This is a genomic window from Polynucleobacter sp. JS-Fieb-80-E5, from assembly GCF_018882015.1.
GTDB lineage: Bacteria > Pseudomonadota > Gammaproteobacteria > Burkholderiales > Burkholderiaceae > Polynucleobacter.
The window spans coordinates 1-56,329 of record NZ_JACVPH010000007.1 but is presented as its reverse complement, the minus strand read 5'-3'; the positions used below and the strand labels follow the sequence as shown (position 1 = coordinate 56,329).

At 45.0% G+C, this 56,329-nt stretch carries 64 protein-coding genes (1 of these 64 cut by a window edge); 21 read left to right on the top strand and 43 right to left on the bottom strand.

Annotated features, from left to right (window positions below; genetic code table 11):
• Positions 1-670 carry the 5' portion of a transglycosylase SLT domain-containing protein gene (locus tag ICN44_RS10730; protein WP_216263949.1) on the bottom strand. Its footprint begins 323 nt before the window's first position, so the window shows 670 of its 993 coding nt (coding positions 1-670); its start codon is at positions 668-670; the stop codon falls past the left edge of the window.
• Between the two features lie 507 nt (positions 671-1,177).
• Between ICN44_RS10730 and ICN44_RS10725 the strand changes: the two genes are divergently transcribed.
• Positions 1,178-2,200, top strand: coding sequence for a DNA/RNA non-specific endonuclease (locus ICN44_RS10725; RefSeq protein WP_216263948.1), 1,023 nt, complete (start codon positions 1,178-1,180; stop codon positions 2,198-2,200).
• Here the strand turns inward: ICN44_RS10725 and ICN44_RS10720 are convergent.
• On the bottom strand, positions 2,192-2,434 hold the full coding sequence (locus ICN44_RS10720; protein ID WP_215359302.1) for a DUF3820 family protein: 243 nt from the start codon (positions 2,432-2,434) through the stop codon (positions 2,192-2,194). The two genes, ICN44_RS10725 and ICN44_RS10720, sit on opposite strands and share 9 nt — an antisense overlap.
• A gap of 152 nt (positions 2,435-2,586) precedes the next feature.
• Between ICN44_RS10720 and ICN44_RS10715 the strand changes: the two genes are divergently transcribed.
• The 5 genes from ICN44_RS10715 (at position 2,587) to ICN44_RS10695 (ending at position 5,515) form a co-directional block, all read left to right on the top strand.
• Positions 2,587-3,501: a DUF6662 family protein gene (locus ICN44_RS10715; RefSeq protein ID WP_216190900.1), complete on the top strand. Its 915-nt coding sequence runs from the start codon at positions 2,587-2,589 to the stop codon at positions 3,499-3,501.
• Positions 3,502-3,513: 12 nt separating this feature from the next.
• On the top strand, positions 3,514-3,693 hold the full coding sequence (locus ICN44_RS10710; RefSeq protein WP_215321555.1) for a hypothetical protein: 180 nt from the start codon (positions 3,514-3,516) through the stop codon (positions 3,691-3,693).
• Between the two features lie 78 nt (positions 3,694-3,771).
• The gene (locus ICN44_RS10705; RefSeq protein ID WP_255537601.1) at positions 3,772-4,269 is read left to right on the top strand and encodes an FMN-binding protein; all 498 of its coding nucleotides are present in this window, start codon (positions 3,772-3,774) and stop codon (positions 4,267-4,269) included.
• Between the two features lie 2 nt (positions 4,270-4,271).
• Positions 4,272-5,093: an FAD:protein FMN transferase gene (locus ICN44_RS10700; protein ID WP_216263946.1), complete on the top strand. Its 822-nt coding sequence runs from the start codon at positions 4,272-4,274 to the stop codon at positions 5,091-5,093.
• A complete protein-coding gene (locus ICN44_RS10695; protein WP_216263945.1) occupies positions 5,090-5,515 on the top strand; it encodes a hypothetical protein in 426 nt (141 codons plus the stop codon). The genes ICN44_RS10700 and ICN44_RS10695 overlap by 4 nt, the downstream gene beginning before the upstream one ends.
• Before the next feature lie 24 nt (positions 5,516-5,539).
• Here ICN44_RS10695 and ICN44_RS10690 read toward each other — a convergent pair whose 3' ends face one another.
• A complete protein-coding gene (locus ICN44_RS10690) occupies positions 5,540-5,821 on the bottom strand; it encodes a metalloregulator ArsR/SmtB family transcription factor (RefSeq protein ID WP_370624901.1) in 282 nt (93 codons plus the stop codon).
• Between the two features lie 44 nt (positions 5,822-5,865).
• Entirely contained in the window at positions 5,866-6,726 is an 861-nt protein-coding gene (locus tag ICN44_RS10685; RefSeq protein WP_216263943.1) for an MBL fold metallo-hydrolase, read from the bottom strand.
• Positions 6,727-6,872: 146 nt separating this feature from the next.
• On the opposite strand from ICN44_RS10685, the gene ICN44_RS10680 reads away from it, so the two are divergent.
• From ICN44_RS10680 to ICN44_RS10670, 3 genes are all read left to right on the top strand, one after another.
• Positions 6,873-8,117, top strand: coding sequence for an FAD/NAD(P)-binding oxidoreductase (locus tag ICN44_RS10680; RefSeq protein WP_216263942.1), 1,245 nt, complete (start codon positions 6,873-6,875; stop codon positions 8,115-8,117).
• 3 nt (positions 8,118-8,120) lie between these two features.
• Entirely contained in the window at positions 8,121-8,936 is an 816-nt protein-coding gene (locus ICN44_RS10675) for a sulfite exporter TauE/SafE family protein (protein WP_216263941.1), read from the top strand.
• Positions 8,937-9,017: 81 nt separating this feature from the next.
• The gene (locus ICN44_RS10670; protein WP_216263940.1) at positions 9,018-9,518 is read left to right on the top strand and encodes a hypothetical protein; all 501 of its coding nucleotides are present in this window, start codon (positions 9,018-9,020) and stop codon (positions 9,516-9,518) included.
• A gap of 55 nt (positions 9,519-9,573) precedes the next feature.
• Here ICN44_RS10670 and ICN44_RS10665 read toward each other — a convergent pair whose 3' ends face one another.
• The 6 genes from ICN44_RS10665 to ICN44_RS10640 all read right to left on the bottom strand — a co-directional run bounded on the left by ICN44_RS10665 (position 9,574) and on the right by ICN44_RS10640 (position 17,148).
• Positions 9,574-10,302: an ABC transporter ATP-binding protein gene (locus ICN44_RS10665; protein WP_216263939.1), complete on the bottom strand. Its 729-nt coding sequence runs from the start codon at positions 10,300-10,302 to the stop codon at positions 9,574-9,576.
• A 30-nt stretch (positions 10,303-10,332) separates the two neighbouring features.
• The gene (locus ICN44_RS10660) at positions 10,333-12,261 is read right to left on the bottom strand and encodes an ATP-binding cassette domain-containing protein (protein WP_216264007.1); all 1,929 of its coding nucleotides are present in this window, start codon (positions 12,259-12,261) and stop codon (positions 10,333-10,335) included.
• A 2-nt stretch (positions 12,262-12,263) separates the two neighbouring features.
• Positions 12,264-13,142, bottom strand: coding sequence for a branched-chain amino acid ABC transporter permease (locus ICN44_RS10655; protein ID WP_072583996.1), 879 nt, complete (start codon positions 13,140-13,142; stop codon positions 12,264-12,266).
• A gap of 141 nt (positions 13,143-13,283) precedes the next feature.
• Positions 13,284-14,468 (bottom strand): ABC transporter substrate-binding protein, encoded by a 1,185-nt coding sequence (locus ICN44_RS10650; protein ID WP_216263938.1) that lies wholly within the window; start codon positions 14,466-14,468, stop codon positions 13,284-13,286.
• Positions 14,469-14,603: 135 nt separating this feature from the next.
• Positions 14,604-15,521 carry an EamA family transporter gene (locus tag ICN44_RS10645; RefSeq protein WP_216263937.1) on the bottom strand — a complete coding sequence of 306 codons (918 nt, stop codon included), beginning with the start codon at positions 15,519-15,521 and terminating at the stop codon, positions 14,604-14,606.
• The gene (locus ICN44_RS10640) at positions 15,514-17,148 is read right to left on the bottom strand and encodes a GMC family oxidoreductase (protein ID WP_216263936.1); all 1,635 of its coding nucleotides are present in this window, start codon (positions 17,146-17,148) and stop codon (positions 15,514-15,516) included. The genes ICN44_RS10645 and ICN44_RS10640 overlap by 8 nt, the downstream gene beginning before the upstream one ends.
• 180 nt (positions 17,149-17,328) lie before the next feature.
• Here ICN44_RS10640 and ICN44_RS10635 point away from each other — a divergent pair, with 180 nt between their 5' ends.
• A complete protein-coding gene (locus ICN44_RS10635) occupies positions 17,329-18,222 on the top strand; it encodes a hypothetical protein (protein ID WP_216263935.1) in 894 nt (297 codons plus the stop codon).
• 59 nt (positions 18,223-18,281) lie between these two features.
• A complete protein-coding gene (gene yjgA, locus ICN44_RS10630; protein ID WP_216263934.1) occupies positions 18,282-18,809 on the top strand; it encodes a ribosome biogenesis factor YjgA in 528 nt (175 codons plus the stop codon).
• On the opposite strand, the gene ICN44_RS10625 is transcribed toward yjgA, so the two are convergent.
• From ICN44_RS10625 to pcaD, 7 genes are all read right to left on the bottom strand, one after another.
• Positions 18,806-19,894 carry an acyltransferase gene (locus ICN44_RS10625; RefSeq protein WP_216263933.1) on the bottom strand — a complete coding sequence of 363 codons (1,089 nt, stop codon included), beginning with the start codon at positions 19,892-19,894 and terminating at the stop codon, positions 18,806-18,808. The genes yjgA and ICN44_RS10625 overlap by 4 nt on opposite strands.
• A 49-nt stretch (positions 19,895-19,943) precedes the next feature.
• Positions 19,944-20,543, bottom strand: a complete 600-nt coding sequence (locus ICN44_RS10620) for a cytochrome c (protein WP_216263932.1) — start codon at positions 20,541-20,543, stop codon at positions 19,944-19,946.
• On the bottom strand, positions 20,540-21,778 hold the full coding sequence (locus ICN44_RS10615; protein WP_255537600.1) for a sorbosone dehydrogenase family protein: 1,239 nt from the start codon (positions 21,776-21,778) through the stop codon (positions 20,540-20,542). Before ICN44_RS10615 ends, ICN44_RS10620 begins: the two co-directional genes overlap by 4 nt.
• 109 nt (positions 21,779-21,887) lie before the next feature.
• Complete coding sequence (locus ICN44_RS10610) at positions 21,888-24,050, bottom strand: TonB-dependent receptor (protein ID WP_216263931.1); 2,163 nt, start codon at positions 24,048-24,050, stop codon at positions 21,888-21,890.
• A gap of 31 nt (positions 24,051-24,081) precedes the next feature.
• Positions 24,082-24,258 (bottom strand): hypothetical protein, encoded by a 177-nt coding sequence (locus tag ICN44_RS10605; protein ID WP_158009036.1) that lies wholly within the window; start codon positions 24,256-24,258, stop codon positions 24,082-24,084.
• A 34-nt stretch (positions 24,259-24,292) separates the two neighbouring features.
• Positions 24,293-24,871, bottom strand: a complete 579-nt coding sequence (locus tag ICN44_RS10600) for an HdeD family acid-resistance protein (protein WP_216263930.1) — start codon at positions 24,869-24,871, stop codon at positions 24,293-24,295.
• 54 nt (positions 24,872-24,925) lie between these two features.
• The gene (gene pcaD, locus ICN44_RS10595) at positions 24,926-25,741 is read right to left on the bottom strand and encodes a 3-oxoadipate enol-lactonase (protein WP_216263929.1); all 816 of its coding nucleotides are present in this window, start codon (positions 25,739-25,741) and stop codon (positions 24,926-24,928) included.
• 90 nt (positions 25,742-25,831) lie between these two features.
• Here pcaD and ICN44_RS10590 point away from each other — a divergent pair, with 90 nt between their 5' ends.
• From ICN44_RS10590 to ICN44_RS10575, 4 genes are read left to right on the top strand one after another with little or no spacing between them, the layout of a single operon-like run.
• Positions 25,832-26,827, top strand: coding sequence for a tripartite tricarboxylate transporter substrate binding protein (locus tag ICN44_RS10590; protein ID WP_216263928.1), 996 nt, complete (start codon positions 25,832-25,834; stop codon positions 26,825-26,827).
• Complete coding sequence (locus ICN44_RS10585; protein ID WP_216263927.1) at positions 26,814-27,743, top strand: amidohydrolase; 930 nt, start codon at positions 26,814-26,816, stop codon at positions 27,741-27,743. Before ICN44_RS10590 ends, ICN44_RS10585 begins: the two co-directional genes overlap by 14 nt.
• A 49-nt stretch (positions 27,744-27,792) precedes the next feature.
• On the top strand, positions 27,793-28,017 hold the full coding sequence (locus tag ICN44_RS10580) for a hypothetical protein (RefSeq protein ID WP_216263926.1): 225 nt from the start codon (positions 27,793-27,795) through the stop codon (positions 28,015-28,017).
• Positions 28,018-28,031: 14 nt separating this feature from the next.
• Positions 28,032-28,391, top strand: a complete 360-nt coding sequence (locus tag ICN44_RS10575) for a hypothetical protein (protein ID WP_255537599.1) — start codon at positions 28,032-28,034, stop codon at positions 28,389-28,391.
• 27 nt (positions 28,392-28,418) lie between these two features.
• Here the strand turns inward: ICN44_RS10575 and ICN44_RS10570 are convergent, their stop codons facing one another.
• The 4 genes from ICN44_RS10570 to ICN44_RS10555 all read right to left on the bottom strand — a co-directional run bounded on the left by ICN44_RS10570 (position 28,419) and on the right by ICN44_RS10555 (position 30,921).
• On the bottom strand, positions 28,419-28,799 hold the full coding sequence (locus ICN44_RS10570; protein ID WP_216263924.1) for a type II toxin-antitoxin system death-on-curing family toxin: 381 nt from the start codon (positions 28,797-28,799) through the stop codon (positions 28,419-28,421).
• A gap of 3 nt (positions 28,800-28,802) precedes the next feature.
• Positions 28,803-29,051, bottom strand: coding sequence for a hypothetical protein (locus tag ICN44_RS10565; RefSeq protein WP_216263923.1), 249 nt, complete (start codon positions 29,049-29,051; stop codon positions 28,803-28,805).
• 130 nt (positions 29,052-29,181) lie between these two features.
• Positions 29,182-29,496: a hypothetical protein gene (locus ICN44_RS10560; protein WP_216263922.1), complete on the bottom strand. Its 315-nt coding sequence runs from the start codon at positions 29,494-29,496 to the stop codon at positions 29,182-29,184.
• Positions 29,497-29,643: 147 nt separating this feature from the next.
• A complete protein-coding gene (locus tag ICN44_RS10555) occupies positions 29,644-30,921 on the bottom strand; it encodes a serine hydrolase (RefSeq protein WP_216263921.1) in 1,278 nt (425 codons plus the stop codon).
• Positions 30,922-31,100: 179 nt separating this feature from the next.
• Between ICN44_RS10555 and ICN44_RS10550 the strand changes: the two genes are divergently transcribed.
• Genes ICN44_RS10550 through cobA form a run of 3 tightly spaced genes read left to right on the top strand, consistent with a single transcriptional unit; the run spans position 31,101 to position 34,228 of the window.
• Positions 31,101-32,816 (top strand): nitrite/sulfite reductase, encoded by a 1,716-nt coding sequence (locus tag ICN44_RS10550; RefSeq protein WP_216263920.1) that lies wholly within the window; start codon positions 31,101-31,103, stop codon positions 32,814-32,816.
• Entirely contained in the window at positions 32,813-33,391 is a 579-nt protein-coding gene (locus ICN44_RS10545; protein WP_216263919.1) for a DUF934 domain-containing protein, read from the top strand. The genes ICN44_RS10550 and ICN44_RS10545 overlap by 4 nt, the downstream gene beginning before the upstream one ends.
• 18 nt (positions 33,392-33,409) lie before the next feature.
• Entirely contained in the window at positions 33,410-34,228 is an 819-nt protein-coding gene (gene cobA / locus ICN44_RS10540) for a uroporphyrinogen-III C-methyltransferase (RefSeq protein ID WP_216263918.1), read from the top strand.
• A 21-nt stretch (positions 34,229-34,249) separates the two neighbouring features.
• Here cobA and ICN44_RS10535 read toward each other — a convergent pair whose 3' ends face one another.
• Entirely contained in the window at positions 34,250-34,444 is a 195-nt protein-coding gene (locus ICN44_RS10535; protein ID WP_216263917.1) for a hypothetical protein, read from the bottom strand.
• Positions 34,445-34,453: 9 nt separating this feature from the next.
• Entirely contained in the window at positions 34,454-34,816 is a 363-nt protein-coding gene (locus tag ICN44_RS10530; RefSeq protein WP_216263916.1) for a sirohydrochlorin chelatase, read from the bottom strand.
• A 70-nt stretch (positions 34,817-34,886) separates the two neighbouring features.
• Here ICN44_RS10530 and ICN44_RS10525 point away from each other — a divergent pair, with 70 nt between their 5' ends.
• The gene (locus ICN44_RS10525; protein WP_216263915.1) at positions 34,887-35,906 is read left to right on the top strand and encodes a calcium:proton antiporter; all 1,020 of its coding nucleotides are present in this window, start codon (positions 34,887-34,889) and stop codon (positions 35,904-35,906) included.
• Positions 35,907-35,937: 31 nt separating this feature from the next.
• Here ICN44_RS10525 and ICN44_RS10520 read toward each other — a convergent pair whose 3' ends face one another.
• Complete coding sequence (locus ICN44_RS10520) at positions 35,938-36,753, bottom strand: hypothetical protein (RefSeq protein WP_216263914.1); 816 nt, start codon at positions 36,751-36,753, stop codon at positions 35,938-35,940.
• Positions 36,754-36,856: 103 nt separating this feature from the next.
• Between ICN44_RS10520 and ICN44_RS10515 the strand changes: the two genes are divergently transcribed.
• Positions 36,857-37,501, top strand: a complete 645-nt coding sequence (locus ICN44_RS10515) for a hypothetical protein (protein WP_216263913.1) — start codon at positions 36,857-36,859, stop codon at positions 37,499-37,501.
• Between the two features lie 3 nt (positions 37,502-37,504).
• On the opposite strand, the gene ICN44_RS10510 is transcribed toward ICN44_RS10515, so the two are convergent.
• From ICN44_RS10510 to gspG, 18 genes are all read right to left on the bottom strand, one after another.
• Positions 37,505-39,871, bottom strand: a complete 2,367-nt coding sequence (locus tag ICN44_RS10510) for a hypothetical protein (RefSeq protein ID WP_216263912.1) — start codon at positions 39,869-39,871, stop codon at positions 37,505-37,507.
• Between the two features lie 53 nt (positions 39,872-39,924).
• Complete coding sequence (locus ICN44_RS10505; RefSeq protein WP_216263911.1) at positions 39,925-40,107, bottom strand: hypothetical protein; 183 nt, start codon at positions 40,105-40,107, stop codon at positions 39,925-39,927.
• 188 nt (positions 40,108-40,295) lie between these two features.
• Entirely contained in the window at positions 40,296-41,375 is a 1,080-nt protein-coding gene (locus ICN44_RS10500) for a hypothetical protein (RefSeq protein WP_216263910.1), read from the bottom strand.
• A gap of 9 nt (positions 41,376-41,384) precedes the next feature.
• Positions 41,385-41,600 (bottom strand): hypothetical protein, encoded by a 216-nt coding sequence (locus ICN44_RS10495; protein ID WP_216263909.1) that lies wholly within the window; start codon positions 41,598-41,600, stop codon positions 41,385-41,387.
• A 96-nt stretch (positions 41,601-41,696) separates the two neighbouring features.
• Complete coding sequence (locus ICN44_RS10490) at positions 41,697-42,626, bottom strand: M23 family metallopeptidase (RefSeq protein ID WP_216263908.1); 930 nt, start codon at positions 42,624-42,626, stop codon at positions 41,697-41,699.
• Between the two features lie 5 nt (positions 42,627-42,631).
• Positions 42,632-43,852: a type II secretion system inner membrane protein GspF gene (gspF, locus tag ICN44_RS10485; RefSeq protein WP_216263907.1), complete on the bottom strand. Its 1,221-nt coding sequence runs from the start codon at positions 43,850-43,852 to the stop codon at positions 42,632-42,634.
• 33 nt (positions 43,853-43,885) lie between these two features.
• Positions 43,886-45,313 carry a GspE/PulE family protein gene (locus ICN44_RS10480; protein WP_216263906.1) on the bottom strand — a complete coding sequence of 476 codons (1,428 nt, stop codon included), beginning with the start codon at positions 45,311-45,313 and terminating at the stop codon, positions 43,886-43,888.
• 45 nt (positions 45,314-45,358) lie between these two features.
• Positions 45,359-47,647, bottom strand: a complete 2,289-nt coding sequence (gspD, locus tag ICN44_RS10475) for a type II secretion system secretin GspD (RefSeq protein ID WP_216263905.1) — start codon at positions 47,645-47,647, stop codon at positions 45,359-45,361.
• Between the two features lie 50 nt (positions 47,648-47,697).
• Positions 47,698-48,528 carry a type II secretion system protein N gene (gene gspN, locus ICN44_RS10470; RefSeq protein WP_216263904.1) on the bottom strand — a complete coding sequence of 277 codons (831 nt, stop codon included), beginning with the start codon at positions 48,526-48,528 and terminating at the stop codon, positions 47,698-47,700.
• Entirely contained in the window at positions 48,529-49,275 is a 747-nt protein-coding gene (locus ICN44_RS10465) for a type II secretion system protein M (RefSeq protein WP_216263903.1), read from the bottom strand.
• Complete coding sequence (locus ICN44_RS10460) at positions 49,272-50,651, bottom strand: type II secretion system protein GspL (RefSeq protein WP_216263902.1); 1,380 nt, start codon at positions 50,649-50,651, stop codon at positions 49,272-49,274. The genes ICN44_RS10465 and ICN44_RS10460 overlap by 4 nt, the downstream gene beginning before the upstream one ends.
• A 50-nt stretch (positions 50,652-50,701) precedes the next feature.
• The gene (gspK, locus tag ICN44_RS10455) at positions 50,702-51,655 is read right to left on the bottom strand and encodes a type II secretion system minor pseudopilin GspK (protein WP_216263901.1); all 954 of its coding nucleotides are present in this window, start codon (positions 51,653-51,655) and stop codon (positions 50,702-50,704) included.
• Between the two features lie 20 nt (positions 51,656-51,675).
• A complete protein-coding gene (locus ICN44_RS10450; RefSeq protein WP_216263900.1) occupies positions 51,676-52,446 on the bottom strand; it encodes a type II secretion system protein J in 771 nt (256 codons plus the stop codon).
• Between the two features lie 57 nt (positions 52,447-52,503).
• A complete protein-coding gene (locus ICN44_RS10445) occupies positions 52,504-52,896 on the bottom strand; it encodes a type II toxin-antitoxin system VapC family toxin (protein WP_255537595.1) in 393 nt (130 codons plus the stop codon).
• Positions 52,893-53,126 carry an antitoxin gene (locus tag ICN44_RS10440; protein WP_255537594.1) on the bottom strand — a complete coding sequence of 78 codons (234 nt, stop codon included), beginning with the start codon at positions 53,124-53,126 and terminating at the stop codon, positions 52,893-52,895. Before ICN44_RS10440 ends, ICN44_RS10445 begins: the two co-directional genes overlap by 4 nt.
• An 89-nt stretch (positions 53,127-53,215) precedes the next feature.
• Positions 53,216-53,647 carry a type II secretion system minor pseudopilin GspI gene (gene gspI / locus ICN44_RS10435; RefSeq protein WP_216263898.1) on the bottom strand — a complete coding sequence of 144 codons (432 nt, stop codon included), beginning with the start codon at positions 53,645-53,647 and terminating at the stop codon, positions 53,216-53,218.
• Positions 53,647-54,360 carry a Tfp pilus assembly protein FimT/FimU gene (locus ICN44_RS10430; protein WP_216263897.1) on the bottom strand — a complete coding sequence of 238 codons (714 nt, stop codon included), beginning with the start codon at positions 54,358-54,360 and terminating at the stop codon, positions 53,647-53,649. Before ICN44_RS10430 ends, gspI begins: the two co-directional genes overlap by 1 nt.
• The gene (gspG, locus tag ICN44_RS10425) at positions 54,287-54,751 is read right to left on the bottom strand and encodes a type II secretion system major pseudopilin GspG (protein ID WP_216264005.1); all 465 of its coding nucleotides are present in this window, start codon (positions 54,749-54,751) and stop codon (positions 54,287-54,289) included. Before gspG ends, ICN44_RS10430 begins: the two co-directional genes overlap by 74 nt.
• A 293-nt stretch (positions 54,752-55,044) precedes the next feature.
• On the opposite strand from gspG, the gene ICN44_RS10420 reads away from it, so the two are divergent.
• The gene (locus tag ICN44_RS10420) at positions 55,045-55,446 is read left to right on the top strand and encodes a hypothetical protein (RefSeq protein WP_216263896.1); all 402 of its coding nucleotides are present in this window, start codon (positions 55,045-55,047) and stop codon (positions 55,444-55,446) included.
• A gap of 174 nt (positions 55,447-55,620) precedes the next feature.
• Here the strand turns inward: ICN44_RS10420 and ICN44_RS10415 are convergent, their stop codons facing one another.
• Positions 55,621-56,094 carry a hypothetical protein gene (locus tag ICN44_RS10415; protein WP_216263895.1) on the bottom strand — a complete coding sequence of 158 codons (474 nt, stop codon included), beginning with the start codon at positions 56,092-56,094 and terminating at the stop codon, positions 55,621-55,623.
• Between the last annotated feature and the right edge of the window lie 235 nt (positions 56,095-56,329).

Sequence of the window (56,329 nt, the reverse complement as noted above, 5' to 3'; positions counted from 1 at the left end):
TTGGGTTGAAATTAGATTCCACCGAGATTACTGCCAACAAAAGCACTGGGTCGATGTTGACCTCTTTTGCAATCAAAATCGTGTTTGAAACATACTCTTCAATCTTCGAACGATCAAGACTGTATTTCTTCTCAAAGAAGTCAGCTACGGCACGTTGATTCTGAATCGAACCCATTAAGTTGCTATCTAAAGCCTGGGGGTCCATCTTGGATGTGGGGATGCGGTCAGACAGATGAGAAATGGATTTCACCTGCATTTGCGCTACAGAGGGCATTAACAAAGCCACGGTCTGCTGCTTGGCACTAGTCAAACCAATTGAAGCAGGAATCTTAGACTTGCCATAGATCACAGCGGCGATCTCAGTATCGGCAGCCTGGGTGGCTGATACTTCATTGGACTCTTTATATTGATTGAGCATGCCAAAGCCGTTGCTCCAAACCATGTGACGCGCTTCATCAGGAATAAGGATGCGAGCAAGGTCAAAAGCGCCGGCATTAGTGCCGTTGCCTGAAAGCCAAAACCCAACCACCATGAACACAGTTAAAACGAGTAGGCCATTGATGACCCGATAGACCGGAGCCATGGCGTGCGCTAGCAGCTCTTTAGCAGTCAAAGTGCTTGACTGTGCATTCTGCATATCACTCAAATTGTTAGCTAAACATTTACTCATTCATTGTTTGCAAGACCTCAAAAAACTAGACTAACGTTTTATGCTGCATTGCAATATCTAAAAAACATGGGTCATCCTAAGAAGTTTCTTATATCAAGTCAAGAATAAAGAAGTGGAAATCAATAACTTATTGATCTAGGAATCCGGGAGATCCCGTATACAGATCGCTAGAGACATATATAAGTCAATAAAATCAATAGCTTATATAAGTTAGGGGGCACTAATTTCACTCTATAAAAAATTGGCTTAAATGGGACTTTTTTGTGTTTTTGGCCAAAAATTTAACCCAAAAAATCATACATCTAGTGCTTTCATACCTGTAATTTTCTAGGGGTAGTAGCAAGGCAGCGTTATTGCAAAGCAGTATTTACAAGGCCGTCTTCAAGAAAATATGCACTTTGAATATATAAAAAATGATCAAAAGAGTTCTGATTCTTATTGGCTGTGGAGCTAGCCCAAGATAAAAATATAGGTTCATGGGAGGTGGAGGTCATACACTAAGAGCCCATGAAATTCATCCGTAACCTTCTTGCCCTTGTAGCAGTTTCAGCCTCATTAAATGCACTGGCGGCTTTTGAAGACTGCAGGGATCTATTTCCAGCTCAGCAAATACCGACGAGTCCGCAGGTGGGGCGCGACCTTTGCTTTGATAGCTTTGCCATCTACTACTCTCCTCAGGATAAAAAGCCAATCTATACCATTGAGAAGCTTAATCGGGAGCAGCTTTCCGCCCCGCACCCGCGCAGAAGTAACCAGTTTTACGAAGAAGCCAGACTTCCCTTCTCCGAACGGGCACTACTCTCAGATTACCGTGGAAGCGGCTTTGATAGGGGTCATAACGCCCCAGCAGGCGACATGAGTAACGAACGCTCAATGGCTCAATCTTTCTCATTGGCCAATATGATGCCGCAGGCAAGGCAAAACAATCAGGGAATCTGGGCCAAAAATGTAGAGGAGCCAACGAGGGCTTATGTCAAAAGAGCTGCTAGCGACATTTACGTATTCACGGGTTCGATTGGAAACCGCGGCAGTATTGGTAGAAGTCATGTAACGATTCCCAGCCACTTATATAAGTTGGTATACGACTCCAATAAAAATACTGCTTGGGGATATTGGATTGAAAACACCGATGAAGCAACTATGACTCCGCCAATCTCCTATCAAGAGTTGGTACAAAAGACGGGGATTGACTTTCACTTACCCGTAGATGAAGGCAGCAATACAAACAATACATCGGCGCAGACCCATGACATCAAGGGGCAAAAGACTCTCGTTGGCGGATGGTATCCCATATTTTTTGACGATTACTCCCCAAGCAAGCTCAATGATGTCATTAACAATATCAAGTCGGGCAATATAGCTAGTATTCAGATTCAATATGACCGCAATGACACGCTTGCAAAACAGATTGCCTCGCAAATTGAATCGCAGGCTAAATTAAAGGTAAGCCTAGTTCAAAGCAGTCCGCCAGAATCAGCAACTGTGACTTACGAGCGTAACCGCGTCACACTGATTATTCGCTCAAAGTAATTTAGATTTAGCTTGCAGGCCATGCGCCCGCTGGATTGGTGCCAACAGTCCACGCAAACCATTGTGGTCCAGGGTGTGCATTAGTTCTAGCAATTCACCAAGCTCGCCTTTAGGAAAACCTTCGCGGGCAAACCACGCCAAATAATTCCCCGGCAGATCAGCCAATGCACGCCCTGCGTGCTTACCAAAAGGCATCTTCATTAAAACCAATTTTTCCAAGGACTCAGCGTTCATTTGGGGAAATCTTACAAGCAAAAAAGAATAAGCCTATAGATTCCGCCATTTTTTAGGTCATGGTTATTTTAATTAGTTGAGAATCATTCTCAACTAATGCTATATTGAGAACCATTCTCATTTAGATTGATAACCACCAACCTCAAGGGACCATGAAATTGACCATTAATAGACTTCTTGCATTCAGCCTCTTCTTAGTTGCCACACTTCACTTTTCTTTAGCCCATGCAGGCGAGGGAGTGTTTGGCTGGATTTACACCTTAGATTTACAGCCTAAGGGCAAGCTGGAGTTTGAGCAGCGCCTACAACTCAATCAACAGCAAGCAGCGGGAACTTACGATGCATTAACTGCCAGGACTGAACTGGAATATGGTTTAACTAACGACTTGCAAGTTGCTGGCTATATCAACTCTTACTACACCAATGCAAATCAAAATTACACCAATCCAGAAGCATGCGGAGATACCCCAACCTGTACCGGCGGTTACGGCGTTCCTTCTTCGCATGACCCCTCTACAGCGTATAAGAAAAGTGGTATTGAAGGTGGCTCTCTAGAAGCGATTTATCGCATCACTAATCCAGTGACCTCACCTGTGGGTGTAGGGCTTTATTTAGAACCGACATGGGGAAGAAATAAAGACGAGCTCGAGGCGAGACTTTTACTGCAATCTAATTTTATTGATGATCGATTAATTTTGGCGGGCAACGTTGTAGCCGCAAATGAGCGCTTAAAGTTTATTGAAAACGGTAACGTTCCTGAATCGATGCTCGATTTCCTGGTGGGAGCGAGCTATCGCTTTGCCCCTAAATGGTCAGCCGGCGTAGAGGCCCGTTTTCATAATGATTATTCAGAGCTCAATTTACGCAATCAAGTTCAAAGAGCAACTTTTGTAGGTCCCAATATGCATTACGCAGCAAAAGACTGGTGGGTTACGGGCGCTTGGCGCTATCAACTTGCAGGCGGGACTTGCATGGGTGGCGGTGAGGCCGAATGTTCAGATGCTCGCGTCTGGGATAGCCACTCAGTAAATGAATTCATTGTCAAAGTTGGTTTCCCACTGAATTAAGCGAAAGAAACTATGGAAATTCAGAACCTATTAGTTGCAGCTTTAGCTCATTTGCTGAAGTTTCAAGCTACCCAATGTCAAACAGCCAAGAAAAGAGCGCTAATGATGTTTGACAAACTCTCCAATGTCCAAGGCATCAACCCAGAAATTCAAGCACTTTGTAATGAAGCGAATGAATTGCTCACTGCTTAAGATTTTATTGAATATCTCATGAACTGGAAACCTAACCCACTTGTAATCCTTGGTTTGGCCATGATAAGTGTACCGATCATGGCCCATGCAAAAATTTATGTTTCTGCAGAGCAAGCTCAAAAAATTCTTTTCCCCAATAAAACACTATCAAAGAATCCCATCATCATTACTGATGATCTTCAGGAAAAGATGCGTATCGCATCCAGCATTCGTTACCTCTTTCAGGGCGAGAAAATCTGGAGGACAGCCGATGGCGGCTGGTTTGTGGTTGATGAAGTTATTGGCAAACATGAAATGATTACTTATGCCGTTGCAATTAACCCAAATGGCAGTATCGCTGGGATCGAAGTTTTGGAATACGTTGAGTCTTATGGTTATGAAGTAACAGAAGCGCAATGGCGCAAACAGTTTGTAGGTAAGACCGCAAACGACCCTATCAAGCTCAATCAAGATATTCAGAATATTGGTGGCGCAACACTGTCTTGCAAACACCTCACCGATGGAGTGAAGCGAGTAACAGTTTTATATGACCTAGCCCTGAAGAACTCTAATTCAAAACCCAGCCCCGGAAAGTAACAATGCTTCGTTGCAAACCACTTCTTGGCACCTTTGTAGAGATCTCCATAAATCAAGATGATGGGCAAGAGGCTATTAATAATGCTTTTGCAGCCATTCAAAATATTCATGACCTTATGGGCTTTCATCATCCTCAAAGTGAGCTAAGCCAAATCAATCGAAGTGCCCACATCGAAGCAGTTGAGATTCATCCGTGGACTGCGCAAGTCATCCGAATAGCAAAAGAGGTTCATTTGGAATCCGATGGCCTATTTAATTGTGGAATCGGCCATCGTCTAGTTACTGCAGGATTATTGCCCCGCCATATCAACTTCTCCAATCATGATCTTGGTGGCGTTGAAGATATTCACTTCCTAGCGCCAGACTTGATAAGGTCCTGTCGCCCAGTCTGCCTTGATCTGGGTGGAATCGCCAAGGGGTTTGCAGTAGATATGGCGGTGAGAGTCTTAATATCAGAGGGCATCACATCCGGCTCAGTGAATGCTGGTGGTGACCTACGGGTTTTTGGGAATACCTCCCTCCCAATTCAAGTTCGCCATCCTGAGACACCTGGGGAGTTGATTAATATTGGCTCTTTGAAAGATGGGGCTATTGCCACAAGCAGTCTTTACTTTGCAAAAAGAGATGGCCAGAGGAGTCATATTATCAATCCTCTAGCCCAGAATTTTTCCGAGGTTCATGTGGAGATTGCTGGGTCATTCTCTATTCTTGCAAAAGAGTGTGTTTATGCTGATGCACTCACCAAGGTTCTAGCCTTATCCAATAATGAGCATCACCCTTGCTTTAGTCATTTCTCAGCGCAAGCACTAAGGATAGTCGCATGAGCCGCCTTGGGAAGATGCCTCGCTGGCAAAGAACGTTTGTCATCTGCGGCATGATGGCCTGCTCAATCACTGGCCTGATGTATCTTCTAGGGCATCAATTTCAGATCCAAAGATCTACTTTTGGCACCCATAGCATTCTCGCAGCTCATGGCATTGCTGCAATGCTGGCTACCTTAGCTCTTGGATCGGTAATGCCTTTTCATATCAAGGCGGGCTATAAGTCGAGAAGGCAGTTGTGGAGTGGCTTTAGCCAACTGGGATTTCTATTTGCACTTCTCATTACCGGAGGAATGCTTTATTACGGGCCAGAGGAAATCCGCGATACGGTAATTAATACCCATTGGATTATGGGGCTCATATTCGCTGTCATTTTTTTATTGCATCTCACCGCCATTATGAAGCCAAAAATAACTACTAACTAAATTGTGAGAGCGCTAAAAACAGGTTTATTTTTTACAATAATGACTGTAAAGCAAGTTCATGACCGATAACGTTATGTCACTGGAAAGAGAATAATAAATTTGTTTACCGTCTCTGCGTGTCTTAACCAACTTTTTAGTGCGCAGTACTGTCAGCTGTTGCGATAAGGTCGGTTGATGTATTCCAGTTAACTCCTCCAGATCCCCAACGCACCGCTCCTCAACAGCGATTTCACACAACAACATCAGTCGACTCGGGTTTGAAAGTACTTTTAAGAACTCACAAGCCTTTGTGGCAGAAGACTGCATCTTCTTAAGTTCTGCAATTCGTTTTTTTTCGTTCAACATGAAAATTACAGTGCGTTAAGAGGAATCTTTAAATATGAAATCCCGTTGCTTTCCTTCGGAGGCATATCACCTGCGCGAATGTTAATTTGGATCGAAGGCAAAATAAGTACCGGCATATCTAATGTGGCATCACGCTTACTACGCATCTGAACAAACTCATCCTCAGTAATACCATCATGCATATGAATATTCGATTTCTTCTGTTCAGCTACTGTTGTTTCGTAATTTACTGGACGCCCATTTGGCGGATAGTCGTGGCACATAAATAATCTAGTCTCACCAGGAAAACATAAAATCCTTTGCATCGACTGATAAAGCGTGTGTGCATCACCGCCTGGAAAATCACATCGGGCAGTTCCAACGTCAGGCATAAACATGGTGTCGCCTACAAAAATGGCATCACCTACTTGATAAGCCATACAGGCTGGCGTATGACCGGGAACAAAGAGGGACTTAAAGCTTAGATTTCCAAAGTGAATTTCTTCCCCATCTTTAAGCAAAGCATCAAACTGAGAGCCGTCCGCTTGAAATGCCTCTTCCAAATTAAACACTTTTTTAAATACCCCCTGTACCACCGAGATATGATCACCTATAGCAATCTTGCCGCCTAATTTTGATTTTAGATACGGTGCCGCTGAAACATGATCTGCATGTGCGTGGGTTTCTAAAATCCATTCTGTAGCTAGGTTATTAGCCTTGACGAACTCAATCACTTCATCGGCTGATTTCGTTTTAGTACGCCCTGACTTATGGTCATAATTAAGCACTGAATCAATGATTAAACATGGTGAACTCGGTTTCTCATAAACCACATAAGTTACGGTCCAGGTATCCGGGTCAAAAAAGCCCTTAACAATCGGTTTCATCTATTTATCCAATTTGCTGTAAATGATTTATTTTATGATAAATACTATATAAAAATGTAGACTAATCATAAACCCTGATAGCAAATCACTATAATTCAAGCTATTTTATTGACCTAGATCTAATAAAACATAGAGGTGGAGATAGCATGACTTCAGCAAACTCGAGTTCCAATGTATTTGACGTAGTAATTGCAGGCGGTGGTGCTGCTGGTATAGGCTTAGCTGCTAGCCTGAAATCCAGAGACCACTCTCTAAATATCGCAATCATTGAGCCCTCTGAAGAGCACTATTACCAACCCTCTTGGACGCTAGTGGGCGGCGGTGCATTTAACGTCAAAAATAGTCGTCGTCAAACTAAAGATCTCATTCCATCAGGAGTGCGCTGGATTAAAGAGAAGATTGTGGGCTTCAATCCAGATGCCAATGAAGTTCTGGTTAGTAATGGTGCTGCAGTTAAATATAAGCAACTAGCAATTGCAACAGGCATTAAAACAAACTGGGATGCTATACCCGGGCTAGAAGAAACGCTTGGTAAAAATGGGGTGGCTTCTAACTATAGTTATGAGTACTCTCCGTATACCTGGGAACTTGTGCAAGGCTTGAAGTCTGGGAAAGCCATTTTTACTCAACCCCCCATGCCAATCAAGTGCCCTGGCGCACCTCAGAAGGCAATGTATCTATCCTGCTATGAATGGCAGCAACAAGGTCGCCTAAACAATATTGAGGTTGAGTTAGACAATGCGGGTGGCGCACTCTTTGGTGTAGCCGACTTTGTCCCGCCGCTTATGGAATATGTCAAAAAATATAACGCCAAACTCAATTTCAATACCAATCTCATTTCCGTGGATGGCCCAGCCAAAAAAGCGATTTTTGCAGTCAAAGATGCGGATGGAAATGTTACACAGGTTGAGAAATCATTTGATATGCTACATGTAGTACCCCCACAAGGCCCTCAAGACTGCCTCAAGGGAAGCCCCGTTTCCAATGCTGATGGTTTTGTAGATGTAGACCAATTTACCCTGCAACATACTCGCTACCCGAACATCTTCGGACTTGGCGATTGCTGTTCGTCGCCAAACTCTAAAACTGCTGCTGCAGCCAGAAAACAAATTGTGGTCGTCGCAGAGAACTTACTAGCAGCAAAATATAACAAACCACTGCCAACTAAATATGATGGTTATGGCTCATGCCCACTGACGGTAGAGAACGGAAAAATTGTTTTGGCAGAGTTTGGTTTTGGTGGAAAACTCTTACCCACCTTTCCTTGGCTCATTAATCCACTTAAAGCTACAAGACTCGCTTGGATTCTGAAGAAAGATGTTCTTCCTTGGCTTTACTGGAATGCGATGCTCAAGGGAAGAGAGTGGTTAGCGCGTCCATTTGAAAATTAATTGATGGACTTTTTGCCCTACCTAACCTTAGCAATTGGAGTATTTGTTGGCGTCTTAATGGGCCTGACGGGGGCTGGGGGCGGCATCTTATCAGTACCATTACTGGTGTTTCTTCTGCATCTGCCAATGTCAGAGGCAGGCCCGATAGCATTAACAGCAATTACTGTTTCGGCTTTTGCAGGCGCTGTAATTGGATTCAAGGCCAAAGCACTTCGCTATAAAGCAGCCATGTTAATGGCGATTTTTGGCCTGGTCCTATCCCCGGCTGGTTTATGGCTAGCTCAGAAGGTACCGAATACTCCGCTACTAATATTATTTAGCCTGGTGTTGATGTACGTTTCTATTCGGATGCTTTTACAGGTTGCCAGAAATCTTTCCGGAAAACCCCTTCCACAAATTAAAAGTCCACCCTGCCAACTAGACTCATCAATTGGAAAGCTGATTTGGACAGTGCCATGCGCGCGTGCACTCATGATCTCAGGCGCTACTGCTGGATTTCTATCGGGTCTACTAGGTGTTGGCGGGGGATTTATTCTAGTTCCCGCCTTAAATAAATTCACTGACTTGCCAATGAAATCAATTGTCGCCACTTCACTTGGTGTTCTCGCTATTGTTTCTGCTGGAGGGGCTTTTATCTCCCTTGCATCTGGGACCCTGAATACAGCCATCGCAATTCCTTTTGCCTGCGGTTCACTATTAGGACTTCTGCTAGGAAAAGTATTGGAGCGAAAAATAAGCGGCCCTAGGATTCAGCAAATATTTGCAGTCTTTACGTTAGTCATTGCCGTGAGCTTAATGATCAAGGCAATAAATCATTGAGACTATCTTTTAGTGATGCCTAAAAGGCTACTACCCTCCCTTCTCTTTATACTCAGCTTTAGCCTTTTAGGAGTTCTGCTGATGTCCTTTACCAAGCCAAGCACCTTTCTATCCACTTCCATTAGCACCGTCTCTGGCACGGTAAGCAATCTTAATAATGAGTTGCTGGAATACGTAAACCCAGAAAAGCCTACTCACGACCATTCTTCGCAGTATTACAAACGCTTTTTCATCTCCAAATTTAATTTGGGCGATACAGCAGTCGAAGCAAAGTTTTCATCCCCCATGAAAATTGCTGATGGCGATCAGATCACTGTATCGGGATACACAACGGGCGGCAGCTTTCAGGTTCTTGCCTATAACAACCTAACCCAGCAAGTGGCCAGCAATGAAAATTGGGTTGTATTGTGCTTGGGCGCAGCCTTCTTTCTTGCGGTAGCTATAGGCCTACTGAATAGTGAACTAGTAGCCGAAGGCGCATTGATTCCAAAGCTTTTCTTGGTTGGCTTTACTTTGGTTGCCCTTTATATGGGCTATCGCGCCTTGCTGATTCGAGAGGCTATAAAACTCTTATCCAACTAAAGAAAAAGCCCTTATTGCTAAGGGCTTCTTAATTACCTTCGGCTTAGACAACTACTTAGTGACCACCAGCACCACCCAAGTAAGCCGCCTTCACAGCAGGATCATCCTTGAGCTTTGCAGCAGGTCCATGAGTAGCAATCTTGCCGTTCTCTAAAACATAACCGTAATCAGCGACGTTTAAAGCGGCAGCAGCAAACTGCTCAACCAACAACATAGTGACGCCTTGTGACTTGAGATTAGAAATAATCTTAAATACTTCCTCAACCAAGATTGGAGCGAGACCCATAGATGGCTCATCCAAAAGAATGATCTCTGGGTTGAGCATCACAGCACGAGCCATTGCCAACATTTGCTGTTCACCACCAGACAAAGTACCAGCCAATTGATTGCGACGCTCCTTGAGACGTGGAAACATTTCAAGAGACTTTTCCAAGTCTTGCTTGATGTCACCTTTTGGACGGCTACCAGTAAAGCGTGGAAATGCACCAAGCAACAAGTTGTCAGTTACGGACATCGTTGTAAACACGCGGCGACCTTCAGGGCTGTGAGCCAAACCTAGGCGGGCGATTTTATGAGAGTCGTAACCATCAATTTTTTCGCCACTTAATGTGACTTCACCGGCTGTTGGCTTAATCATGCCCGTAATAGCGCGCATGGTGGTAGTTTTGCCAGCACCGTTTGAGCCAATCAAAGTAATCACTTGCCCTTTAGGAACATCAATATTGATGCCATGGAGGACTTTAACTTTGCCGTAGCCTGCTTCAAGATTCTTAATAGATAACATGGTATTTACCGATTCAATATGTTCTAGTGATTAAGTACCCAAGTAGGCATGAATCACCTTCTCGTCTGCCTGAACTTCAGCTGGTTTACCTTCTGCAATCTTCTGACCGAAGTCCAATACAGAAACGGTATCGCAAACTGACATCACCACATCCATGTGATGTTCAATCAGGATGAAAGTAATACCGCTATCACGGATCTTACGAATAATGCGCAAGAGTTCTTTGATGTCTGGCGCTGTTAAACCAGCAGCTGGCTCGTCCAACAAGAGTAACTCAGGATCTAATGCCAAGGCACGAGCAATCTCTAGCAAACGCTGCTTACCGTATGGCAAGTTACGCGCTTCTTCATTCGCTAAATCATCTAGACCAACGAATTTAAGCAATGCCATTGCACGCGCATGTGCTTCAGCTTCTTCTTTCTTGTAACGCGGCAGATGCAAAGCAATCTCCACCATGTTGGATTTGAAGGTGTGATGCAAGCCAACCAAAATATTTTGGATGGCAGTCATCTCACCGAAGAGCTGAACGTTTTGGAAGGTACGTGCGATACCAGACAAGGCGATATCCGAAGAAGTCTTACCAACAACACTTTCGCCTGCGTACAACACGTTACCGGCTGTGGGCACATAAATACCAGTCAACACGTTCATCATCGTGCTCTTACCTGAGCCGTTAGGACCGATCAGGCCATGAATAGTGCCGCGCTTGATGCTGAGGTCAACATTGTTCAATGCCTTTAAGCCACCGAACTGCATCAATACAGAATCCACCTTCAGAAGCTCGGCACCCGTATTTTGATTGGCAACAGTACTGATGAAGCTAATAGAATCATCCACTTCTTCGTGATCACCGCCGCGAGTAGTTTTCGCCTTGCCAACCATCGCTTGGTAGAAGCTTTTCGCAAAACCAACGATACCGCTTTGCAAGTAATACACCACTAGCAAAATCATGAAGCCGAAAATACTCAAACGCCAGTCAGAAATGCTATTCAACCAGAATGAAAATGCTGCTAAGCCCACTACGCCGATGATAGGAAGAGCTACACGCTTAGGAGTAGTGATCTTCTTAGATAAAGCCATGCCAGCACCCACAACCACCACGATTGCAATAACCGAAGCAACGATGCGGAATAGATTGATGTCGTCCAAGAGTTTTGGCAACAATACAATGATGGCAGCACCAATCAATGCGCCCAAGCGAGACTTACGTCCGCCCATAATGATGCCGAGCAAGAAGAGAACAGCCAATTCATTGTTATAAGTATTTGGTGAAATATATTGCTCTGAATAAGCGTATAAGCAACCAGCCAAACCAGCAAAGCCGGCGCTAATCACAAATGCGATCACCTTAAAGCGATAAACAGATACACCCATACAGTCACAAGCAATTGGGCTGTCACGCAATGCTTCGAATGCGCGGCCAATTTGAGACTTTACAAAACGGTCGACTACGATCAGTGAAATGATCAAAACTGCAGAAACCAACCAGAAGTACTCTGCCTTCGTCATTGGGACACCCATTAACTCTGGCTTTGGAATCTTGATGCCCAAAGGCCCTTCGGTCAACCAAGTCATCTCATTAATCAGAATCTGTGCAATCGTACCGAACGCCAAGGTCACCATCGCCAAATAAGGTCCAATTACTTTCAATGCTGGCAAAGCTAAGATTCCGCCAAAGATTGCAGTAACAATAATGGCAGCTGGAATATTGACCCAGATTGGCATACCAAGGTGGAAATACAAAACGCCAGCGGTATACGATCCAATTCCGAATAAGGCTGCATGCCCTAAAGAAACCTGGCCAACATAACCAACAACAATATCCAAACCATATAACAAAATGGTGTAGATCAGAATCGTTTCAACTAAGTGAATGTAGTAAGGGTTGTGAATAAAGAGGGGCAAACAAATCAGGCCCGCAATCGCAATCAATATAGGTAATAGAGACTTCAATTTCATCATTAGACTTTCTTAATCGCAGATTTGCCGAAGAGACCAGATGGTTTGTACGCCAACACAAGCAATAGCAAAATCAAGCCGGGCACATCTTTGTAACCAGTAGAGATATAAAAACCGGTTGCTGTTTCTACGATACCGAGAATCAAGCCACCAACAATAATGCCAAGGCCGCTAGATAAGCCGCCAATAATCGCTACAGCGAAAGCCTTCAAGCCTAGTGCGCCACCCATGGTTGCGCCAGTCAGGGTTAATGGTGCAATCAATACGCCCGCGAACGCTGCAGTTAAAGAAGAAAGTGCATAAGAGAAGGTAATTACTACACTGGTATTAATACCCATCAAGCCAGCTGCATCACGGTCGTTTGCTGTCGCAACAACCGCTTTACCGTAAATAGTTTTGCGGTTAAAGAACTCCACCAACAACATCATCACCAATGCACCAACAACTACCAAGATTTCCATTGGCAAAATATTTGCACCCAAGAAACTCATTGGCTCCATTGGTAACGGCGATGGAAATGGCAATGCATCACGACCCCAAATATTTTCAGCCACGTTCTTAAAGATAATCCCGAGAGCGATGGTAGACATAATCCAACCAAACTCCGATTTAATCTTGATTGCAGGACGGACACCGATGAGCTCAACGAAGCTACCTTGCAACATACCAAACAAGCAAACCACTGGAATCATCACCCAGTAATTCATGCCAAAGGTATCTACGCAAGTTAAACCTACAAGAGCACCTAACATCAGCGCTTCACCTTGACCGAAGTTCAAGGTGCCAGATGTGGCAAATGTAAGCTGAAAGCCGAAAGCGATGACCGCGTAGATCATCCCCACCGCTATGCCGCTCGAGAGGATTTGTGCAAACATGTCCATGTTATTGGCCTAAATATTCTTAAAACTGTTTTATTAACGAATCCGACATTGTAAGCAAAACGCCGCTTGTGGGCGGCGTTTTGCTTTATCTAATGCTGCAGTGCAAAATAATTATTTAGATTGCCTGCCCTAGAGCTTAAATTACTTCTTTTTCGCTGTTGCGTCCTCAGCATTCAAGAATTCAACGCGGCCATTTTCAACAACACCCATCACCACGTCTTTTGCCTTGATAGCCTCATGGTCAGTCGCAGTAAATGGCTTGTTATAAGTCATTACAACGCCGTCAACTGGAGTCTTCAGATCTTGCAATGCCGCCAAAATCTTTGGTCCCTCTGTGCTGTTTGCCTGCTTGATAGCTGCAGCCAATAGGTATACAGAATCGTAACCTTGAGCTGCTGATACTGGAGAAGCAATGATGCCGTTCTTTGGCTTGAACTCTTTTAGGTATGTATCTACGAATACCTTACGCTTTGGAGTAGTTGCAGGCTGCTGAATGAAAGTCTCAGGCATGGTTGCACCGTTACCGTTCTTACCGGCTGTATCAATGAAGCTAGCCATAGACAATGTCCAGCTACCAATGATTGGCTTTTTCCAACCCAACTTTGCCATACCGTTAGCAATTTGTGCCAACTCAGGTCCAATTGCGTATGTCAACACAACGTCGGCTCCAGCATTCTTTGCTTTGAGTAACTGTGAAGTCATGTCAACGTCACCGATGTTGAACTTTTCAGTTGCAACTGGAGTTACGCCGTAACCTTTCAATGCCTTCTCTAAGTCCTCACGGCCTAACTGGCCATAGTTTGTTGAGTCAGCCAAAATAGCCACCTTCTTCAAGCCACGCTTCTCAACGGCTTCTTTTGCAATCATAGGAGCCTGAATGACATCAGGAGCGGCATTGCGGAAAACATAGTTTTCAGCAGCATTAGGGAACTGATGAGTAATCAATGTGCCTGTTGCTACGTTGTTCATTACTGGGATCTTTGCTTCTTGATAAAAGCGCTGTGATGCCAATGCAACACCAGTGTTGATGTAACCCAAAGTAGCTACTACTTTTTCGTTGTTAATCAATTCTTGTGCAATTTGTACGCCACGTTCGTTTTTCGCTTCATCGTCACGCTCAACCAAAACGATTTTGTTGCCGTTGATACCACCAGCAGCATTAATTTCTTTTGTAGCAAGGCGAACACCGTCACGCATACTGACACCCATTGAGGATGAACCACCAGTAAATGGACCTGCAACACCAAGTTTGATATCGGCAGCATAAGCGCCGGTTGTAAGCATTGCAGCAGCGGCTACTGCAAAAATGTGATGACGAATGTTCATAAAGTCTCCATGACTAAAAATTGCTAATGAATAAATACTTTTTTATAGGTAAAACCGAAACGAACAGTTATCTTACTGTTAATACAAAGGCAAAAAAAGGGCCTTGTATTAGGGTTTTACATTAGCCCAAGAGGCTCAAGAAAATTGCCGCTTCAGGCTACGTTCAATGTTTGGCCAAAAAAGGTTGATGATCAGCCCAACGATCACCAAGCCCGCTGCCAAGATCTTCCATAAGGGTAATGGCTCCCCCAAGAAATAAGCTGCCGCCCCCATGCCAAAAATAGGTACCAGCAAAGGCGCAGGCGCCACCACTGCCGCCGGATGCTTAGAGAGCAGCCACGCCCAGGCGGAATAGCCAAAGATGGTGTTTCCCCAAGACTGCCAAAGAACACCAGCCCATGCCCCTACTGGGGCTGAGGTTAAAGAAGTACTCATATGACCCCACCCGCCCTCAAAAAGGAAAGAAATTGCAAATAAGGGAGGAATCGCAAAAGCGCTCGCCCAAACCACATAGGCCAGCATATTGATAGAGCCCGCCCTACGGCTAACCGTATTGGCAACCCCCCAGGAAAAGCCAGTAAATACCACTAAGGCAAGACCCAAGAAGGTGGTTGTGACATCAGTGTGCAGCGCAATAATTCCCAAACCAGTCATAGCAACTAATACCGCCAGCATTTGGTAAGTGCGCAAACGCTCCTTAGCAAAAAACATCGCAAAGCCGATAGTAAAAAATACCTGGGTCTGAATCACCAGAGAAGCGAGGCCCGGGGAGATGCGGCCATCGATCGCAAAGTACAGAACTCCGAACTGCCCCACGCCCACAGCCAAGCCATAAATACAAAGATTGACCCAAGATGTTTTGGGTCTTGGCACAAAAAAGACCAAAGGAAGAAATGCAAAGGTATATCTCAGTGCGGCAAATAAAAATGGTGGAAAAGCTGCGAGTGACAATTTAATCACGACAAAGTTCGTCCCCCACACTGCCACAATGGCTAACGCCAGCAATAGATGACTAGCGGGTAATGAATAGCTTTTCTGTGAAGTCTTAGGCACGCGTCAGCAATTCCGACACGCGCTCAGCGATCATCATTGTAGGAGCGGCAGTATTGCCCGAGGTAATCGTAGGCATCGCCGAAGCATCGACTACACGAAGATGTTGAATGCCTCTAACGCGCAATTCAGAATCAAGTACTGCCATCGGATCGTTATTACGCCCCATCTTGCATGTACCTACCGGATGGAAGATGGTTGTACCAATATCCCCCGCCGCTTTAACCAACTCATCATCCGTTTGATATTGCACGCCTGGTTTGTATTCTTCCGGAGCGTAAGGGCCCAGGGCGGCCTGCTCAACAATCTTACGAGTTAAGCGCAAAGACTCCGCTGCCACCTTACGATCCTCATCGGTCGACAAATAATTCGGACTAATCACTGGTGGTGCCTCAGGATCAGTCGAGTTGATGTGAACACTACCCCGCGAGGTAGGGCGTACATTGCAAACACTTGCCGTAAAGGCATTAAATGAATGTAAATCTTCACCAAACTTTTCTAACGACAAAGGTTGTACGTGATACTCAACGTTAGCACTCTTTTGTTCTGGCGAGCTATAGGCAAATGCGCCTAACTGCGATGGTGCCATCGACATTGGGCCAGATCGTTTAAAGAGGTACTCTAAACCGATCATCATCTTTCCAGAAAGAGTATTGGCTTTGGTATTCAAAGTCTTAATGCCATTCACTTTATAAACCATGCGCAGTTGTAAGTGATCTTGCAAGTTCTCGCCAACACCCGGGAGATCAGCGATAACGGGGATGCCTAATTGATTTAAATGTGCAGCAGCGCCAACACCGGACCGCTCTAGAATTTGTACGCTACCAATTGCGCCCGCACTCAGCAATACCTCACCACCCTGCTCGATGGCACATAAGGCTTCGCGGGATTGACCGTCCTTGATGTATTCGACTCCAAGACAATTTTTGGTAGCAGGATCAATTTTGAGTTTGCTCACAACAGCTTGAGTTAATACCGTAAGATTGGGTCGCTTTGCAGCATCCCTTAAAAAAGCTTTAGATGTATTTAAGCGCCAACCAGCGCGCTGACTGACATCGAAGTAACCCACGCCAAAGTTATCGCCACAGTTAAAGTCCTCTGAAGCCGGAATGCCCGCCTCAACTGCGGCCTCTTTAAATCGATCCATGATGGGCCAACGTAAGCGCTGCTTTGAAACAGTCCACTCACCACCCTTACCATGCCATTCATTTGCAGCGCTGTGGTAATCCTCAAATGACTTGTAACGCTTAAGGGCATTTTCCCAAGACCAAGAATCATCACCAGTTGCCTGCACCCAAGACTCATAGTCACCCGCTTGACCACGCATATAAATCATGCCGTTAATGGATGAGCATCCGCCTAAAACACGGCCACGCGGATATAACAATGAACGACCATTCAAGCCTTTTTCGGCAGCTGTTTTAAAACGCCAATCTGCCCTTGGGTTATCAATGCAATATAAGTATCCAACTGGAATATGGATCCAGATGTAGTTGTCATTCTTACCAGCCTCAATCAGCAAGACTTTCTTCTTGGGGTTTTCAGTTAAGCGCTTGGCCAGCATGCAGCCAGCACTACCCGCTCCGATGATGATGTAATCGTAGAGATTATTTCGATTGATGTCAGTCATAGCTATTTTTCAAAGCAAGTCTTTTATTAGCACCCATTATTCCTCAAACACAGAAAATGGGTTCATACTTATTCTTACAAAGGGTTTTCTGCTTAGATAACTACAATATATGGGACTTCACGGAAACATCAATCCAGCAAACTTAAGCTATCTTCCGTCCTCTCATTGCCGCCCGCCCAAATGTCCTCGTTAAAAATTCTCATTGTTTTTCATCAAACATTAGATCAACAGTTAATTTTCCCCCATTTTACGGATGCGGAAATAGCCCAATGGTTTGTGTTTTATGGGGTGAATATTGAAAAAACGAATAAGAAAATGATAGGCAAAGATGGCGTTGAAAATACAGATTTAGCAAACGCCCCCGGAGTCACATTAGAGTATCAACTAGATATCTATAATCCAGAACTGCAACAACAAGGATATATGGAGACATCGTGCTTTCTCCATATACTCTCCAATAATCTATTTCCAGATTCAGATCTCATAGGTGTCACGCAATACGATATGCGGTGGACTGAAAAATCTGCGAGCTTGCTCAGAAAAATAGCTAGGGGTGAATCTCAAGAGGGGCTCGTTAATAAAATAAAGCGGCTTGTCAGAAGTGCAATCAACCCAGCCTTTGTTGCTCCACAAATTGCTTATGCGCAAGTTGGAGGAAAGATCATGGATAGCGCAGGGCAACTAAGCCCCATGACTGCATCTTATGCATTTAACTGGCCCTATCTCATTGAGAGCTATAACAACTTCTTCGGTACTGATTGGTCAATGAATGATCTTCGCAACCAACCCCTGACTCTATGGCAAACCTATCTGCTACCAAGAGCAGTTTTTATCAAGCTAGCAAGTTGGCTCAAAACATTCGTCGAAGAGGTCACGCCCTGGGCAAACAAAGCTCCCTATGAAACGCATTGGGGTGTCCTTGGCGGTTATACAGAGAGAGCCGAGGCCCTATTCATTGCATTACAAGTGAAAAGTGGGGCTCTAATAGTCCACCCACTCATGCTCGAACATGATGAAAATATCCCAAAGACTTTGGATGTGAGCAAGGAGCATTATGCTGAAGGTGCAAATTAATCAGCCTCAAATACAAGCGAAATATGACCCCCTTCTCTATACCCATCTAAAATACAGTTATGCACATTAATGAGAAGAATCGCACTCCCAAGCTAGTTGACCCTGAAGATGGGCCCAGCAAGTCAGAACTAAAGCGCCAAATGACTGATCGCCAAAAATTGGCAGAAGTATTGGCCGCCCTCAGTAGCGATGCCTTGAAGACCATCCCTCTTGATGAAGCTATCAAGGCCGCTGTTGCTGAGACTAACAAAATTAAGAGTTTTGAAGCGATTCGTCGTCATAAGCAATATCTTGGCAAACTCATGCGCTTCTTGGATGATGAAGAATTGGATGCGATTCAGAAGCGTTTAGATGCGATTCAAGGGGTGAGCAAGGCCGAGACCGCCAAGCTTCATTTCTTAGAAAGCTATCGCGATAGACTGATTGCGAATGATGAAACCTTCACTAAGATGATTGAACAATATCCCGATATGGATATTCAGAATATGCGCACCTTAATTCGGAATGCACGTCGAGAGAAAGAACAAAACAAGCCACCCAAGGCTTACCGCGAAATTTTTCGCGTTCTCAAAGATATGGGTCTTTAAAGTTTAATCTTGCGAGCAGGCACCTCTACCCAGCGATAGAGATAGGTTGCTGTCACCCAGCTAGCAACAACAGCAACCAGCATCAAGGCAAGCGCCATGACACCGTCATGAAAGCCGCTCATTCCCCAAGCGATATACAGCGTATTTGCCAGCAAGACAAACGAAAAATGAATTAAGAAAGCACAGTACGATCTTCTGCTCCCCCAGAGAATGACATTGACCAGCTTGTGTTTTCTGGACTGATGCTGAGGACGCTTCTGATCTTGTTTCTGATCTTTGTAAGCTGAGTCTCCCCAAAGAATGAGAGCAATGGCAACTAAATAGGCCAATATGTTTCTGAGCCAAATTTGGTGAAAGCTTGAAACAACAATGACAACTCCAATTCCTACAAACATAATTTTGGCAAATCGATTTACTTGAGGATCAGGATAGTTCTTGCAAAGCTGCGCCAGTACCCCAAGTCCATAAGCTCCTACAAAGTAAATGAAGTAGTTTTCATAAACGCCAGAGCGATTAAAAAATAGTAAGGATGCTACGCAGAGCACCAACAACATCCATATCAGGGAACGAAAACCAGGAAACATCCCCAACATGATTGCCAAAATGGCATAGAGCTGCCAATCAATCGCCACATACCAAACACCAGCAGAAATCGAATCTAAACCTAAGATACCTTGCAGAAAAAATAAATGGGCCAAGAACTGCCCTAGGGTTTCTGATTCACCAACAAATTCATCTCGAACCCAAAAGCGCGCAATCCAAGCACAAGCAATTGTGAGAATGAGCGCCAATACATAGGGTGCAAATAAACGCAAGTAACGATTAAAGATTGTTTTCAACACATTGCGGGCGTTCTTCAAATCAGTGGAACGGGTCAATGATTGGGCTGCCAAATAGCCACCCATGACTAAAAAGATTTGCACTGCGTAACGGCCATACTCAAATAACCAAGTCATCACCCCAGGAAGTAGCAGCCTGGCATCTTCTGCAATTTGCCCATAATTTGAGAAATGATGCAGGATGATGATTAAGGCTGCGAAGGTCTTTAAAAAATCGACTAGAAGAAAATGGTTTTTGGACTGCAATGAGAATATTGAATAAAGGGTTGATTGGGGACCAATTGAATTATTTGAACTACTTCAGTGAAGCAGCATAGGCAGCCAAGGCATCAATATCATCATCGCTGAGGCCGCGTGCTGCACTGCCCATTGTGCCATCCATATCAATACGGGCTCCAGAACGAATATTCTTTAGCTGAGCTATGAGATATTCCTTGGATTGCCCGGCCAAACGTGCAATGTGTTTCTGCCCTTGAAGCTGTGGACCATGACAGGAGTTGCAATACTGGGTACTAGAGATTTGTTGGCCTTTAGCAATTTGATCCGCGTTACCTGATTTTGCAGGCGGCGCAGGCAAGCTAGCAAAGTAAGCAGCGATGTCTCGCATATCTTGATCACTGAGTGGTGCCGCAAGAGCCTCCATTGCCCCACCCTTACGCTGCTGCCCTCTAAACTGAATCAACTGATAAGTAATGGATAGCGGTGGCTGCGCTGCAAGATTAGGGATATCTGGTGATATGGAGATGCCATCCTCACCATGACAAGCAAAACAAGTTTGCGCTTTTGCCTTTCCAGCTAGCGCATCAGGAGGCGCAGCATAAATAACCGGTGATAAACAAAGGGTAGTAAAAAAGGCCACCCCGAGGATGGCCTTAGTGCTAATTACGAATTTCATTTACCGTAAGATACGCGGAAGATTGCGCCGGTCTCATCATCGGATACCAACATAGAACCGTCTTTGAGCATTTGCACATCTACTGGACGACCCCAGAACTTATCACCCTCAAGCCAGCCTGTAACAAACGGTTCAGATTTAACAACTTTATTCTGAGAATCTAAGACCACGCGAACAACTTGATAGCCTACGCGCTGGGTCTTATTCCAAGAGCCATGTTCAGCAATAAAGATATTGCCTTTGTAGTCTGCCGGGAATTGTTTGCCGTTATAAAAACGCATACCCAATGCTGCTACGTGAGCGCCTAAGTTGTACACAGGCTTATCAAACTCCTCGCATGAACGACCCTTACCAAACTCAGGATCCAAAAAGTCACCTTGATGGCAGAACGGATAGCCAAAGTTCATCCCTTTAGGGCGTACCAAACGATTCAAAGTATCACCTGGCTTATCTTCAGCAGCCCAATCACGCCCATTGTTTGTAAACCACAACTCTTTACTTCCAGGTTGGAAATCCATGCCCACGCTATTACGTACGCCAGATGCTACCGTTTCCAAAATATTGGTTTTTAGATTCAATCTTACGATCGTGGCATGAGTTACTGGTTGCACAACAATATTTGCAGGTGTACCAATTTGGAAATACAAATATTGGCCATCAGGACTGAGTCTCATAAACTTCCAGCCATGTGGCTCATCTTTAGGAAGCGCATCGAACACCACCACTGGTGCTGGTGGGCTATCTAAATTCTGCTCAATATTGTCATAACGAATAATGCGTGAAAGTTCAGCTACATAAAGTGAGCCGTTCACAAACGCAACGCCATTAGGACGATGCAAGCCTTTAGCAATTGTCTTTACTTCGCGCTTGCCATCTTTCGTTACTACCGCATAAACATTGCCAGTAAAGCGTGTACCTACATAAACCGTACCACTTGGAGACTCTGTCATTGAGCGACCATTAGGCATACCAGAGGCCCAGAGCTCAACCTTAAAACCAGCAGGTACTTTGAGTTTGCTAACAGGAATTTCATCCGCAGGCATAGCAGAGATGCCCGGAGGATTAGGTGCCAATGCAGGATTCATGCCATCGGCTGTTCTGCCTTGGGCCCAGGTTGGCGGGATCCCGCTAGCTGGAGCAGCGGCAGGAGCTTGTGCGCCAGCAACACTAACAACTACCATGCCGGCAGCAAACATTAGCGCGTGAAGAGCGCTGTTCTTCATGTTGTATTTCATTCTGAATCTCCCATAATTTTGTTTATTTTTATCAATAAAGCAATGCTATAGCATTTTTGTGAATCTAATTTAAACCATTCAATCTACTGCAGCGCAACAAATGGACTCCTTAAAACTGAAGTCGCGCGCCCACGGTGATTGCCTGAGGCATACCAGCCTGGTAAGCTGACGCTTGCGAGGCAATATTGAAAGTAACGTATTGGCGATTAAATAAGTTCACCACCGAAGCAAAGACTGAAGCCTGCGGCGTAAGTTCATAGTTCGCCTTGAGACCCACAAGCGCATAAGCTGGCACCGGCAAGGATCCCGTAGACATCCATGAATTACCGACATACCGAACCGTCGTAGTCAAACTTGCTCGCGGAACCGGGTAGTAGGTAACCCCAGCATTCGCCATATTTTGCGGAACCCCACCCACTTGAGTATTAATCGGGTCACTAGTCGCACTCCACGTTAAGACCGTTTTCGTATAGGTATAACCGCCGTCAACGGCCCATTGAGCATTCACATCATGGTGGTATTGCAATTCAATACCGCGGCTTAATAGATTTTGTTGGTTCGTATAGTAACTAACATTGGTATAGCCGCTACCACCTACATTACTCACGCAACCAGTTATACCTGAAGCGCTACACAAGCCATTGGCAAATGCCGCATTAGCACTGGTTATTTTGTAACTCGTGATTGCATTCGTAATGTAGTTATTAAATGCCGTGAGCTGAGCAAAGCCACTCTTCCAGCGATAGTCTGTACCAAGCTCATAGCCCGTCATAGTCTCAGGCGTGAGATTGGGATTAGCCAGGGAATATCCACTGACGGAGTTGCCATAACTACGCAAAGTGTTGTTCATACTTGGCGCATGAAACGCCTGGTATGCGGCACCCCTAAAGTCCAATCGCTCCGTAGCTTTATAGAGCAGACCCAAAGAGGGGCTGAGCTGAGTTTTGCCTTTATTGGGTACCGCCTGATACGTGGCAGACGAACCCGCATTGGCGTTGTAGTAAGTTGGCGTTTGACTATTCCAAGAATCCACCCGAGCACTCAAAGTAGTCTCCAGCGGAATAGCGGTCGCGTTTGACTTCAATTGCCCTAGCAAACCATAAAAATTTTGCTGACCCTGCGCGTAGTTCACCGAACTCACTGCGCCTGTAGCCGCCAAATTATTGGTTTGATTCGATGCGGAGATATTTCTGGCATCTATCCCAAGAATATATTGATCAATTCCTGCTGCCTTTAGATCATGCGTGTATTGCGCTGATGCACCTACAGTCGAATAAGGATCAGTGTAGTTTGCATTGATATAAGGCTTATAGGGCGCCGTACTTAAATTGTTTGCCGTCTGTTTATAGAAGTTGGTGGCCTGGTAGTACACATTAACCTGAGCTTTTTTATCAACATCCAAATTGGTGGTTGATCCAGCAGCCACATCGGCTGTCTGTATTAAGTTAGGAGCAATGGCATAGTTATTACTAAGATCAGCCATCGTTCCATAGCCTAACCTCAAAAACCCATTGGTATCTTGCGTGGGCTTAAAGTAACTTTGGAGGCGGACATTAGAATTCTTGACGGCATCAGTACCCATGCCATTTTTAATATTGCTTGGCGAGCCTGGGGATATCGTCGCGTAGTTCTGAAAGCCTTCACTAGAGAAGTAATCAGCTGAAAAACGCATCTGCATCGCATCTGAAACAATTAAATCTTTTGAGGCTGCGACATTGCCCGTAGCAAATGATCCATAACTAGCAGAAACGTCTTGTCCACTATTTTTAGGCGTCTTAGTGTTGATGTTAATCACGCCGCCCATACCATAGTTTCCCCACAAGCTGGAGACTCCCCCGCGCACAAACTCAACCGACTCAATCGATGACATAGGAACCAAATTCCACTGCACCGTTCCATAGAAGGCATCATTCGCTGGAAGGCCATCAATTAAAACCAGGGTGCGGCCATAGCCCAAGCCACGCACGTTAATACTTTGTCCTGTTGGATCTTTTTGGTAATAAGGGACGTCGTTTAAGAAAACCCCAGGTACATTCTTGAGGACCTGATCAATGGTTTGATCGGGTGAAGACTCTAGAACTTCTTTTGTCAGAATCGTTGTATTTAAGGACATCTGATCCAGCGGCGTACCAGAGCGAGTTGCAGTTACTACAACATCGCTGAGTTTTTGATCGTAATCTGGCGGGGGCGCAATTTGGGCATACACTGTGCTGGATGCAGCAAGCAAAATCAGCGTCGACACGCAAAATTTGAGGTATGTCCTCTGACGCATATCTAATGCCTATCTGCGCCTAATTTGATAACTACTTAGATTTAGTCTTACCCATTAAAGAAGCTAGCAAAGGATTGGCATTTGCTAGTTCTTTTTTGGATTTAGCCTTCTCAGCAACGCCGAGCTTAGGAGACTTGGCAGCATTTTTCATTCCCTGCGCCGTTTTCAGTGCGAGATTCTTATAGAGATCCGTTTTTTTCATGGTCATGATGCAGCTCTCTACACTAGTGAACGAATTTTAATTACTTAGTCAATGAACGAGCTGCTAAGCCCATGAAGAGCAATGACCAACCTTGCAGCAACAGCTCAATAGCGATCAACATACCAGGTAGCCAAAGGCTAGACTCAGGATAACCATTCATGATCAGCACACCCATCAAGATAGAGATTGCTGAAGACAATACCAACCAGAACCATTCACGGAAGTGACGATGCTGAAATGCAGAGATTAGTCGCAAAGCGCCAGTTACAAAAAAGATGGCAGCAAGCCACAATGTAATTGCCTCAAGCGCTGGAATTGGAAAAGCCCAAGTAAAGATTGCAGCTGCAATATAAAGGGCAGCTAAAACGAGTTGTACTCCAACACTCTTCCAGCCTTGTGATTTCAAAGCATGAGTACCTTGCAAAATACCGCCAGCAAACAAGAAGATCCCTAAAATATTTACCGAGATAAACGAAAACAATGTCTGACCTGCGATACCAATCATGCCAAGGACGATAAATAAAATTCCGAGGCCAATTAAAGCCCCAGGCACTTTGGCTGCAGCGCCTAATACTTTGGTACGGAGCTCTTGAATCTGAGCATTTGATAGTTCGGTCATAAAGGCTTTCTTTTTAAATAAATGCTGTTAGCAAATCTAAATAATGAATATAAGTCACAAGTCATTATCAATGGAATCAATAAATTGACGCACTGTCTTATTAAAGGCTTCCGGCTGCTCAATATTGGATAAGTGAGCTGCTTCCTCAAGTATCACCATCTTAGAGCGATCTATCAAGCGATGCAAAACAATGCCTTGTTCTACGGTACAAGCAGGATCATCACGTCCCGACAATACTAGGGTGGGGACTTTAATCTTCAATAACATTGTACTTTGTGCCATATCACGCACTGCACTCCCACAACCAATATAGCCATCGACATTGGTACTTAGGATCATTTGACGTACTTTTTCGATTTCTTGAGGAGCTCGCTCGATAAAGGGCGCAGTAAACCAGCGCTTAATCGTGCCATCGACTAATCCAGCAATTCCTTGTGATCGGGCAATTTCAAAACGCTCCTCCCACAAACTGCGTGGCGGCATTTCTGAAGCAGTATTACAAAGTGATAATGAAAGAATTCGTTCAGGGAAGCGGGCCCCTAATTGCTGACCAATCATGCCGCCAATAGACAGACCCATAAAGTGAGCCTTCTGAATTCCCAGAGCATCCAATAGTCCAATTGCATCATCCGCTAATTGGGCGATGGTGTATGGGCCAACACTAAGACCAGAGCCACCATGTCCTCTTTTGTCATAGCGCAATATGCGATAGCGGTCAGCTAATGCAGGCACATTACCATCCCACATACTGCCATTGGCCATCAAACTATTAGCCACCAATAAAACAGGCCCATCTTTTGGGCCATCAAAACGATAGGCGATATCGACGCCGTTTACCTTAACAATTTTCTGATCCTGCATTTGAGTCATTTATCTCCACCCCATCTCAAGTTCTATTTATCTATTTCTGAGAGCATGTTAGATTATCCAACGAAACTATAAAAATACTAAGGAGACAAGATGTTTACATCACCCATGCGGAATTCCTACGCCCAAAGGCTCAATAAGCTTGTCATCGCGTTAGCTATTGCCTTTGGCGTGAGTCTTGCTTGCGCACAAAGCTACCCAAACCGTACAGTCAAAATGATTGTTCCCTTGACTACCGGGTCTGGAGCAGACATTGCGGGTCGTGTTGTAGCAAAAAGCCTTACCGAAACATGGAAACAACCGGTCATTATTGAAAATCGGCCCGGTGCTGGTGGCCTGATTGGCACCGGAGTAGTTGTGAACTCAGATCCTGATGGCTATACCTTATTAGTGCAATCTGCTTCATACGCTGCTAATCCTGCGATTTACAAGAAGCTGCCTTATGACCCTCTTAAAAGCTTAGTTGATGTAGCCATTTTGGGACAAACACCCTATGTCATGATTACTGCGGCAGATAGCCCCTATCAAACCATTCGCGACCTTGTCATTGCTGCTAAATCTAAGCCGAATGAAATTACATTCGCCTCTGCTGGCGTTGGGAGCTCGACACATCTAGCAGCAGAATATTTCAATCAAATGATGGGCATCAAACTCATTCACGTTCCCTACAAAGGATCACCCGAAGCGATACAGGACACTATGTCCGGACGCACCGCTTTTTATATGGCTCCTTTAGACACCGCCATTGGTCAACTCAAAGGTGGCAAACTCCGCGCCCTGGGAGTTACTAGTAAAACTCGCAATCCTGCCGTTCCAGAAATTCCCAGCGTTGCTGAGCAAGGCTATGCTAATTTTGAAATTGGCTTGTGGTTTGGAGTTTGGGCGCCTGCAGCCACCCCGCCAGCGATTGTAAAAAAGATCAATCAAGATATTAATCAAGCAATGCAAGATCCAGAAGTCAAAACTGCTTATGAGACCAAAGGCATTAAGGCGACTCCGATGAGTCCTGCAGAATTTACCAAGTTCGTCCGCGAAGAAATGGGCAAGTATCAGAAGATCGCCAAAGAAGCAGCAATTGAACCCCAGTAATTCAGCGCCTCTTTGCCAGGCTCCATGCATTGACGTACGCTCACCCCTGACTCAATTTCCAGTAGGGGCAGTGGATTGTCATGCCCATGTGTGTGGTCCCCCAACCCAATTTCCCTATGCGCAAGAACGTATCTATACACCGCCGGATGCAACGCTAGAAAACTATCAAACGCTATTAAAGATGCTTGGGGTGGATCGTGCGGTTTTAGTGCAGCCTAGCGTTTACGGCACAGACAATAGAGCAATGCTTGCGGCACTGAAATCCAACCCTCAACAATTTAGAGGTGTTGCGGTTATCTCTAACGACCCCAATGAAGTAAGTGATCAAGCACTTGCTGACTTGCATGCAGACGGAGTAAGAGGACTACGTTGCAATATTGTCGATATCGCCGATAAATCTGCTGGCCTACCCATTGCGCAATTGCGAAACCTAGCAATCCGCATTCAACCATTTGGATGGCACTTAGAGTTGTTGATGCATGTTAATGAGTATCCCAATCTTGCTAAAACTTTCGAAGATTTTCCAGTGGATTTAGTTTTTGGTCACTTTGGTTATGCCCATGCAAAGCATGGCGTTAACGATAAGGGATTTCAGGGGCTTCTCGATTTAATGAAAAACGAACGCGCATGGGTCAAGATGACTGGGCCATATCGCATCTGTGATGGCAATCCTCCTTATGTTGATATGCGCCCGTTCTCCGATGCTGTAATTAATGCAAATCCCAGTCGACTCATATGGGGAAGTGACTGGCCCCACGTCATGGTGAAAAAGCAAATGCCGCACGATGCTGACTTATGCGACCTCCTTGGGGAGTGGGTGCATGATGAAAACCTCAGAAATTCGATCCTGGTCAATAACCCCTGTATCCTATATGACTTCCCGGCTTTCAATAAGCCAAATGGCCTCAACCCTTAGAAATACAGGTCGCCACTTTTGAAATTAGTCAGAAAGATTACAAACGAATATGGACAACACCCTCACCGTTATCTTAGGCATTGTTGCCATACTTCTACCTTTGGTTGTAGGGCGTCTTTTCTGGAAGCGCTTTGACCATTACTTTGGCCGCAACGATGAGGCCTACGTGGATACCCTAGAGTACTTCTTAAAAAAAATCGGCTCCACTGTCTTAGTTGCTTTTGTCATCCTTTGGATTGGGATGAGCCTGGTATTTAACGGCAGCGCCTCATAAAAATGGGCGTCCAATTGAAAGAAGTTCTAGTTAAAGCGCAACTGAACTTTGCGATCCTAGCTTCTATCCTGATCATTGCTGTCTTGGGGAAATTTACCAACCCAGAACTCACCAATAGTATTTTTGTGACGGCTGATCAATTGGTATCCGAACTCTATCTAGTGTTTGTTGCCATCACCTTGGGCGCCTTTATTCCCTATTTCAGACTTGTGGCTTTTGGATCAATCGCCGCCTTTATTGGCGCAGCCATCTTGATTCACCTGGGAATCTTTACCTACCTCACAACTGAATATTTATTTGCCGTACTGATTGTGGTTCTTGGCTTTGCATCGATTGCTAATCTTTATAGGCACTATCGGGAATACGGGCTTTAAAGCCAAAGCACTTAGCCATTATCTTGATTAAGCCGCCTGGCTTCTTAACCACTGCGCCAATTCAATTTCTGATTTTTTATCCGATGCAATATCAATGATCCAATCACCCAAAGCAAAGCCTGGGAAATTAATTTCAACTTTATTAGCATCGAGGATAAAAAATAAAGTCGCAGCTGCCGTTCTCTTATTGGCATCATTAAAACAATGGGCTTTAGCAAGAAATGCCGCATAGCATGCTGCCAAATCAAAAACATCCGAAATAAACCCATACTGCAAACGATTATGGATCCTCCCTAGAGTCGCCTCCAAAGATTTATCTTTTGCCAAGCCTTGCAATTCTTTATCGCCGATCACTGCATCGTGGATCAATATGACATTGTCAACATCAATTACAACAAATTGAGCCACTTATTATTTATCCTTCAGATAATCAATAACATGATCTATCTTTGCTAGCTTAGTCTTAATGAATGTAGTCACTTGATCCTTGGAGGCAAGTTCTAATTGAACATCAACAACTGCACTTTTAGGCACAAAATAACCGATAGCTTCATTCCGATTCAGAATAGCGACAGGTTGATTGCCCGCACGAGCGATCACCTTATTAGGCTCCCTTAACTCGGTAAGGGATGCGGTGAGAGATGTTAAGAGGTTTTCCATAATAACTCCATTTAATACATATTTAAATACATGTTTAATTATATGTTAATTATGGGTATATGCCAATATATACCCATAAAAGGTTACGTCTAGCGCTTTTAACGCCCTAAAGTGGGGTTGGGGCCAGCAATCACCACCATGACCAATTGGCATCATGTCTATGGCGAACCTCAAAAATCGGATCTGCCAAACCCTTAAGCCATAGCCTCATTACCCTGTTGTTTCTTGTGCGGCGCCGATGCTCAAATGCCCTCCGATACCAACGAGGTGCCGCACTTGCCATGGTGACCTGTGCATCTGAGTGAAAAACTGCGATTGCTTTACGTCCAGCAGGTGATTTCGGGCTATGGTGAACGGTACGCACCCCCTTAAAAAAGGTATCCCAATCTTTTAACACCCAAATATATTCATGCTCTTGATTTTTACGTCTAAATGTTCTCGACATAACAAACTCCTCTTACTTTTATTTACTAGTTACATCATGTCGATCTCCTTCGAAAAAATTAAACAATAAAAAACGCAGTCATATTTAGTGACTGCGTTTATTTTAAAGAGCGGAAAAACCATACTCAAATAATGGTACCTAGATGAATCACTTCTCTAGTGCCCCATAAATTACTGCGTTAAGTTGCTCACGATGCACCTTACGAATTTCTCCTGGCGCAACACCCATCATCACAACAACCATCTGCTCTTTTGGATCAGCCCAGAAGATAGTTCCGTAAGCGCCATTCCAGGTGAAATCTCCAACGTTACCGTTGATAGCTGATAGACCTCTATCAGTACGCACTGCTACGCCCAGACCAAATCCATAACCCATACGTCCTGGCTCGGTACCGCTCACATTATTCTTAATATCTTTATTGAGATGGTTTGATGTCATGAACGCAACAGTCTGCGGGCCGAGTACGCGCTTACCCTCTAAGCTGCCGCCATTCAGCAACATTTGTCCAAAACGAATGTAATCACCCGCAGTGGAATAAGCGCAGGAACCACCGCAATCAAACTTCACTTTCTGCGTATGAATATCCACCTTCTGTGGCTTGCCAGTCAATGGATCCAGTGGGAGCGGCTGCGCTAAACGCGGACGGTCTTTCTCGGCAAGATCAAAGGTGGTGTTCGGCATACCAACCTTATTCCAAATTCGCTCTTGCATGATCGCGCCCAATGATTTGCTGGCAATTTTTTCTTCAATAATGCCAAGCACATCTAAACCAAAACCATAATCCCAAGCAGTGCCAGGCTCATACAACAATGGATTACTCGCTAACTTATCAATAAATTCTGCTGCTGTGTATTGCACTGCTGCTGGCGCAGAACCAGCTGGATATGTCTTATGCACTGGCGTAGCGCCACGGCCGCCATAGGTTAAGCCATTGGTATGGCGCATGAGATCTTGCACAGTAATCGGATTTTTAGCTGGAATTAAATTCAGTTTTCCATCACTATCAACTTGGCCAACTTTCATATCCTTAAATTGCGGTAGCCAATTAGAGATCGGCGCATTTAAGGGAAGTTTGCCTTCCTCGTAAAAAGTTAAGGCACTCACTGAGGACATCACTTTGGTCATCGATGCCAAATTGAAAATAGCATCCGTAGTCATCGGCTTATTGTTTGCTTTATCTAAATACCCATAAGGTTTAAAAATAGTCAGCTTGCCATTTTTAGAGACCGCTAGAACAGCACCAGCCATATTATTGGCGGCAATTTGATCGGCAAAGAACGCATCGATTCTCTTGAGACCTTCTTGGCTAAATCCTTGCCCTGGGGTGGCGCTTAAAGGCAATGGTGCTTTTGAGGTATCCACTGCAAACAGGGTTGTACTGGCTAATAAACCAGCAATAAGGCTGATCGCCCTTAATTTCTTCATCTTTTGTCTCCGCTATTGTTTATTTAATGCAATTCTTGGGGCTTTTTATCCCTCTGAGCCTATTGAAGCAGACTTTTTAAATAACGATCAAATTCAGCATCTTTATATGAATATAGATATATAGGATCAACTTTTAATTATTTGTAGAAATATCTGTCAAATATGACAATAGCCTCCTTATGTATAAATACGATGCCATTGACCAAACCCTTGTAGATCAACGGGTTGCCCAATTCCGCGACCAGGTTGCGAGGCGCCTAGACGGCACTCTTGCCGAAGAAGAATTCCGTCCGCTACGACTCCAAAATGGTTTGTATCACCAACGGCACGCTTACATGCTGCGCGTTGCCATTCCTTACGGTTTATTTAGCGCAAAGCAATTACGCACGCTGGCACTCATCTCTGAAAAGTATGACCGTGGATATGGTCATTTCACTACACGTCAAAATATTCAATACAACTGGGTAACGTTAGAAGACACTCCAGATATTTTGGCTGAGCTTGCTAAAGTAGAAATGCATGCAATCCAAACTTCTGGAAACTGCATTCGCAACATTACAAGTGATGCCTTTGCTGGGGTTGCTGCGGATGAGTATGTCGATACTCGTCCCATTTGTGAACTCTTGCGCCAATGGTCGACTCTGCATCCTGAGTTTGCACACTTACCGCGCAAATTTAAGTTTGCAGTCAATGGTGCCAAAGAAGATCGCACTGTATTGCTTTGCCACGATGTTGGTATCGAGCTCAATAAAAATGCCGCTGGAGAATTAACTGCTGACATCTACGCTGGCGGCGGCATGGGTCGCACCCCAATTCTTGGCTCGCTGATTAAACAAGGGCTCCCTTGGAATGTACTGCCAAGCTATCTCACCGCCCTACTGCGTGTTTATAACCGCTTCGGCAGAAGAGACAACCTCTACAAAGCCCGTATCAAGATCTTAGTCAAAGCCTTAGGCCCAGAAGAATTTGCTCGTCAAGTTGAGGGTGAATGGGCTCACATCAGAAATAGCGATGACAACTTCACTCAAGCGGAATGGGAGCGCGTTGCTCGGCATTTCACAAAGCCGGCATACAAAACATTGTCTGCGTTGAGTAACGAAGAAATTATTCATACTGCTACCCAATCTGAGCAAGCAGCATTTGCTCGTTGGCTAGAGCGTAATGTCAAACCACACCAAGTGCCAGGTTATGCCAGCGTTATTCTGTCACTCAAACCACATGGCACAGTAGCACCTGGTGATGCTACTACTGCGCAGATGAATGCCATTGCCGATCTTGCCGATCAATATAGTTTTGGAGAGTTACGTGTGACTCATGAGCAAAACTTAGTATTAGCCGATGTTGAGCACGCCAAGTTATTTGAACTCTGGCAAGAAGCCAAGAAGCAGAAAGTTGCCTTGCCAAACATTGGCCTGTTGACTGACATCATTGCTTGTCCTGGCGGCGACTTCTGCTCCCTCGCCAACGCTAAATCTCTTCCGATTGCTAAAGCGATTCAAGAGCGCTTTGATGATTTAGATTACCTATTTGATTTAGGCGATATCAGCCTAAACATCTCCGGCTGCATTAACTCCTGCGGTCATCACCACGTTGGCAATATTGGTGTGCTGGGTGTGGATAAAGACGGAGAAGAGTGGTATCAGATCACATTAGGTGGCGAGCAAGGCAATGACACCTCTATCGGCAAAGTGATTGGCCCTTCTTTCTACGCCGATGAAATTCCAGATGTCATCACCAATGTAATCAACACTTATGTAGGTGAGCGCAGTGGCGATGAGCCATTCATTGAGACTTATCGTCGCGTTGGGGTAGCACCCTTTAAAGAAGCGGCCTATAGAGATAAAGGTGAGAACGCTAAGAAAAAAGAGAGAGCGATTGAAGGGGGTGTTGCATGAGTCAACTCAATATCACCTCCCATCAAGAGATTTTGCATTTCCCTAAAGGCGGTAAACCGACCCTCGCCCCAAATGAATGGCAAGCATGGAGCGGCAGCCAAGATGAAGGTGGTTTACCTGACTTGGAGTATGGTACCCACAAAGTATTGGTGCCGTTTACTTGGTGGCGCAGTCAGATCAATTCGCATCAACATGAAGCAGACATCATTGCTAAAACCAAAAATGGTCAGATTGGTGTTTGGTTTGCTACTGATGATGACATTCTGAAACATGCCGATGTGATTGATGCAGGCAAACAGGTCTGGCCTTTAGTGGCAGCACACTTTCCTATCTTTAGAGATGGTCGCAGCTTTAGTACTGCCGCCTTATTGCGTAACCGTTTTGCTTGGCAAGGTGAGATCCGCGCCATTGGTGATGTGTTAATTGATCAGCTCCTACAGGGCGCTCGTGTTGGCTTTGATAGCTTTGGCTTACGTCCTGATCAAAAACTGGATGTCGCCTTAAAACAGTTTGATTTGTATACAGTCACCACCCAAAATAGCTGGCGTGATCAGCGTTCAACATTAAGCGCCTAGGAAATAGATTCCGTGACTATGAGAACAACACCTACCAATAACAACAATCCGCTTGGAAAAGTGTATTTAGTGGGTGCCGGACCGGGTGCCGTGGATCTGATTACAGTTCGTGGTGCCAAACTATTGGAACAAGCGGACATTGTTTTCTATGACGCCTTGGTTGATCCTGAGATGCTGGCGCTATGTCCACAAGCCGAGAAGATCGAGGTTGGTAAGCGTTGTGGCAAGCTGTCTTCAGCACAGCAATTTATTAATAAGCGCTTAGTAGACGCCGCACAAAAGCATCAAGTGATTGTGCGCCTCAAAGGTGGCGACCCGATGCTCTTTGGTCGTGCCGATGAAGAAATCCAGGCTCTCAAAGCTGCTGGGATTGAAGTTCAGGTTGTGCCGGGAATTACTGCCGCCCTGGCTGGCGCAGCAAGCATTCAGCAGTCACTGACATTGCGCGGAGTATCCCGTAGTGTGGCGTTTATTACCTTAGCTCAGGGCACTGAGAATGTCGCTCCAGGGCAGCCGATTTCAAATCCTTCAGCTGACACTCTGGTGTATTACATGGGCCGCAAAGATGCGGTCCGTATTGCAAAACAACTGATTGAACAAAGTCCCAATCAACATGGTGATACGCCGGTACAAATCTTAGAAGCCGTTAGCACGCCACGTGAGCGTTTATGGACGAGCACCTTAAAAGAGTTGGCTGCTGGCAAAGCAGATCAATGGTTTGATAGCGCCTCACCTGCACTTATTATGATTGGTGAGGCCTTAAGAAATTCTGGCAGAGTAACAACGGTAGATATTTTTCAAGGGCAAATAGGGAAGCCCCTGCGTAATTTAGCCTAGCTATTTATTATCTTAAATTCATTATTCCACTTGCTCAATAGACTTATCTAATTCAGAGAGAGTGTTGAACATCTCCCGTGAATCCTCAAATGAAATGGTGTCCAATCCCTCAAATGACTCTCCTAGATCACTTTTTTGAGCAGCTCTTTTAGCGCGATCAAAAAAACTACTTACCGTATCCGTATGGATGATTATTTTTGCTATCTTCGAATTCATTTTTAATACTCAGTGGGCCCTCGCTGCAAAATCAATAATAGCCTGCAAGACCGCCAAATCCTCACCAACAGCAGGCGTCGCGCTTAGTTGAACGTCGGGGAATTTACCCCGGCACTCTTCCAACAGAACTGGGAAGTCATTTCGTAAGTGTCCGCCCTGTCCAAAGAAAACTGGCACGATAGTCAATTCAGTAGCGCCTTTAGCGCTCAGGCTAGCAACCGCCTCTTCTAGTGAGGGCTGCATCATTTCCAAGAAAGCCAACTCTACAGGTGTGCTGGGATGCTGCTCTTGCCATAGGGTAGCCAGGCGATCAAAAGGCTCACGCCAGCGGCTATCACGGGCACCGTGCCCAAATAAGATAATGGCTTTCATGGATGGCTATACACTCTCATTAATATGCTTTAACCGATAGCTTAACCTTATTTTGAAGATCAGATAGCCTATGACTAACTTACTCAGCCAAACTTGGTTCATCGCGCTCATGAGCGTCACGCTGATTGGCGCAGTTCTTTCAGCCGTTCACCATGCTGAAGTGATTGCCCATAAAACCGGTGAACCATTTGGCACCTTGATACTGTCTATTAGCGTCACCATTATTGAAGTGTCACTCATCATTTCGATGATGCTCACTGGTCATGAAGGATCTGAGTTCATTGCCAGAGATGCAGTATTTGCGACGGTGATGATTGTGATTAATGGTGTGATTGGTCTCTGTATCTTTATGGGTGGCTTAACCCATCATGAAATGAGCTTTCGTAATGAGGGAACTAATTCAGCATTAGCAGTATTAACTGCATTGGCTACTTTTATTTTGGTCATGCCAATTGTGACTATCAGCACACCTGGTCCTGACTTCACAAAGAGCCAGTTAGCCTTTGCAGGAATCGCTTCATTTGCGCTCTACATTGCATTTTTATTCTTCCAAACAGTTAGTCATCGCGACTACTACTTGCCGAAGAGGGAGGATAAGAAAACAGATAGTAATGTTCATGCTCAAAAGCCTAGCGGGCTGAAGACGGCAGTTAGTGGCGCTCTATTATTGCTATCCCTGATTACTGTAGTGGGTCTTGCAGAGCTTCTTAGTCCGGCCATTGAGCGCGGTGTTGCAGCTGCAGGCGCACCCAAAACTATTGTAGGTATTGCGATTGCACTGTTGGTATTAATGCCAGAGGGCTTTGCGGCTGTGAGAGCGGCTAAGGCCAATCGTTTGCAAAGCAGCTTGAACTTGGCTCTGGGTTCTGCTTTAGCCAGCATTGGCTTGACCATTCCAACAGTAGCGGCGATTGCGATTTTCTTCAATCTTCCGCTCAGCCTAGGTATTAGTGATCTCAATATGACATTGATGTATCTGTCATTCTTTATTGGCGCATTGACCCTGGCGATTGGTAGAACTACCCTCTTGCAAGGCGTTGTTCATATCATCATCTTCTTAGAGTATCTCTTTTTAAGCTTAGTTCCGTAGAGAAGTAACGGATCGTGAAAAATCAAAGTTGCTAGAATGAATAAGCGACTTTGATACCCGCCTCAATGGTATTATTGGCGGGCTCATATGCGGTTAATCGATAGTTATTCCCATTCACGGTAATGACATTAGTCACAGCATTCGAATTTTGAATATTCCAGTAAGTCACATAAGGTCCCACTGACCATTCTGAGAATTGATACATGGATGACAAACGCAAGCCATAGCCGCGGAATTGCTGATTAGTGACATCCGGAAGATAAGGGGCTGCTTGAGATAAATGCGAGACTTGGGTACCTTGAATGAGGTAGTCATACTCAAATGCTGTTTCTAATTTATGAGTGTCATTCACCTTCATGCGATGTGTCACACCAATCGGTAAATACACATAATTACTAGAGCGGTTGTAAGAATTGGCGCCTGATGATGTTGGGCCACCTTGGTTGTCAAAGAGGTAGCGATAGCCAATACCAGTAAAGGGGGCTAGAACGAAGCCACCTAGCTCTGAAAAGCTAAAGTCGTAGCCAACTAAACCACGTAAGTCGTAGTAGGAATACGGGATATTGCTTTGGGTACCGCTACCTGTGTACTTAGCAGATCCATAGGCATAGCGTGCATCGGCTTTTACAAACCAGTCATTACCGAACGCATAGGTACCTGCGTAATCAACTCCAAGCAATGGAGCATCAATTTTTACATCCAAGCTGGGCTCTTTGTATTGGTAGCCAGAGATGGTTAGGCCAAGAGCATTGCCAGTTTGGGTGGCAATTGTGACAGATGAGTCTTGGGCACAAGAAATGCCCGAGATTAAGCATAGAAGCAGTGCTAGGACTTTGGACTTACGCATAAGGATCAACCACTTAGTCAAGATATAAAGGCTTAGTTTAAATAGAAAACTTGAATTAAACTGATTTAAATTCTATAAATAATTATCCATACAAAACGCATTAATGAGATTCACAAGACTCAATAAAACAATAATCTTATTTATTGCTATTAGCATATTTATTCACCTATGCTTGCTTGGGATATTGTGGACGGAGGGATTTTTTGGATTTCCTAATACCAACCCCTTTCGAATCAAAGTTGCACTCAATGGTGCCCCTAATCAAAAGGGTAGTACTCAAATAACGGGTGATAAATTCAGCTCTGAGAAAACCAGCGATTTAAATAATGTCAAAGAATTAACCCGCACAAATCCTGGAGTCACTCAGAATGTAGAGCCGCCGCCTCAACAATCAAATGGCTGGGGTGCAACTAAGGGCCCGATACAGAACTATGCCAACTCTATATCAGAGCGCTCAGCCATTCAAAGTAGATTGAATACAGAAAGACAGCAAAGATTAAACGCCATATACGGTAATGTTTCCCAACTGATGGGGCGACTGAACCAAGAAGCAATAACCGTAGGTTGCACACTCTGGATAAATCAGAGTGCCAATAAAGGATATCTAAAATGCTCCCCAGAAAATTTCACGGAGCAAATTAAGTTTTATTTATCACCGGCAAATATTGAATGGGTCAACCAATCTGATTTGCAATCACCTGCTATGTGCATCCCGATTCAAATCAGGGATGCACACGCAGCGTGCTAATACTTACTGCAGAGTACCGTCAACTACTCTTGGCTTGCCATCAAAAGGTGTCGTTGGCCAAGGCAATCCAAGTGTCTTAACATTAGTGTTCCAATCAGCAATGCCTGGAAGATCAACGCTCTCCGCCTTAGCAAGGTCTGCAGTAACTGAAGAGCAACTAGCCAAGCTTGGCAAAGAAGCAAAATATACGCCTCGCTTTAACCATTTAGCGAAATACTGGGTAGAGGTTGCAGCGCCTGCAGCATCAAGTACAGTAACGCTGCCAGTGCCATCGGTTGCGAAGGGAATGGATACTGAATTTACCCAGTTTGTGTCCTTTGAGCATGGCGCTTCTTTTTGAGCGGCATCGATACAGTTACCAGGCAACCAGATATTTCCTGGTTGTGGTGATTGCACAGTAATTGTTTTACCAATGTAGCCAGGCAAGTTACCTTGTGCATTAGGAACTGTGAAGGATAGATTGATTGGTGGGTTTGGCTGAACAGCTTTTCCAGCACTTGATCCGGAGCGATAGACTAAATAATTGTAGGCATCATACTGATTGCCGGACTGCCATGTATAGAAAGTTGAATTAGCCTGTGAGGTCACGCGCTCGGTACAGTAGCCACCATTCGTAACATTAATAGAGCCATTCCAAGCGTCACATCGCATAGTTGTAACATCGTTTGCATCAAATAATTGGTAATAGTGTCCATTATTGATGTTGTTTGCATCAACCCAACTCACTACTTTTGTAACGCCGCCACCTGTAACGGTCGGCGCACCCAAAGTGGCATCCCAAGCAACATCAGTCTTTGAAACTGGCGGCCAAGTGTTCTGTCTAGTTTCCACTAAATTGCCACCACTAACAGATGGGCACGTACCCACACAAACCAAACTAGCTGGAATAGTGCTGTCATTAGGAGCCAGGGTTACAGAAGACTGTTTAACCAGATTGATATCAGCCAAGGCAATCGCCACCTGTCTATTTAATGAAGAACTCCAATTAGCAATATTAAAGTTGTAATTGACGTTGACTCCATTCACCCAGCCACCCATACCAGTTACACCCAACGAAAAGAGTTGCGCCAATGAACGAGTAGGATTGCTGGAGAAATTTGTCACAGAGCAAGTGCCGGTAGAGCAGTCCTCATACCCTGTAAAAACAAAGTTTTGGTTCGTGTTATCCCAATAAGCCTTGAGGGCGGTACCATTTCCATTGGTGAGATTTTTATTGCCCAATGTGTTGATCAAGTTATAAGACTGGTAATTATTTCCCCACAGACCTAAATTGAGGGGGATGCCATCAATTGCTGCTAAACCATTGGATGTAGATGTGGTCACTCTTTGTAAGCGACCTGGCGATTTTTTAAGGGTGAACGCCTGAGTTGGGTCGTCAGCTCTCAGCAATACAGCACCAGCTACCTGGTCAGCTGAACTTGCCTCATTCCAGAAATTAACACCCCAGCTAGTTACATCCCCAACTGTTTGGCTTGATAAATTGGATTTCAAATAAAAGCCGGGGTTGTCATATCTCACCCTTTCGCCGGTGGATTGGCTATAGAGATAGTTTTCCCAAGTAGAGAATCTGACTCCTGGAGCCTTGGTTGAGGGATTTAAACAATATTCTTGGTTATTCTTGCGATCTTTTAAATCATAGATACCAGGGGCAAATGCGAAGGATGCACTTGAATTTCCATCAGTCCATTGAGTATCACGACTAAATGCCGCACCATAACCCGCCGTTCCCTGGCTGCCAGTAAATATAGATTTACCAGACTTGTAACCAGTGTCATATTTGTTATACACGGATATACCATCAGAGCTTACGCGCACGTAGCCGACCCCGTCATTACAAGAACCAGAAGCACCGACTGTAGAAGAGCAGAAATCCATATCCCACTTGCCATAAGGAGGCGATACGTTGACGCCACTATAAATCGTAGCTTTCGCTTGCGCTTCCTTAGGAGTAAGCACACCATTATTCTCATCGGTAAACTTAACTAATACATCTACCAATAGCTCACCAGCACTGCCTTGAGTAACAGTTACCAATGCTTTATTAATTTTTGCCGGAACCTGAGAGCTCCCGCCAGAGCCAGAACTTGTGCTGGCCGAGCTTCCATTGTCGTTACATTTATTTTCGTCAATGTAGGCTAAGTATTGCCCAATGCCTACGTTTTGCTCAGGAGCCATTCCCTTGATAAAGCAGGCAAAGAAACTGGCCATCTGAAATGTATCTTGCGTTTGATCCTTAGGATTCTGAGATTGGGGGTCACTATAGTAAGGCGACGTAGATGGTGGCAACGCGTTTGCAGAGCCAGCAATGCCTGCTAGAGCTAACAACAAAACACTTAAAGAACGTTTTGTAGTGCGTGAGAAATTTTTCATAATAGTTTTATCAAAGAATGATTATTAAAGCGTTAATAGATGCTGTCGCAGAATTAATTCTGAGGAGGAATACCAGAAACTGAGCTTGGTAATGCGCAATTAGAAGCAGTTGCACAGGTGCCAGTGGATGCTGGAGTTGAAGAGGCGGTTCCACCGCCCCCGCCACCACCACATGCAACCAGAAGGGCTGAAAGGGTTACAGAAATACTGATTAACTTGAGATATTTGATTTTCATGGGCTCATTCGCTTCTAGAAAGTTACTTAATTACAATAATTAGCAGTAATACTAACCGAATTTAGTGTCAATTTACTGAGGGAATACACTTAAAAGGTGCAAAAAAAATCCCCATATAAATCAATGAGATGAGGATTTTTTGGGCTTACTCTAACCAACAAAAGAGCGGCAACGGTGATGCCTAATTATTAATCATCTTTTTTAGCAGCTTTTTTGATATCTAAAATCATTGGCCCTACATATAAAGCCTGGCAACTTAAACCTGAATCAACTCCAGGGCCGTTGGCAACGTTATTTGTCCAATAAAAAGCCCAAGCAAGCATTTTAGAAAGATCCAGTTTCATATCAATATTAAATTTACTAGTCTGCTTAAGGACCAATGGTGTTCTTAAGGTATTAGTGATCTTAATTTGGGTAGTTGTCGCACCACCCAGGGACCAATCGTATCCAGCAAGATTGTCGCTGCCATCCATCAGCTGCATGCGAACAGTTGAGACATAAGGCGAGTCACTCTCGAGCAATGTTCCAGTAACGTCACTTGAATACATACCATCACGTCGGGAGCCGCTATCAACGTACCACATCTTTGCATTTACAGTGTATCCAACGGGAACAAAAGGTAACGCGTCCACTCTAAACCAAACTGCATTTTGAGTTACTGGATTTGATCCATTGTCCAAGGCATTGGGATTTAAAGAATTTTTTTGATAAAAATGCATTGGATGGCCATTCATCGTTCCCTGGCCGTTGTAGAGCGGGTTGGAATAAGTAAAAGTATTTCCACTAGCTGATGCTGCCGTTCCGCAAACTCTTGCGCCGGTATAACTATGGCCATAGTTATCGGTTAATGAAGCTTTGCCATTAATCTTAAATTTATTATCTGTCACCATCTCAATTGCGGCAATAGTAAAGCCACCTGAGGGTATTAAAGATGTCAGTGCTTTGTCTTTAAAAATATCTAGGGGCTGCGCGACAATATCAACATAATCTGATTCGGTAGATATTGTTTTGCTATATACGTTGAGCCTCGCGCCCGTCGCATCAATAAAAGTGATGGACTTGATACCAGCATTAAGAGATTTGGGACCGCCAAAACAAGAATAGAAGGTCCAAGGGGATGCGGGGTTTGAGTTAACCGCGCCCGTTGTCATCTGAGCCACTTTTCCGGAGGTACAGAGCGGTAATGACCCATCAGTCACAACGGTTTGAGCGCCAGCATTAACACTCAAAAGACCAAAAATAATAAGGGGAATTAATTTAAAGTTCATGATCACTCTTTACTCAGTCGAAGTGCCAGGATCACCGCTGACAGTCATACATCCACCATTACAGGTGACGTCGGTAACTACTGCAGGAGCAGGAGTACCCGCAGAGGATGGAGTAGTTGTAGTGGTTGTTGAGGCAGTCGAACTACCTCCACCTCCACCGCCACAGGCCAGCAAAGCACTAAAAACAGCAAGTGCAGCCAGCAATTTAAATTTTGAGATTAGCATTGACTTCCTACTATTGAATATCTAATTCCAAATATTATCATTACTTTTAGAATTTATCAGTGGGAGGGTACGGTATAGGTGCGTTTTAGCTGAAAACTAACGTTGACCTACTGTAACTCCATCCCTTAGCACCTCATAGTGCAAATGGGGTCCAGTCGATCTTCCGGTTGACCCTACCTTAGCAATTGCTTGAGATTGCCTTACGAAATCACCCTGCTTTACCAAGATCTCTTGAGCATGGGCGTATCTTGTTACCACCGAATTTTTATGCTGAACGTCTACTACATAGCCATACTCTTGATCCCAGGCAGCGCGGATAACTACACCTTCGGCAGTAGCTAGAATTGGTGTGCCATAAGCGGCTGGGAAGTCTGTGCCTTCATGCCAAGCAGTTTGCTGGGTAATCGGGTCGATGCGATAGCCCAGACCACTGGAAGCTTGAGGCATGAGTGGCAATGGTGAGGCTGTAGGAATCGAGCTCGATACATCCCAACTTTGTGTCAGGGACTTTTGTACTTCTTGTACACGATTGCTCAGTGCGATGGAGTCTTGTACGGTGCGATCTAAACGAGCGCCGTATTGCTCACCTTGATTACCTAAGTTAATCACCGCATTGGCTGGGCTCAGTGGGCCGCCTTGGGCATTGCCGAGATTAACTACATTGTTACCGTAGTTAATTGAGTTGCTTGAATTACTAGCTAAATTCACACCATTGGTTTTTGCTAACTGCATACGCAAGTCGTCTAGCTGAGCCAGGTTACGCTGGGCTTCATCCAATCTAGCTTGGAGCTCCATAAGCTTGGTCTCGTAGTCATCCTCTGAGTTTGCAATGAAACGTTTCTCCAAGAGATCTTTTTTCTCCATCGCATGCAGAATGTCTTTGGTTTCATTGGTAACGTCGTTAATAGCAACGTTTGCGCCTACAAGCAAGGCCAAGCTGAGTGCTCCACCGAAAACCAAATGGCGAGCCGTAAGAGAAATCTCTCTTACCTTGCTGTGCGGTCCAGTCATGATTAATATTTGCATTTTTATTACCTTACCCCTGAATTCATTTCCAAGATTGGTTGCATCACTGCCATTACGATTCCTAAAACCATTAAGCCCATAGCCAATATTAATAAAGGTTCGAGCAAACTGGTAAATATTTTGGTTTTTTGCTCAGATTCAAGCTCAGCGTTCTCTGCCCCGTACTTCAGCATCTCGTCTAACTTGCCAGATGCCTCACCTGAACGAATCAAGTGGATCAAGATTGGTGAGAACACCCCTTGGCTACCCAAGGCTCTGGATAAGCTGGTGCCCTCGCGTAACCTAACCTCAGTAGAGTCGATAGCCGCACGCAGTACCGAGTTACCTAAGGTGCTACGAGCACTGTGTAGGGCAGTTAGGATGGGCACATTGGCAGAAACCAACATTGCCATCGTGTTTGCAAAGCGCGCCGTCTCAAAACCCAAAAGTAGCGGACCTAATAAGGGTGCATTCAGCAAGGCACGATCCACCTTTAAACGAATATCTTCTTTAGCGAGTGCACGACGTCCATAAAAAATAGCGGCGGCCACTAATATCACTAACAACCAACCCCAGTTCACAATGAACTCGGATAAACCCAAGATGAAGCGAGTGGAAAATGGTAGCGCCTGCTTTGTACTCTGAAACACGCGCGCAATTTGCGGAACAACATACGTCATCAAGAACAACACGATCATGAATGCCACACCCGTCAGCATGGCCGGGTATGCCAGGGCACCCATTGCCTTGTTTTTGAGGGCTTGACGCTTCTCCAAGAACTCAGCTAACTGTGTAAGTACTTGCCCCATCTTGCCAGACTGCTCTGCTGCGCCTACCACCCCTTGATACAAAGGATCGAATGAAAGTGGTTGGCCTGCAATGGCCTTAGATAAAGGTAATCCGGCACGAAGCTCAGCAACCACTGCCTGTAGAACTGTTTTGACATGGGCTTGACTTGCTTCTTCCGCTAATACGGAGAGTGCTTCATCGATCTGCACTCCCGATCGCACCAAGATCGCCACTTGTTTGGTGATGATCGCGAGATCTGCACGACTGAGGGGTTTGTTTTCTGAGAACCATTTATTCCAAAAACGCTGTTTGCCCCACTCCGTTTCGAGATCAATCGTGACTGGCACCAATTGCTTAGCCATCAAGACCTGGCGTACTGCACGTACGCTTTCGCCTTCAACGCTACCGCGCTCGCTCTTACCTGCGTAAGTTAGGGCTTCAAAGCGATAGCGTGGCATGGATCATTAATTTGATTGAGTTAGTCGATTTGCTTAGTCGATTTCTACTGTGCCGGTAACACGCAGAATTTCTTCTGGAGTCGTTTTGCCTTCAGCTACCCAGCGCTTGCCATCATCAGCTAAGGTACGCATGCCAGCTACTAAAGCTTGCTTACGAATATCACTCTCAGCCGCATGCTGATGAATCAGCTCACGAATCTTCTCATTCGTAGTCATGAGTTCATAAATACCGGCACGACCGCTATAGCCAGACTCACCACAAGTTGAACAACCTTTGCCGCCACAAGCTGAACAACTCATTCGAATGAGACGCTGACCCAGCACACCTAATAAAGTAGATGAGAGCAAGAATGGCTCAATACCCATATCAATCAAGCGAGTAACTGCTGACGGCGCATCATTCGTATGCAAGGTTGCCAATACTAAGTGGCCCGTCAGAGAAGCTTGCACGGCTATCTGGGCAGTCTCTAAGTCACGAATCTCACCAATCATCACAATGTCTGGGTCTTGACGCAAGATCGCACGCAAGGCCCTGGCAAAGTTCATATCAATACGGGAGTTGACTTGGGTTTGCCCAATACCATCGAGGTTGTACTCGATTGGGTCTTCCACCGTCATGATGTTATTAATCTTGTTACGCAAGCGCAGTAATGCACCATATAAGGTGGTGGTCTTACCGCTACCTGTTGGGCCAGTTACCAGAACAATACCGTGCGGACGATGGATGAGCTGATCAAACTGATTGAAGGTGTCTTCGGCCATACCTAATGCACGTAGGTCGAGGCGATCGTAATTCTTCTCCAATAGACGCAGCACCACACGCTCACCATGCGATGTAGGTAATGTAGATACACGCACATCAATCGCACGACCACCCACTCGCAAGGAAATGCGGCCATCTTGTGGCATACGCTTCTCAGCAATATCAAGTGATGCCATGATCTTGATTCGAGAAACTAGTGCAGCATGGAGATCGCGACGCATATCCACGATATCGCGCAAATTACCATCTACCCGAAAGCGCACAACGGACTTACGCTCAAACGCTTCAAGGTGAATATCTGATGCTCCATCACGACTAGCCTGCTTAAGCAAACTATTGATCATCCGAATGACTGGAGCATCATCATTCATCTCCAGTAAGTCTTCAGAGACTGGCATTTCTTGCAAGAGGCGAGATAGGTCTACAGCCTCCTCTACTTCATCCACCACTTGGGATGCATTGAGATCACCTTCGGAGTACGCAGCATTCAGCGCTTCTAATACTTCTTCGCTTGTTTGCTCAACGCGACGAATGGGGCCCACTAAACGACAGATTTCTTGTAAGACAGAAAGATCTGTCTCAGAACTATGAATTAAGGTTGGAACACTCTCTTCACCACCCTCATTCACCGCGCCCTTAATCAGCAGGATCTGATTTGCTTTGGCATAGCTAAAGGGAACGCGAGGAAGATGCTGCATGGCTTTTGTGTAAGTTCTTCTTACTGGATAGTCTTATTGAACGTCTTACTGAATTGTGATGGGCACTGGCGCAGCAGAAGCCGGTGCATTCGATGGACGAACTGGAATCGGCTTAGTCAATCCAGAAGACGGCAGATTGTTTGGTGTCTGATTCACTGGTTTACCTGGTGGAATCAATGGCGGCTCAATATCTGACATCTTCGTCAAATCCTCTTTAGGCAAGAGCATTGGCGCTTGCTTAAATGCGGTTTCAGTTTGCTGAACTAAGTTCAAACGATTCGTAGTAATGTCGGCAGCCTGATCTTTATCACGCAAGATGTAAGGACGCATAAACACGAGCAAATTGGTTTTGGTCCTCGTCTTTGAATCAGACCTAAATAGCGCTCCAATAATTGGAATGTCTTTCAAGAATGGCACGCCATTTGAGCCGTCGTTATACTTATCCTCAATCAAACCACCGAGCACAATGATCTGGCCGTCATCGACCAATACATTGGATTCAATGTTACGTTTATTCAAAATAATGCCGGAAGCAAAGTTTTGGTTGTAGATAGAAGACACCTCTTGATAAATCTGCATCTTCACAATGCCATTATCAGAAACCTGTGGGCGCACACGCAATGTGAGACCTACGTCTTGACGAGTATAGGTTTGGAATGGCGTAACGGTACTAGTTGAACCGGTCTGCGCATACGAACCAGTAATGATTGGTACGTTCTGACCCACCACAATACGAGCTTCCTCGTTATCCAAAGTAATGAGGTTTGGCGTTGACAGAATATTCGTACCTTGCGTTGTTGCCAAAGCAGTAATTAAGGCTGACATGCCATAAGTACCATTAAATTTGGTCAGCAAGCCCAAGTTCAAACCCGGTGCAGGCGGAACCACAATGCCTGTTGCGCCACTTGGATTGAGAATATTGTTCACGTTTGAACCGAGACCAATAATGTTAGAACCCGTCTGACCTGCGGCATTAGTAAAGTTAGTGCCACCAAAGCCGACGTTCTGATTGCCTGAACCAACTAAGCCCTGCCACTGAATGCCCAACTCCTCCGCATTGGTTGAACTTACTTCAGCAATCAATGATTCGATGTAGACCTGCGTACGACGACGATCTAATTGCTCAATCACATGACGCAAGTTGCGATACAAAGGCTCGCTGGCAGTAATGATGATGGAGTTGGTTGCCGGCTCGGCCTGAATAATGCCGCCAGTAGTTGGGTTGCTTGTGCTGGTTAGGGCTGAGGTAGCAGCAGCTGATCCAGTAGCCCCCGGAGCAGTATTAGCCTGCTGGTTAGCTGACTGATTGAGATTGGCAGCGGGATTGACTGCGCCTGGCTGCCCTGGAGTGCCGCCTACTTGCGCAGAAAGAGAAGCATCCGCTGCAACGATCGCACGCAGAGTAACCGCAAGCTTAGTTGCTTCCGCATTCTTGAGTGGAACTACCCAAATGTTTCCATTATTAGCAGTAGGCACATCTAAGCGAGCTACCAATACCCGAATTTGGCGAATACGCTCTGCACTAGCGCCGCGTACCAAAATAGAGTTACTACGTGGCTCAGCCAAAATCATGGTTTTGAGTGAAGGATCTGCACCACCAGTAGAGGCTGTATCCAATACCTTACTGAGGATGGTGGCCATATCTGAGGCAATGGCGTAATTGAGTTTGATGCTTTGCACATCACTGGATGTTGGCGCATCAATCGATTCGATCAACTGCCCAATACGCTGAATGTTGCTAGCGTAGTCAGTAATCACAATCGTGTTGTTACCGGGATACGCATTAATCGTGTTGTTTGGTGATACGAGTGGACGTAACACTGGTAATAGATTGTTTGCAGATTCAAAATTGAGCTTGAACACACGCGTAATGATCTGATCACCTTCTTGCTTGCTCTTACCAGTGGTTACTGAGTTACTAATCAGCTTAGCATCAGCCTCAGGTACCACGCGGTAGACGCCATTCACATCTACCAGCGCAAAGCCTGATGTCCGCAGGGCCGTAGAGAAGGCGTCGATTGCCTTAGCTTTAGTAAGCGGTCGATTGCTAATGAGATTGATAGTGCCTTTGACCTTAGGGTCAACCAAAATCGTTTGGCCAGTTGCCTTGGCTAAAACACTTGCAACAGATTCAATATCAGCATTAGAGAAGGACAAAGTTACAGCGCCCTCATCAGGCACAGTGCTGTTAGAAGAAGGTGCGCGATTTGCTTGCGCGTAAGCCAAAGGCATGACGACACTCTCACCGACAAAGCAAATAACAACCAAGAGCGCTAAGCGCTTCTTAAAGTTGAGTTGCAGTTTCTTCTGCATTTGACTGAATACTTTTTGCATACTGTTTTCTTTATTACCGCTGTTCTTCACTTGTAAATTCATCTAAAAACTTAAAACTTCAGGCGATACGTATCACCTTCTTTTTTACCCAATAGTGACAACAACCCAATTAAGGATTCTTGTGACTCCGGTGAGGCACTTGCTTCACCGGAAAATTGCATTCCTTTGCTACCAACCTTATTGCTTAATTCTCCCTGCCCTTTTAGTAAGAGCGGACCACTCGTGGTCGATAGAGTCCAGTTCATCCCCGTATCGGCAATATTGGCTGAAATCTCATATCCACCTAATGGCTTCACGGGACTAATCGGGCTAGTTAAGTTACTTATGATAATTCGAATAACTCCTGAAGATGGGGTATTTCCAGCCCCGAAAACCGGTAAGTTAGCCATTAAGCCCACTAAATTGATATCGGTCCAGCGTGCCCCAAGCTCCCCGCGAGGGCGTAAGGTGCTCCAAGGGTTACCCAATCCCTCCAAAACATTGGCCGGCAGCTTGATTTCATTAGCGGCAATTTGGGTTTTACTCAAACTCCAACTAATCAATTGAGCTTGCTCGAAGGCAGCAAACTGCAGCTCGGTATTGCAGGTCATGGATAAGAGCTTACAGCTAGTAGACCAATGAAAGCGTTCGGTAACGGACATAGGATCGCGGCATCCACCTTCCGTGGCATTGGGCTCAGAAAATGCCAATGCGGCACTCCCTTGCCAAATTGTTCCAATAGGTTGTTGCAACATCACGCGGCAACCTGTTTGGGATGCAAGCGATCCACTTACCCAGCTGATCGGCATTTGGCGAACAATCACTACCAGGCAAGCGAACACCAATGCAGCCCAAAACAATTTAGGCAACTTAGGATGGGTAAAGTCGAGGACGAGTTTCATTTATTTGCTCATTCCAGCTTGACCACCGTACTGCACTAGGACACCACTGATATTCACCATACCTGCACCACTGGTAGAAATGACATTAAGTTGCTCTGGATATAAACGCCAAGTCGTGCGCAACTCATCTAATGCATCAAGCAATACTGAGAACATTGCATCGCTAGCCTGAAACTCTATCCGCGGAGGATTGTCAGCCGTTAGGCGAAGGACGTTTGGCTTTAAGCCGCGCGTAGTCAACACACCCCGAATCTTTTGCAACTCCATATCGTCCAACAGAGTCACCGTCGCAACCGCAGGGCTATAAGAGGGTGCTTGTGAGGCAGAGGAGTTTGAAGATTTAGCCAGCTTAATTAAGCTTTGCAACTGAGACCATTGTGCTGGGCGCATATCTAATTGATTTTGAACGCGCTGACTATATGGAGCGATGGCAAACAAATTAACCAGCAATAACAGTAAAACTATAAATAACAAGGCAAATGCATTGCGTTGCTCAATTACAAAGCGCTGTAGTAGAGATGGCAATTGCTTGATGTCAAACTTTGAGGATGATGAAACTAGCGCTGCACTTGCAGATGTTTTACTGAAGCCCCCCTGCACTTCAGAAAACTTCTGCTGCAGTATTTTAGGTAAAGACTTGAGGTTCTTCAAATCTTGCATTGAGTAATCTTTACTCAATAGCTCCTTTACCTTCTTTAAGAAAGTAAATAATTTTTCAGCGAGCTGATTTAATGGACTTTGCTTCATTGTCCAAGTCCTGAATATGGTTCCAAGCGATAGCGATTGGCACCCAATGCTTTAACCATCAATCCCAATGAGCGTGCTTTTTGCATGACTGCAGCGCTATTCTGATTGACACTACCGGGTCTAAATTCAAAATCGATAGCGTAGCCATCGTAATCAAGCTTTTGCAGGACCTCCGGTCCAAATGCAACTTTGAGTTGCTGTAGCTTGGCGGCCATTGGCGCAAAGTCCGCATCGGAGACGAGTCCTTGGCGTCTTTGGTCTTGGGTCACTTGCTTAGTAAATGCCGTGATTACGGCATTACTAGATGAGCCGCTGATACCCATTGCCTTATCTTGAGTTTTGTCTTGATTCAGCATGGCAATCGAAGATGGCGTTAATGACTGAGCTGCCAAAACTTCGATTTGATTACCCCAGCGCCAGTTATCCACTACCAGCCAACCCAAGTGCAAGAGATATCCAGCAACAATGCTGGCGATTAAATACTTTGACCACTGTGCAGGCTGACGCCAGATTGTTGGGTCTATCCAAGTTGCACTCGCACTAACAGATTTACTTCCATCTACGCGTTTACGCTTTAGGTAATTAGATAGATTTGATAAACCTTTGCCAGCTTCCCGTCTATATGTTTTAGGCAGCAAATTAAGAGAATAATTAGCTGACTTAGATGATGCGTTATCTTTTAAAAACTGTTTTGCGCTAGATGCCAACCAGCCCCAAGAGAACTCGACGGCTGACAAGTCCTGCAATACCTTTGGAAGGTTGATGTTTCCACTATCATGGTCATCCGCCCTCTCAAGCCATGCCACGCCAAGCTGTAAGCCAGTACGCCGAGTCAAAATCAGAGCTTGCTCAACACGTTGATAAGCAATAGATGGTACGTCAGAGACATTCCCAGAATCTGGAATAGTAAGCAATAAACATTCCGGAATTAAACGAACGCGTTGGCTGATTAAGCTCTCTAGTTGTTTAGTGAGCCATGCAAACCATGCGCGATCAATGAGCGCAATGACTCTTTGTAATGCAGGTTTGCCTGGCATCGGCGGTAATGCTTGCACTGCAAGTAATTGCGCTCCAGTGAGCACATACTCTTCAATGAGATTGGGAAGTATTTGTTGCAACTTCTTGGCATTCGCCAAAGGCACTTTTGCTTCAATCAGACGCACATCGATTGTCGGCAACAAGACTAATACTTCATCTGCATAAGGCATCGATTCAGTAGTACCAATGCCTGTTTCTAGAGTTCCATCGTCACCCTCAACTAAGCACCATTCAAATCGCTCTGCGCAATTAAGCTCCGACCACTCTCGAGCAGAATCCCCTGGGGATCCAGAACCAGAAAATGGCTTTAGGGGGCAACGTACTATTAATAGGCTCAAATGCTTCGTTCTTAGCTTCGTTCTTAGATTGATTCTTTATTTGCTGATTTTCAGTCAGAGATCACTTTGCCAGTCTTACTCCAGATCACTTGCGTGAAATTACCACTGGGTAAAGGGTTCTGGGATCTCTGAATTAGTGCCGAGCTAACAAATATACCTCTTCCCATACGTATTTCTGAGCGTGCGAGCCAAAATTGGGAACGTACATCGACTAAGGAGGCATCTAGGGTAATGCCCTGACTGGCGCCCATCTTATTTAATAGGGTGGTAATTTCATCGGCGCTTTTGAGGGGGGTTGCCGCCCTTTGCTGCACAAAAGCCCCCGCTGCCGACCTTGAAAGCCCCGGTATTGCTGCCATTAATACCTCTGCGGAGGCAGTATTTACGTTAACTGTCGTTAAAATTGGCAAAATAGCTACAAAAGGTCTTATCTGCTCCAAAATGGCCGGACTATAGGATGGCAGCTTTAGTAGGCCTTCTAAGTCATAAATCGGCATATCCATCTGCAGAACACCCTGGGCAGTCTGCTGGGCCAAGTTTTTATCTAAACCCAAAGCGTCTAAAAGACGTCCATATTCCTGCACTCCAGGGGGATTTACGGTTTTAAAGCTTTTATCCCAAAGGTTGGCTAAATTGAACTGACTTTGAGCATCGATGAGTTGTCCCTGCAAAGTCACTGCCGCTATCTCGTCTGGCACATCCGTATTTTTTAAAAAATCCGCCACCTTGCCGTCAGCCAGTGGTAGCGCCCAAGCTTCTCCCAAATGGTCAATCTGACTGTTGCGTTGATCTTCCACCAAGACCAAACGCGCAAAATCAATTGCGGCACGCTGCAACCACTGCGCTTGAACTTGATCACGTGCATTCTCAAGAGTTCGAATCTGAATTTGTTGACGCCACATCAAACCCGCTAAAAGAACGGCAGCAACCCCCACCACAATCAATGCAGTGACTGTTGCTGAGCCACGCTCACGATATGGTGAGTTATTAAAAATGGATTGCATGGGATGCGCTCTTGAAGATGTCACAGCGCACCTCCCATCAAACATGATCGCGTAATAGGCAAGGCAACATCTTTAATCCACCACTGCATGACGACCCCTTGTTGCTCAGGCAGCAAATTACTTATATTGGGAGCAGTACTAGCAGGAGGATTGGTGGTAGCAGCATTAGCAGTAGATGCACTGGTAGCAGAGGCACCAGGGCTACCTGTACCGGAGGCGCTAATGCCACTGGTACCGGCACCACTAAGCACCGAAGTCTGCACCTGAAATGCTTGACGTACTACTGTGGGTACTTCCAGACTTAACAGTAAATCACTTGATGCCAAATCAGGATCACGAGAGATACCAAACCACAATGCGCCAGCATCAGATCTTTGCAATAAAGGCTTGCTGGTCCAGCGTTGTAATCCAGAAGGGCCCATGCCATAGCCAGCAATCAACCAAGCGTCAACGTTATCGGCACGATAGCGACGTAAGAACCAGATATTTTTAGCGCCAGAAGCTACAGCAGAAACTGCGCCACCATTTGCATTAGCACCCGCTTGAGAATTTGCCAAACTACTAAGCTCATCGCGCACTAAAACCGATTGGCAATCTTTTTCAAACTGGCGTACAAGTTGTGAGTAATCTGCATCTTGATTAGCGCGCCGATCAATGACTTCACGCCCCCGAATCATGGCATCCATACCGCGCCATGCCATTAAGCCTACTAAAGCCATGATGACGAGCGCAACAATCACTTCAAGAAGTGCGAAGCCTTGATCTTGTCCATTCGGCTTTAGATGAGTCATGTTACGCAATGAAGCAAGCTAGCAAGGTTCGAATTTGACGTAATTTTCACTTGGCTCTCAAACCCAATTTTCCAGTCTCAATTCTGGTACGCGCGAAAACTCTTTTTGATTATTTGTTACCAGCGGTAAATCCAAGGCTAATGCCTGCGCTGCAATCATGGTATCTAGAGCACCAATGGATTGACCAAGCTTTTCTAATTTCGCTCGTAATGTGCCATACGCCCAAACACAGCCCGCATCAAATGGAAGAATAGATAAGGGCGCCAGAAATAAATTGAGCGCTTCCCTATTTCGCACAGAACCCGTCTTCTGTACCCCAAATGCGAGTTCGGCGGCCACAATGCTAGAGATAGCAATTTCTCCAGTGCCAAATCCTTTGAAGCGCTCCAAAACTGCGGGGGGTTTTTGGTTAATGATGTAAATACAAATGTTCGTATCAAGCAGAATCAAGGGGCAATCTCCGGCCGGTCTTGTTGCTCTGGCTGCTCGCGAGTTAACTCCAAACCTGGCTCAAAACCGGCTAAAGAAGCAGAAATAGCCGTAAACAAGCTATTTTTTGGCAAAAGTAATACTCCGCCACCAAAATGCTGAACGGTAACCTCTGATTCAGTAAAGCGATATTCCTTGGGAAGTCTTACTGCCTGGCTGCGGCCAGTTTTAAAGATTTGGGCTGTATCCATGATGCACTCCTTTTGATATGTATCAATGATATCTACTTTAATAGATCTAGCCATGCTTTGCAAGCTTATTTTTACTGCTGGATGCCGCCTTACATCACCCCACCAGACGGATTGGAGACTACGGTGGTCAACCAAGCTAGACGAGGTCCGCTGGCTACATCTGTGCTACTCGGGCTAGATAAGTAGACAGTGACTTCAATTCTTCGAAAGGCTGGATTGGGGGTGCTAAGCACTTTACGTTGACAAACAAAAACATACGTCGCTTGAGGACAGCTAAACGTAGATGTTCCTAGTTCTGGCCAAGTGCGACTCATACGTAAATCCATGAGGGTATTGTCAGCACTCCATAAAGCCATTGTTCTTTGTGAGACTGCAAGTTGCGTATCCGCACCATTGGCTATTGCTCGCAAGCCTGCCAGCATGGCAATACTTAAAACTGCTAAACCCACTAACACTTCGATAAGTGCAAAGCCATTGCGATGGCGCAGAGCTTGCTGATTGTTCTGAAAAGATTTACTCATCACTTCGTCCAACTAAAACGGCCATTGCGATTGCGGATCAATACTGCCTGCCTAATGTCTTGAGCACCACTACCGGTAACTTGCTTAATGGGAATTTGCAGAACTTGCGCTACTTGCTCGCCACCTAAAGTAAGCTGTAGAGGAGCAATCTCTACAGGCTTATACCAAGATTGAGGGCGGTAGACATCCGGCATCAGACCCGAAGGATTATTGACTGGACTTACGGCACCGCTACTTCCATTGCCAGAAAGTGAAATGGATTGTCCACCTGATGCGCTAGAGCCCATAGACCCTGCAGATCCCTGAGAACCATAGGCGCCATTGCTATTGGGAACAAAAAATCGCCAGCCTACTGAATCAATCTGCGCAATCATCGGAGTGCCAGACATGGCACTCTCGTCTTGGGCAAGATTGAGTGATGAAACGAGTTGATCAAGATTGTCTTTCCAATAACGCTCATCGTGATTTGGAATAGCTAGAACAGCTACGCCTAGCATGACTGCCATGATGGCAATGGCGACGAGTAACTCGATTAAGGTAAAGCCAGCATCTGCAGCTCTTCGCATTTTTGAGGAAGAGCTTGCCAACATACTCTTCACCTCTACATTCAACCGAATTAGCTTAGGTGCAACTAAAGACTTACTGCCAATTGCCAATGTCGGCATCGTTTCCGGTTCCGCCTGGCTTACCATCTGAGCCATAGCTAAAGACATCGATTTCGCCATGAGTGCCTGGGTTGGCATATTGATATGGATTACCCCATGGATCTTTTGGAATGGAATCTAAATAACCGCCTACTTTCCAGTTCTGCGGAACAGGCTCTGAAGTAGGTTTTTCTACCAAGGCTCTGATACCTTGCTCAGTTGTTGGGTAGCGACCAATATCAAGACGATAGAGCTTAAATGCCTGCACGAGAGTACCTACATCATGTTTAGCAGCTGTCGCACGCGCCTCATCAGGACGCCCCATGATCTTAGGAACAATCAAGGTCGCCAGGATACCAATAATGGCGATCACCACCATAATCTCAATTAAGGTAAATCCAGCATCCCTAACCTTTTTTGCACTAGACTTGGTGAAACGGGTAGACCTACTGGAAGGCATGAAGCGAGCTAAAAAATGAGACATGTGGTGGCGCTTTCAATGATTTAAACTGATTCAAATTTTATAGGTATTTTGTCACTTTGAGCGAATTTATCAAACGATTGCAGGATAGGCTTAAAAGCTCTAAACATGCTCTCAAGCTAAAGTCTGAGGCCGCCTCAAGAATAGGCAATCCTAGCCCTGCTCAAAGTGCGCCGGTAGCATCCATGCAGCGATTAAGTCCTATTTCACTCACAAATTTTTTGACTTATCTCCTGATGCTTGCATGCGCTATCTCGGCGACCTACTGGCTTATGAGAATCATGCAAATCCCAGGAACCCCGAATCAGCCAAGTAACGGAATTTCTAAAGGCCAGACTTTGTACTCTAATCAGGATGCGGCTGCTGGCTATGCTTTGTTTGGTAGCAAACCACTGGTGACTGAAAATATTTATCTACGTGGCGTTGTGGCAACATCAAAAAATTCCGATGGCACTCTCAATGGCTTTGCTATTTTTGAAATTGATGGAAAACCAACAAATGCCATTAGTGTTGGCGAAACGATTGGCAAAGGCTTAAGCCTACAAAGCATTGGTGACGAACAAGCAACCCTGTTGTACGAGGGACAGAAACTAAACTTTAAACTCAGCAAACCCGCTAAAGATAAGGGCGATAAATCCGCCAACACTAAAGCAGCTAGTACAAACAAAAAGTAATTTGCATGAGGGTATGCTTAGAAAAAAGAGCAAGGTGGCGATACTTAGCGCTATTGCACTAAGCAGCTTACTTTCCTCATTCAATAGCTCTGCAGATGACACCAATGATCTTTCTTCCAAGAAAATTGACCCCATTAAATAGGAAATTTAAGCTATAAAAGTGCATACTAGGCTCTATCGCCCGGAAACCTCAAGGAGGTGATTGGAATAGGATTTAGTGCATTCTTCGACTCCATTTGGAGGATGCTCTCTGTATCTAATGTAATCAACCTGATATATTTTTAACAAGTCACACTTACTTATTTTCTTTAATCTATCTGAAGCTAAATTAAAGTCAGAGTCAATTATATTTTGTGATGGAGTGCCATGATGGTATACCCAATGTGGAGCGGACAATAGCTCATCCCAGTCGTTACCTTTCAATCTCTTATCGCTCCAATTAAAAATTCTTGAGGCTATAACCAACCTTTCAATTAACTCTTGATTTCCAGCTGCACTAACAATTCCATAGCCCAAGTAGGAAAATTTGTCACTGGCTGCGCTAATGTATGGAATTTCATACTGAACATCGGTTAACACTACGGCGCCTTTTGGCAAATGTGCTAATTCAGATGGAAATCCGTCGGCAGGAAAATCCTGATATGCCATTCTATGAGTCCATCCAGAATGGATATACGAAGCCATGATAAGCGCTAGCAAATATACATTTATAGAAATCAAGATGCTTTTAATCCAGATAGTTACTCTGAACTGACTTGATTTTTAGTACCACTCCAGAAGAGAGGATTTTTGATAATCTTCACCTTAAAGGAGTGCTAAATATGGCAAAAGGCCAACGTCTTAAACCCGAGCAAATCGTCACCTTATTGCGTCAAATCGATGT

Coding starts and splice junctions, on each gene's coding strand:
- ICN44_RS10725 (WP_216263948.1), top strand. CDS start 1,178: ATGAAATTCATCCGTAACCTTCTTGCCCTTGTAGCAGTTTCAGCCTCA.
- ICN44_RS10720 (WP_215359302.1), bottom strand. CDS start 2,434: ATGAACGCTGAGTCCTTGGAAAAATTGGTTTTAATGAAGATGCCTTTT.
- ICN44_RS10715 (WP_216190900.1), top strand. CDS start 2,587: ATGAAATTGACCATTAATAGACTTCTTGCATTCAGCCTCTTCTTAGTT.
- ICN44_RS10710 (WP_215321555.1), top strand. CDS start 3,514: ATGGAAATTCAGAACCTATTAGTTGCAGCTTTAGCTCATTTGCTGAAG.
- ICN44_RS10705 (WP_255537601.1), top strand. CDS start 3,772: ATGGCCCATGCAAAAATTTATGTTTCTGCAGAGCAAGCTCAAAAAATT.
- ICN44_RS10700 (WP_216263946.1), top strand. CDS start 4,272: ATGCTTCGTTGCAAACCACTTCTTGGCACCTTTGTAGAGATCTCCATA.
- ICN44_RS10695 (WP_216263945.1), top strand. CDS start 5,090: ATGAGCCGCCTTGGGAAGATGCCTCGCTGGCAAAGAACGTTTGTCATC.
- ICN44_RS10690 (WP_370624901.1), bottom strand. CDS start 5,821: ATGCAGTCTTCTGCCACAAAGGCTTGTGAGTTCTTAAAAGTACTTTCA.
- ICN44_RS10685 (WP_216263943.1), bottom strand. CDS start 6,726: ATGAAACCGATTGTTAAGGGCTTTTTTGACCCGGATACCTGGACCGTA.
- ICN44_RS10680 (WP_216263942.1), top strand. CDS start 6,873: ATGACTTCAGCAAACTCGAGTTCCAATGTATTTGACGTAGTAATTGCA.
- ICN44_RS10675 (WP_216263941.1), top strand. CDS start 8,121: ATGGACTTTTTGCCCTACCTAACCTTAGCAATTGGAGTATTTGTTGGC.
- ICN44_RS10670 (WP_216263940.1), top strand. CDS start 9,018: ATGTCCTTTACCAAGCCAAGCACCTTTCTATCCACTTCCATTAGCACC.
- ICN44_RS10665 (WP_216263939.1), bottom strand. CDS start 10,302: ATGTTATCTATTAAGAATCTTGAAGCAGGCTACGGCAAAGTTAAAGTC.
- ICN44_RS10660 (WP_216264007.1), bottom strand. CDS start 12,261: ATGAAATTGAAGTCTCTATTACCTATATTGATTGCGATTGCGGGCCTG.
- ICN44_RS10655 (WP_072583996.1), bottom strand. CDS start 13,142: ATGGACATGTTTGCACAAATCCTCTCGAGCGGCATAGCGGTGGGGATG.
- ICN44_RS10650 (WP_216263938.1), bottom strand. CDS start 14,468: ATGAACATTCGTCATCACATTTTTGCAGTAGCCGCTGCTGCAATGCTT.
- ICN44_RS10640 (WP_216263936.1), bottom strand. CDS start 17,148: ATGACTGACATCAATCGAAATAATCTCTACGATTACATCATCATCGGA.
- ICN44_RS10635 (WP_216263935.1), top strand. CDS start 17,329: ATGTCCTCGTTAAAAATTCTCATTGTTTTTCATCAAACATTAGATCAA.
- yjgA (WP_216263934.1), top strand. CDS start 18,282: ATGCACATTAATGAGAAGAATCGCACTCCCAAGCTAGTTGACCCTGAA.
- ICN44_RS10620 (WP_216263932.1), bottom strand. CDS start 20,543: ATGAAATTCGTAATTAGCACTAAGGCCATCCTCGGGGTGGCCTTTTTT.
- ICN44_RS10615 (WP_255537600.1), bottom strand. CDS start 21,778: ATGAAATACAACATGAAGAACAGCGCTCTTCACGCGCTAATGTTTGCT.
- ICN44_RS10610 (WP_216263931.1), bottom strand. CDS start 24,050: ATGCGTCAGAGGACATACCTCAAATTTTGCGTGTCGACGCTGATTTTG.
- ICN44_RS10605 (WP_158009036.1), bottom strand. CDS start 24,258: ATGACCATGAAAAAAACGGATCTCTATAAGAATCTCGCACTGAAAACG.
- ICN44_RS10600 (WP_216263930.1), bottom strand. CDS start 24,871: ATGACCGAACTATCAAATGCTCAGATTCAAGAGCTCCGTACCAAAGTA.
- pcaD (WP_216263929.1), bottom strand. CDS start 25,741: ATGACTCAAATGCAGGATCAGAAAATTGTTAAGGTAAACGGCGTCGAT.
- ICN44_RS10590 (WP_216263928.1), top strand. CDS start 25,832: ATGTTTACATCACCCATGCGGAATTCCTACGCCCAAAGGCTCAATAAG.
- ICN44_RS10580 (WP_216263926.1), top strand. CDS start 27,793: ATGGACAACACCCTCACCGTTATCTTAGGCATTGTTGCCATACTTCTA.
- ICN44_RS10565 (WP_216263923.1), bottom strand. CDS start 29,051: ATGGAAAACCTCTTAACATCTCTCACCGCATCCCTTACCGAGTTAAGG.
- ICN44_RS10560 (WP_216263922.1), bottom strand. CDS start 29,496: ATGTCGAGAACATTTAGACGTAAAAATCAAGAGCATGAATATATTTGG.
- ICN44_RS10555 (WP_216263921.1), bottom strand. CDS start 30,921: ATGAAGAAATTAAGGGCGATCAGCCTTATTGCTGGTTTATTAGCCAGT.
- ICN44_RS10550 (WP_216263920.1), top strand. CDS start 31,101: ATGTATAAATACGATGCCATTGACCAAACCCTTGTAGATCAACGGGTT.
- ICN44_RS10545 (WP_216263919.1), top strand. CDS start 32,813: ATGAGTCAACTCAATATCACCTCCCATCAAGAGATTTTGCATTTCCCT.
- cobA (WP_216263918.1), top strand. CDS start 33,410: ATGAGAACAACACCTACCAATAACAACAATCCGCTTGGAAAAGTGTAT.
- ICN44_RS10535 (WP_216263917.1), bottom strand. CDS start 34,444: ATGAATTCGAAGATAGCAAAAATAATCATCCATACGGATACGGTAAGT.
- ICN44_RS10530 (WP_216263916.1), bottom strand. CDS start 34,816: ATGAAAGCCATTATCTTATTTGGGCACGGTGCCCGTGATAGCCGCTGG.
- ICN44_RS10525 (WP_216263915.1), top strand. CDS start 34,887: ATGACTAACTTACTCAGCCAAACTTGGTTCATCGCGCTCATGAGCGTC.
- ICN44_RS10520 (WP_216263914.1), bottom strand. CDS start 36,753: ATGCGTAAGTCCAAAGTCCTAGCACTGCTTCTATGCTTAATCTCGGGC.
- ICN44_RS10515 (WP_216263913.1), top strand. CDS start 36,857: ATGAGATTCACAAGACTCAATAAAACAATAATCTTATTTATTGCTATT.
- ICN44_RS10510 (WP_216263912.1), bottom strand. CDS start 39,871: ATGAAAAATTTCTCACGCACTACAAAACGTTCTTTAAGTGTTTTGTTG.
- ICN44_RS10505 (WP_216263911.1), bottom strand. CDS start 40,107: ATGAAAATCAAATATCTCAAGTTAATCAGTATTTCTGTAACCCTTTCA.
- ICN44_RS10500 (WP_216263910.1), bottom strand. CDS start 41,375: ATGAACTTTAAATTAATTCCCCTTATTATTTTTGGTCTTTTGAGTGTT.
- ICN44_RS10495 (WP_216263909.1), bottom strand. CDS start 41,600: ATGCTAATCTCAAAATTTAAATTGCTGGCTGCACTTGCTGTTTTTAGT.
- ICN44_RS10490 (WP_216263908.1), bottom strand. CDS start 42,626: ATGCAAATATTAATCATGACTGGACCGCACAGCAAGGTAAGAGAGATT.
- gspF (WP_216263907.1), bottom strand. CDS start 43,852: ATGCCACGCTATCGCTTTGAAGCCCTAACTTACGCAGGTAAGAGCGAG.
- ICN44_RS10480 (WP_216263906.1), bottom strand. CDS start 45,313: ATGCAGCATCTTCCTCGCGTTCCCTTTAGCTATGCCAAAGCAAATCAG.
- gspD (WP_216263905.1), bottom strand. CDS start 47,647: ATGCAAAAAGTATTCAGTCAAATGCAGAAGAAACTGCAACTCAACTTT.
- gspN (WP_216263904.1), bottom strand. CDS start 48,528: ATGAAACTCGTCCTCGACTTTACCCATCCTAAGTTGCCTAAATTGTTT.
- ICN44_RS10465 (WP_216263903.1), bottom strand. CDS start 49,275: ATGAAGCAAAGTCCATTAAATCAGCTCGCTGAAAAATTATTTACTTTC.
- gspK (WP_216263901.1), bottom strand. CDS start 51,655: ATGCAATCCATTTTTAATAACTCACCATATCGTGAGCGTGGCTCAGCA.
- ICN44_RS10450 (WP_216263900.1), bottom strand. CDS start 52,446: ATGACTCATCTAAAGCCGAATGGACAAGATCAAGGCTTCGCACTTCTT.
- ICN44_RS10440 (WP_255537594.1), bottom strand. CDS start 53,126: ATGGATACAGCCCAAATCTTTAAAACTGGCCGCAGCCAGGCAGTAAGA.
- gspI (WP_216263898.1), bottom strand. CDS start 53,647: ATGAGTAAATCTTTTCAGAACAATCAGCAAGCTCTGCGCCATCGCAAT.
- ICN44_RS10430 (WP_216263897.1), bottom strand. CDS start 54,360: ATGTCTTTAGCTATGGCTCAGATGGTAAGCCAGGCGGAACCGGAAACG.
- gspG (WP_216264005.1), bottom strand. CDS start 54,751: ATGCCTTCCAGTAGGTCTACCCGTTTCACCAAGTCTAGTGCAAAAAAG.
- ICN44_RS10420 (WP_216263896.1), top strand. CDS start 55,045: ATGAGAATCATGCAAATCCCAGGAACCCCGAATCAGCCAAGTAACGGA.
- ICN44_RS10415 (WP_216263895.1), bottom strand. CDS start 56,094: ATGGCATATCAGGATTTTCCTGCCGACGGATTTCCATCTGAATTAGCA.